The sequence below is a fragment of the Oerskovia sp. PE-21s genome (genome assembly GCF_056158145.1).
The window spans coordinates 168,573-219,429 of record NZ_JBUXJM010000008.1 but is presented as its reverse complement, the minus strand read 5'-3'; the positions used below and the strand labels follow the sequence as shown (position 1 = coordinate 219,429).

Sequence of the window (50,857 nt, the reverse complement as noted above, 5' to 3'; positions counted from 1 at the left end):
CGGCTTCTTCGTTTCAAACCCGGCGAACCGGGTCAAACTCGGAGGTCGATCCCCGACGTCAGGCTCTGGAGGCGCGAGGCGTCCAGATCAAGATGTCGGATTTCAGTCCGGGGCAACAGCCACTTCGCGGCGGCTCCGAGGAGCTTCGCAGTGGTGTCTGTCTCTCCCTGCCGGGCTGACTTCGAGAACATTACGGGGAGGTGAACGCTCCGGTCAACCCGGCCCCGCGTGACCCCGGTCACCGAGAGGATCGGCGCCGCGCATCGGCGCCCACGGCCGCCGCGCGGCGCCGAACAGAGCACCTCCCAGAGCACCGACCGGGTCACCGACCTGCGTCGCCGACGGCCCCCCGGTACCGCTCCCCCATCTCGCGGACCGCGGTGCGCAGCTCGGCCGGCCCGACGACCTCGAACGGGACGTCGAACATCCCGACCCACGCGGCCAGGCCGCGCCACGACCACGACCCCGCGACGAGCCGCGACCGATCCGGTCCGAGGGCCTCGATCAGCCCCTGGTCCCCCACCCACGGCGCGAGGTCGTCCGCTCGGGCGTGCAGGACGACCTCGCCCTCGGCGGGCCACCGCGGACGGGAGAACTGGTGCGCGACGTACGCGGCGACGTCGGGCACGGTGCCCTGCCCGCGGGTGGTGCGCCGCCCTGCGCCCCCTCCCCGCACTCCGCCAGGGCGTCCACGGTCCGTCGGCACCGCCGGCAGGTCGCGCGGCGCGAACCTCGGCCCCGTGGGCGTCCGCGGGGTCATCCGGTCGACGCGGAACGTGCGCCAGTCCTGGCGCTCGAGGTCCCACGCGACGAGGTACCAGCGCCCGCCCCACGTCACGAGGTGGTGCGGCTCGGCGCGGCGCGGGGGCCGGAAGGCCGCGTCGCCCGAGCCGAGCAGCGGCGCGGACCCGCCCTCGTAGTCGAAGCGCAGCACCTCGCGCGCCCGCACGGCGCTGCCCACCGCGACCAGCACGGCCGGGTCGACGTCGGGCCGCGCGGCCTGCCCGGACGACCGCACCACGGTCACCTCGAGCGCGTCGATCCGCCCGCGCAGCCGCGCGGGCATGACCTGGCGGATCGTCGCGAGCGCTCGCTGCGCCGGCTCCTCGAGCCCACCCACCTGGGACGTCTGGAGGGCGACCGCGACCGCGACGGCCTGCTCGTCGTCGAACAGCAGGGGCGGGAGGTCGGCGCCCGCGTCGAGGCGGTACCCGCCGTCGGGACCCTTGGTCGCACGCACGGGGTAGCCGAGCTCGCGCAGGCGGTCGACGTCGCGCCGCACCGTGCGCGGGCTGACGCGCAGGCGCTCCGCGAGCGCCTCCCCGGGCCAGTCCCGACGAGCTTGTAGCAGGGAGAGCAGGGCGAGGAGGCGGGCCGAGGTCTCGAGCATGTCCCCAGCGTCGCACGAGGTAGCGGACAGAACCTGACCGCTACCCGCGACAAGGTGGAGGCATCACCCACTCCTGGAGGACACCGTGATCCACACCCGCTCCCTCACGAAGGACTTCGTCGTGAGCCGCCACGAGACCGTGCACGCCGTGCGCGGGATCTCGCTCGACATCGAGCCGGGCGAGCTCGTCGCCGTCCTGGGCCCCAACGGGGCCGGCAAGACCACGACCCTGCGCATGCTCACGACGCTCATCGCGCCCACCTCGGGCAGCGCGACCGTCGCGGGGTACGACGTCGTCGCGCACCCCGCGCAGGTCCGTCACCACATCGGGTACGTCGGGCAGGGCAACGCCGCCGGCCACAACCAGCGGGCCGTCGACGAGCTCGTGACGCAAGGCGTCGTGTACGGCCTCGACCGCCGGGCCGCGCGCCGACGCGCCGACGAGCTGTTCGAGGCGCTCGACCTGACCGCGCTGCGCACGCGCAAGGTCGCGGACCTCTCGGGCGGGCAGCGTCGCCGCCTCGACGTCGCGATGGGCCTCGTCCACTCGCCGTCGCTGCTGTTCCTCGACGAGCCCTCGACCGGGCTCGACCCGCACAACCGCGCGAACCTGTGGGAGCACGTCCTGCGCATGCGGGCCGACGCGCTCGCCGCCACGGGCGACCCCATGACGATCGTCCTGACCACGCACTACCTCGACGAGGCCGACACCATGGCCGAGCGCGTCGTCGTCGTCGACCACGGCGAGGTCATCGCCGACGACACCGCGGAGGCGCTCAAGACGAACCTCGCCGGGGACCGCGTGGTCCTCGAGACCACGCCCGACGACGGCGCTCGCCTCGCGCAGCTCGTCTCGCGCGCGGACGGGGTCCGAGAGGTCGGGACGACCGGCGGCACGGGCGTCACCCAGGTCTCGGCCCGCGCCGCGGACGGGCCCGCGCTCCTCCCGGCCCTGCTGCGCGCGGCCGACCACGCGGGCGTCGTCGTCGCCACGGCCCAGGTCCACCGCCCCACGCTCGACGACGTGTTCCTCGCGCTGACCGGCCGCAGCCTGCGCGAGTCGGGCGGAGCAGACAAGGCCAGCACCTCGGGCGGAGCAGACGAGGCCAGCACCTCGGGCGGAGCAGACGAGGCCAGCACCTCACCCACGGCACAGACCACCGAGAGCGTCGCGCTCTCCGGGAAGGACGCAGCATGAGCACCGTCGACACCACGACCACGACCGGCGGCGATCCCGCTCCCACGCGCCCGCAGCCCGGCTCCGGCTCTGCGTCGGGACGCCCTGGAGCCCGCCCCCGCGGCCGGCTCGCGAACCTGGGCCGCGACACCTGGATCGTCCTGGTCCGCGAGCTGCGCCCCCTGCTCCACGACCCGTTCTCGGTCGTGTTCGGCCTGGTGCAGCCGCTCGTCTTCCTCGCACTGTTCGGCCCGCTGCTCGTCGGGACGCTCAGCGGGCAGGACGGCGGCGCGACCGGGACGCTGGGCGGCAGCGTCTGGCAGTGGTTCGTGCCGTCGATCCTCGTGATGACGACGCTGTTCGGCACGTCGACCACGGGCGCCAACCTCCAGCAGGAGCTCAACACCGGCGCGCACGAGCGCATGCTCGTCTCGCCGCTGTCCCGACCGTCGCTGCTCGTGGGACGCGCACTCAAGGAGATGGTCCCGATCGCGGCGCAGTCGGTCGTGGTCGTGCTCGTGATGCTGCCGTTCGGGTTCGAGCTCTTTCCCGTCGGCGCGGTCCTCGGGCTGGCGATGCTCGCGATCTTCGGCGTCGGGGTCGGGTCGCTCAGCTACGCGCTGGCCCTCGCGGTCCGCAAGCAGGAGTGGATGTTCTGGCTCGTGCAGCAGACGCTGCTCTTCCCGCTCATGATCCTGTCGGGGATGCTGCTGCCCCTCGAGACCGGCCCGTCGTGGATGCGGGCCGCAGCCCACCTCAACCCCCTGACCTACCTGGTCGACGCCGAGCGCGCACTCTTCGCGGGCGACCTGACCTCGTCGGCCGCCGCCTGGGGATGGGTCGCCGCGCTGGTGACCGCCGCCGTCGGGCTGGGCGTGGGGATCAGGACCATGGTGCGCAGCACGGACTGACCGCCGGACGCACGAAGGGGTGACGCGCTGCTGCGCGTCACCCCTTCGTCGAGCTCTCTGTCGACGCATCAGGCGTACCGCTCGCGGAACGCGCCCGTGAGGAGTCGGCCTGTCGGTGCCGGCATCACGTGTCGTCGAGCTGCACGGCGGCCTGATCGTCGTCCACGAAGGTCCTCTGCGCATCGCGCTCGTCGTCCATGGCCGCCGTCGTGGCCGTCGTGAGGAGTTCGATCTGCTCGTCGATGACCGCTCTGCGCTCGGGCAGCGCAACCCGCCTCAGATCGAGCAGGGCTTTTCGCAGATGCAGCGCCACCTGGGGAGAGCCGGCTCCGGCCATGCGGATCTCGTCAAAGGCGAGGTGGACGTATCCGTCCCAGTCGAGCACCCGCACCACCAGCCGGAGCTCGCCGTTCTCGTCGCGGAACCGACCGTCGGGGAACGGGCGACGGGCGAGCTGTCGCAGGATGTCGTGGAGCCGGTCGATGGCCTGTACCGCGGTCGACGGGTCCTGGAACGGCGAGTCAGCCAGGGAGCGTTCGGCGATGTCCACGAGCATCCGCACGCCGTACGCGACGTTCTGATCGAGCGTCGGCTCGAACTTGAGCACGATTCCCTCTGTCAGGCGCTTGTCGTCGAGGGTCGACGTGTCACCGTGCACGATGAACAGTGGAGACGATGCGGGGACGAACTCGCCGAGCTCTGGCACCAGTTCCACGACGCATCCTGCCAGCCTCGCCACGTCGATGATGTGTGCGTGACCGATCGTCGTGACGACGCCCGACTTGGGGGACACGATCACACGGTTCGTAGTGTCGACGGATACCGCCTCGTCCCCTTTGTCAGGGTAGACATGGTCCAGCAGCTTGCGTGTGTCCTCGCCGACGAGCTCGATGAGCGCCGAGACGCGAAGGGTCTGGCCGAGATGCTGCACGTAGATGACCAAGACGGCGATGCTCACGACGACCAGCACGAATGCGGTCAGCACGGAGAGGCCCGGGACGGTGCCCTCCTGGCCATCGCCACCGGGGTCGACCTCGCGGAGCGCCAGCATCGCATGGACGAAAGTTGCGACGAACAGCCCGATCGCGAACTGGCTGGGTTTGTCCTGCAGGATGCGCTGCACGATCCGCGGCGAGAACTGGCCCATCGCAAGCTGCACGACCACCATGGTGATCGTCAGCACGAGGGCGGCGAGGCTGATCATCGACCCCGCGACCACCGAGAGGATCTCCATCGCGGCATCCGGTCCGCCGACGACCGATTCAGGAATGAGCTGGTAGTCGAAATAACGGTCGACAGCGATCGTGCTCAGCGACAGGACGATGCCGAACGCCACGCAAACCACTGGCACGAGCCAGAGGCTCTGACGAACGTTCGTCAGGAAGCGGGACATCTTCACGTCCTCACGCTACGCCTGCGCGAGGAAGCGCCCAGGGTGGAGCCATCGGCCGAGCGGCAGAAGCACCCCACGCCGACGTGCACCGACTGACCGGGCAGAAGCACGAAGGGGTGACGCGCCAGTGCGCGTCACCCCTTCGTCGAGCTCTCTACCGACGCATCAGGCGTACTGCTCGCGGAACGCGTCCGTGAGCGTCGGCCCGCCGTCGCCCAGGCGCCACACGCTCCACCCGTCGGCCGTCGCGGTGCCCGAGGCCGCGATCGCCGCGGCGTCCGGGTGACGGAAACGGGCGCCGTCGGTCAGCTCGATGAAACCGTCCGGGTACAGGACCGCCTCGAAGCGCTGCCCACGACGCGGGCGCGACCACACGAGCGACACGGGCGTGCCGAACGCCCGGGCGAGGGCGTGCAGGTCCGGGTCGTCGTCCGGGTCGTCGTCCAGCACGGAAGCGGGCGGGGCAGGCGGGGCCGGCACGAGGTCCTGACCCAACGGGTCGATCGAGCTGAGGGCGTCGACAACCGGGACGTTCACGGGCGGCTGGTACGACAACGGGTCGTACGCGGGCGCCTCTGCCTCGTACGACTCACGCGTCAGCACCGACTCGCGCGTACGGATGGACTCCCGGGTCCGGATGGACTCGCGCGTCAGGATCGAGGCACGGCTCGGCGTGCGCGACGACAGCGCGTCCTCCGCGGCCTGCGTCGACGAGTAGCGGCCGAACTCGGACGCCTCGTCCGCGGGCGGCGACGCGAGCAACGGCACGGGCGGGACCGGCGGCGCCTGCGGGACGGGCGGCACGGAGAGCTCGTCGGGCCGACCGCGGTCCGCGCCGAGCAGGGGCTCGTGGACCGGTTCCAGCGTGCCGGTCACGTCCGCCGAGCCCGCGGCGCTGCCGTAGACGGTCGCGGTGGGCTCGAGCTCGGAGCCCCGGCGACGGTCGGAGCGCGAGCGCTGCGTGACGATCGGCAGCTTGCCCGTGAGCGCACGGCCCACCGCGACGCCCTCGGCGAAGTCCGCGGTGCGCTGCGCCGAGCGCGTCGGCTCGACGGCCGCGCGGCGAGGGGCGGCCGGGGCCGACGGACGTGCGGTGCGCTCGGGCACGAGCGGCGAGACGTCGACGAACCTGCGCCCGTCCGCCCCGTGCATCACGCCGAGCTTGAGGACCGACACCGACGACCCGGGCTGGCGCAGGAAGTCCAGCGCGTCGACGATGCCGTCCTCCGCGCTCGAGCAGATGACGATCAGGCGGGCCCCGGTGGCCCGCGACGTCGCCTGCGAGCGCGTGAGCGGCACGTTGTCGTAGAACGTCGTGACGTCCTGCTGGAACCGCGCCGCGCCCCCGGCGTAGCGGCCCGCGAGCTCGGCCCGCGTGAGCTGCCCGGCGCGGCCGGCATGGTTCATGGCCCGCGTCAGGGTCTCCTCGGTCAGCTCCGAGACGACCTCGATCACGACGGGAAGGCCCGCGGCGTCGAGTGCGAGCAGGTGCGGCTCGTCGATCGACGCCCCCTGCCTGACGGGGAAGATCTGCTCACCGAGCAGGCCGTCCAGGTGGCCGTCGACCACGCGCTGCGCGACCGTGCCGAAGCCCCCACCCGCCGGCTGCGACGGGCGGACGAGAACTGGACGCTCGGCGTCCACCTCGAAGAGGGGCATCTTGGTCTCCTGCGGCTCGGGAAGCGACCTCGAACGCTGCCCGGGACGGCGGCGTTGCCGCATAGCCTACGACGCCCGTGCGAGCGACTCGAACGAGTGCGTTTCACCCACTGGGACGAGGGCGTCCCGGTGGGTGTCAGTCCTTGGCCAGACGCTCCTCGACACGCTCGACCTTGCCGGTCAGCTCCCCCGTCCGACCTGGGCGGATGTCCGCCTTGAGCACCAACGAGACGCGGTGCCCGCCGGCTCCCACGGCCTCGGTCGCGCGCTTGACGACGTCCATGACCTCGTCCCACTCGCCCTCGATCTCGGTGAACATCGACGTGGTCCGGTTCGGCAGGCCCGAGGCGCGGACGATACGGACGGCCTCGGCGACGGCGTCCGTGACGGACTCGCCGGCACCGAGCGGGGCGACGGAGAAAGCGAAGATGGCCATGAGCCCATCATGCCGCGTCTCGGGTTCCGCCGTGCCGGGCGTCCCCCGCTGCACGTAGCGTGGGCCTCATGCGAATCGGAGCACACGTCGACCAGGCCGACGCCGTCAACCAGGCACGAGCGATCGGCGCCGACCAGGTCCAGGTCTTCCTGGGCGACCCGCAGGGCTGGAAGGGCGCCGAGTTCACCTACCCCGGCGGCGCCGAGGCACTGCGCGCGGACGCCGCGGCCGCGGACCTCGACCTCTACGTGCACGCGCCGTACGTCATCAACGTCGCGAGCACCAACAACCGCATCCGCATCCCGAGCCGCAAGTCGCTCCAGAAGATCGTCGACGGCGCGGCCGAGATCGGCGCCAAGGGCGTGATCGTCCACGGCGGCCACGTGACCGCGACCGACGACGTCGCGGTCGGCTACGACAACTGGCGCAAGGCGATCGACGCGCTCGACGCCAAGGTGCCCGTCCTGATCGAGAACACCGCGGGCGGGGCCAAGTCGATGGCCCGCACGATCGAGAGCATCGGGCGGCTGTGGGACGCGATCGGCGCAGCGGAGGGCGGCGACCAGGTCGGCTTCACGCTCGACACGTGCCACGCCTGGGCGGGCGGGATCGACCTGAGCACTGCTGCCGCCCAGGTCCGCGCCGTGACGGGCCGCATCGACCTGGTGCACGCGAACGACAGCCGGGACACGTTCGACTCGGGCGCCGACCGCCACGCGCACTTCGGCGACGGGCTCATCCCGCCCGACGAGCTGGTCGCGGTCGTCGCCTCGGCCGGGGCGCCCGTGATCTGCGAGACGCACGGCGACATGGGCCCGGACATCGCCTGGTTGCGCTCGCGCCTGGGCTGAGCGGCCCGACGGCGCAGCTCGCCCCGGGTGGCCGGGTGCGGCCGGGCGTCGGGATCGTCGGGTTGGCCGACGTCCGCCCGGCCGGACCGGACGGCCACTCGCCGAGCATGCGGTTGCCGTCGGTCGAGCATGCGGTTGGCGTCGGTCTCGCAGTGGAGACGGACGCCAACCGCATGTTCGGCGCCGAGAAGGTCAGCCCGTGTTCTGCAGGCCCGCCGCGACGCCGTTGACCGTGAGCAGCAGCAGGTGCTGCAGGCCGTCCTTGTACTGACCCTCCGCCCCCGAGCGCAGGCCGCGCAGCGCGCGGAGCTGGAGCAACGAGAGCGCGTCGACGTACGGGCTGCGGAGCTGGACCGCGCGCCCCAGGACCCGGCGACCGGCCAGCGGCCACTCGTTCCCGGAGATCTTGAGAACCCACTCGCGCGTCAGGCGCAGCTCGTCGAGGATCTTGGCCGCGAGGTCGTCGCGGTCGCCGAGCGCGAGGTAGCGCTCCGCGATCCGCTCGTCGGCCTTGGCGAGCGACATCTCGACGTTGTCGATGAGCGTCGCGAACAGCGGCCAGTCGCGGTGCGCCTCGCGCAGCCGCTCCAGGTCGCCGAACTCCTTGAGCGAGGTGCCCAGGCCGTACCAGCCGGCCAGGTTGATGCGGGCCTGCGACCACGAGAAGACCCACGGGATCGCGCGCAGGTCCTCGAGCGACTCGACCGACAGGCCGCGGCGGGCCGGGCGCGAGCCGATCGGCAGCAGGCCGACCTCCTCGAGCGGCGTGACCTCGGAGAACCACTGCGGGAAGCCCTCGCTGCGGACCAGCGCGTGGAAGTGCTCGCGCGAGGACGAGTCCAGGGCTGCTGCCACGTCCGCGAAGCGCGCGGTGGCCTCGGCGTTGCGGCGCTCGACCGACGGCGCGGAGGCGAGCAGCGTCGCGGCTGCCACCTGCTCGATGTGCCGGGCGGCGATGGTCGCGTCGCCGTAGCGGGCGGTGATGACCTCGCCCTGCTCGGTGAGCTTGAACCGCCCGTCGACCGAGCCCGGGGGCTGGGCCAGCACGGCGCGGTTCGCGGGACCGCCACCGCGCCCCAGGGCGCCGCCCCGGCCGTGGAAGAGCGTCAGGTTGATCTCGTGGCGCTGGGCCCACTGAGCGATGCGGCTCTGCGCCGAGTGCAGGGCGAGGGTCGCCGAGACCGGGCCCACGTCCTTGGACGAGTCCGAGTAGCCGAGCATGACCTCGACCTTGCGACCGTTCTCCGCGAGGCGGCGCTGGACCTGGGGCAGCTCGAGCGCCGCCTCGAGGATCTCGACGCTCGCCTCGAGGTCCGCGAAGGTCTCGAACAGCGGGATCGCGTCGATGACGGGTGCGTCCTCGGCGCCCTCGAACGCGAGCTCGGCGAGCTGGTAGACCGCGGCCAGGTGCTCGGGCTTCTGCGTGAACGAGACGATGTAGCGGCGCGCAGCACGGATGCCGTAGCGCTGCTGGATCGAGCCGATCGCGCGGTAGGTGTCGAGGACCTCGCGCGTGCGGTCGGACAGCTGGCCGTGCACGCCGTGCTCCGCGATCTCGGCGAGCGCGGCCTCGTGGACCTGCGAGTGCTGACGGACCTCGAGCTCCGCCAGGTGGAACCCGAAGGTCTGCACCTGCCACACGAGCTGCTGCAGGTCTCCGTACGCGGCGCGGGGCGCCCCTGCGGCGATGAGCGAGTCCTGGACGACCTTGAGGTCGGCCTCGAGCTGCTCGGGCACCGCGTACGCGAGGTCCGCGTCGCGCAGACGGGTCGCCGCGATGCGGCGTGCCACGACGAGCATGACCGCGCGGTGCGGCTCGGCCGGGGACTCGGCGGCGGCCTCGGCCGTGATGGCCTCGGAGAGCTGTCGCTGCTTCTGCCACAGCGAGCGCAGGCCGTCGGACGCGGGCGTGCCCTCCTCGTCGAGCGTGAGGGTGCGACCGATGCGCTGGGCGGCGCGCTCGAGGGCCTGGAGGGCGTGGTCGGCCGCGATGGCCGCGGCCTGGCGCGTGGTCTCCGCGGTGACGTTCGGGTTGCCGTCGCGGTCACCGCCGATCCAGGTGCCGAGGCGGACGAACGGTGCGGCGAGGGGGCGGTCGTGGCCCGCCTTGTCGGCCAGCAGCCAGTCGTCGAGGCGGCGGTAGACGGTCGGGAAGACCGTGAAGAGAGTCGCGTCGAACACGCTCATCGCGGTGCGGACCTCGTCGAGCGGTGAGGGCTTCGCCGCGCGGATCGGGGACGTGCGCCACATGCCGTCGATCTCGGCGAGGAGCTTTCGCTCGTTCTCGGCGAGCGACGCGCCGCCGACCGGCAGGGCGTCGCGCTCGGTCAGCAGGCCCGACAGGCGCCGGATCGACGCGGAGATCGCCCGGCGGCGCGCCTCGGTCGGGTGGGCCGTGAGGACAGGGCGGAACTCGAGCCGCTGGAGGCGCGCGAGCGCCTCCTCGTGACCCACCTCGTCCGCGAGCTGCGTGAAGGCCTCGGGCAGCGTGTCGTCGATGACCGACGGCGCGAGCTCGGCCTCACGGTCGTGCAGGACACGCACGCGGTGGTGCTCCTCGGCCAGGTTCGCGAGGTGGAAGTACACGGTGAACGCGCGGGCCACCTGCTCGGCGCGCTCGTGGCTGAAGCCCTCGACGAGGCGCTCGGCCTCCTCGAGCGCTGCGTCCGCGTGCTCGCCGTACGCGCGGATCGAGAGCTCGCGCAGGCGCTCGACGTCGTCGAGCAGGGCGGGATCCCCCGACTCCGTCAGGACCGTGCCGAGCAGACGGCCGAGGAGCCGGACGTCGTCGCGCAGCGGCGCCGGGACCTCGTGCCGGGCGCCCGTGCGGCCGTTGCCGTCGGTGGATGCGGGGGAAAGGTTGTCGGTCACGGGTCCGTAGCCTAGGCGCTCCACGGCCCGGCGCGTCGGGGGCGTCTGCCTGGTGGTCGCTCGTGACGGGGTGCAAGACCCCGCCACGTGCGGGGTCAGTCCGTGTACGCGCCCTGCCAGACCGTGTCGAACGGCGCGTGCGAGCTCACGCGCGCCTCGATCGCCTCGGTGACCATCTGCTTCGCGACGCCCACGGCCCGCTCGACGTCGTTGCCCTTGGCCAGCTCCGCGGTGATCGCCGCGGCGAACGTGCAGCCCGCGCCGCTCACGCGCTCCTCGCCCACCTTGGGGACGGAGAAGACCGTGATCTCCTGACCGTCGAACAGGACGTCGACCGCGTCAGGTCCGGGCAGCTCCACGCCGCCCTTGACGACGACGAAGTCCGGGCCCAGCGCGTGGATGCGCTCGGCGGCCTCCACGAGATCGTCGATCGACTCGATCTTCTCCAGGCCGGACAGGACCTTGGCCTCGAACACGTTGGGCGTGATGACCGTGGCGAAAGGCAGGATCTTCTCGCGCAGCGCGGTGTCGGTGTCGAGGGCCGCGCCGGGCTCCTGGCCCTTGCAGATGAGGACCGGGTCGAGGACCACGTGGTGCCAGCGCTGGCTCGCGAGCGACTCGGCCACCACGTCGATCGTCGCGGGCGTGCCGAGCATGCCGATCTTCACCACGTCGAGGTCGTACGTGCTGGTCGCGGCCTCGAACTGGTCCGCGATGACCTGCGGCTCGACCGGGACGAACCGGTGGCCCCAGTCGTTCTTCGGGTCGAACGACACGATGCAGGTCAGGGTCCCGACGCCGTAGACGCCCAGCTCCTGGAACGTCTTGAGGTCGGCCTGGATGCCGGCTCCCCCGGTGGCTTCCGATCCGGCGATGACGTACGCGAGGTTGACCATTGCTGCCTGTGTCCTTCGAGAAAGGTGTGGTGGGCCCGGGCCGAGCCCTCGAGAAAGCCTACGCCGCGTCGGGGCGCAGGGACCCACGGGGCGGGGCCGCCGGCGGGGCGCCGTCACCGCCCCGGCTGCCGTACCAGCCCCGCCTCGTACGCCCCGAGGACCGTCAGCCGCCGCCCGTGCCGGCGCGAGGCACGGGCTCGTCCGTGACCTCGGGGGCCGCGAGCATCTCGGGAGCGCTACGCACCAGCAGCCACGCGGGCAGGATCGCGAGGCACAGCACGGGCAGCACCCCGACGTCCCCGACGACCGCGACCGCGACGAACAGCGCGATCCACCCGTCCCGCCCGACGGCCAGGACCACGCCCAGGACGCCGCTCGCGACCGAGAGCCCGAGCGGCGCTCCCGGGAACGCCGCGTTCACGGCCACCCCGGCCGCGACCCCGATGAACACCGCGGGGAAGATCCGCCCACCCCGGAACCCCGCTGCGGCCGCGATCACGAGCGCCACGAGCTTGACCGCGAAGATGAGCACCAGGTTCCACGTCGAGAAGTCCGCGCGCTGCTGGACGAGCTCGAACGACTGCTGGGAGCCCTTGAACAGCGTGAGCGGGCCACCGATCGCGCCCAGGACGCCCAGGACCACGCCGCCGAGCGCCACGTACAGGACCGGGTTGCGCATGCCGTGGAAGAACCGGTGCACGTACGGGAACGCGAGCACGCCCAGCAGCGCGGCGCCCGCCGCGACCGTCGCGACCGCGAGCGAGATGCCGACGTCGCCGATGTCCGGCACCCCGAGGTCGGGCAGGTCCATCGACGCGAACGGACGCCCGAACGCGTCCATGGTCATGGCCCCCGCGCCGGCCGAGACGAGCGGCAGGAACAGCCGGTCGAACAGCGGGCCACCCCGGGGGAAGCCCGCGACGACCCCCGTGAACACGAGCGCGGCCGCGACCGGGGTCCCGAACAGCGCGCCGATCGTCGCGGCCGCCGCGAGCATCACGACGAGGTCCGTCGGCACCTTGGGCCACAGTCGCACGACCAGGGCGACGAGCAGCGCGGTGTTGATCGCGATGATCGGGTTCTCGGGCCCCAGGCTCACTCCCCCGGCGAGCCCCAGCACCGTGACGACCGCGAGGCTCGGCAGCACGCGCAACGGCAGCGGGGGCGCGATGAGCTCGGTCGTCGCGGAGTCGCGGCCGCCGTGGCCCGGGACGAGCCACACGACGAGCCCCACGAGCAGGCCCGCACCGGTCAGCATCCCGAAGATCCACCAGCGCGAGTCCGGGTCCACCCCCAGCGATCCCGGCAGGTCCGTCCACAGGAGGTCCTCCGCCTCGGCGGACAACCAGTCCAGCGCGTACAGCACGAGCGCCGAGATCACGCCGACGAGCACCGCCGGGACGCTCAGCCGCAGCAGGTTGCGCAGCGCAGGTGCGTCCGGCGGGAGCGCGGCGGGCGGCGCCGGGTGGGAGGTCACGTCGTCGTCCCTCGCAGGCATGCGCCCAGCGTGGCACGCGGGTGCTCCGCGCGCGCCCCGGGGGACGGGGCGCACCGGGCCGCGGGCCCCGTCGTCGAGATGCGGCCAGGTGGGGTCACGGACGGACCGTGACCCCACCTGGCCGCATCTCGCGTCGAGCCGTCAGGCCGTGCGACGAAGCCGCGCCCCCAGCGCGTAGGCCCCGACGACGGTCGCCGCGGCGACCAGCACCACGTCCTTGAGGACGTACTGCCCGAGCAGCGTCATGCCCGAGCCGAACAGCTCCTCGAAGAACAGCACGGTCGGGGCGAGGATCCCGACGAACGCACCGGCCATGACCACGAGTCCAGCGCGCAGCCAGTAGCCCGTGACGAGCGCGATCCCGATGAAGCACTCGACGACCGCGGTCGCGACCACGGCGACCGTGCCGTGGACGAGCCCCAGGGTCAGGGTGTCGATCGTGCGCTCGGCGACGACCTCGGCCGGGCTCGCGCCGGGGAAGAACTTCAGGACCCCGAAGCCGAGGAAGACCAGGCCGAGGGCGACCCGCAGGGCAGGGACGGACCAGCGGGTCAGGAAGCGTGCGAGGGCGTCGACGGCGTCGCTCACGTGGGTCGAGACGGAGCCTCGGCGGGAGATCGCCGGACCGTTGACGGAGAGGGTGGACATGGACGTGCCTTTCGGGAGGTGGTGGGTTGTCGGCGCCGCGTCGTCGGGCGCACACCGAGAAGGAGACGTCCCGGGCGACGGGTGATGCGGGTCACCCCGCGTTTCACCCACCCTTCAGCCCCCGGGCAGCCGAAGGCCCCGACGGCGAACCGTCGGGGCCTTCGTCTCCCGCACCGCTGCGGGTCCCCGGCGCGCACCCCGGTCCCTCGTCCGGGTCCACCACCCGGCGCGCCGGTGGGTCTTCGCGCGGGACCCTCTACTCGCCGAACATCTGCGCGAACGACGGCACGCCGTCGAACATGCCCGTCGCGGTACGCGGGTCGCGGGCCGCGAGCGTGGTCGCGAGCTCCTTGGCCGCGCGGCGGATGCGGGCCGGGAGGGGGCCCGCGTCGTGCGTGCCGTCCCCCTCGGCCGCCCAGTCGTCCGTGGCCGCGAAGACCGAGGTCGTCGCGACGTCGGCGTGCAGGTAGGTGAACAGGGGGCGCATCGAGTACTCGACGGCCAGCGAGTGGCGCGACGTGCCACCCGTGGCGCCCAGCAGCACGGGCACGCCCTGCAGCGAGTCCTTGTCGAGGATGTCGACGAAGGACTTGAACAGGCCCGAGTAGGTGGTCGTGAACAGCGGGGTGACCAGCACGAGCGCGTCCGCGCCCGTGACCTTCTCGATCACCTCGGCGAGGTCACCGCTCGCGAAGCCAGTGAGCATCGCGTCGGTGATGGCGTGGGCGACGTCGCGCAGCTCGACGGTCGTGACCTCGGCGGCGACGCCCAGGTCGCCGAGCTCGGCCACCGTGGCGGCGGAGAGGCGGTCGGCGAGGAGGCGGGTCGAGGACGGCTGGCCGAGGCCGGCGGAGATCGCGACGATCTGGCGAGCGGTCATGAGGTGGTGCTCCTGGTTCGTGAGGGTTCTTCGAGTGTGCCGCACGCTGCGTGCGGCGGGTGGTGCGTGGTGCGTGGCCCGGTGGTGCGTGGCCCGGTGGTGCTGGGGGCCGGTCCCGGCCCGCCCGGGACCGCTCCCGGGCGGACGGTCGGGTCAGAGACCGAACGCGGAGCCCTGGCGGGCGCCGCCGCCGGTGCCCGTGGCCCCCTCGGCAGCCTCGGCAGCCTGGATGTCGTCCTCGGCGGTCCGGCCCGTCCAGTGGTCGGCGGCCGCGACGACCTGCTCCGCGATCTTGCCCTCGGCACGGGCCTTCGCGACGCGCTGGGCGTGGCTCGGCGGGTCGCTCGGGACGTGGGCGGGACGCTTGGCCTCCATCTCCTTGCGGAGCACGGGGACGACCTCGCCGGCCAGCAGGTCGATCTGCTCGAGGACCGTCTTGAGGGGCAGGCCCGCGTGGTCCATGAGGAACAGCTGGCGCTGGTAGTCGCCGACGTGCTCGCGCATGGCGCCGTAGCGGTCGATGACCTCCTGCGGGCTGCCCACGGTCAGGGGGGTCTGCGCGCTGAAGTCCTCGAGCGACGGGCCGTGCCCGTAGACGGGCGCGTTGTCGAAGTAGGGCCGGAACTCGCGCACGGCGTCCTGGGAGTTCTTGCGCATGAAGACCTGGCCACCGAGCCCGACGATCGCCTGGTCGGCCTTGCCGTGGCCGTAGTGCTCGAAGCGCTGGCGGTAGTACTGGACCATCTGCTTGGTGTGGCTCATGGGCCAGAAGATGTTGTTGTGGAAGAAGCCGTCACCGTAGTAGGCGGCCTGCTCGGCGATCTCCGGGGTGCGGATCGAGCCGTGCCAGACGAAGGGCGCGACGCCGTCGAGCGGGCGCGGCGTGGCCGTGAAGCCCTGGAGCGGCGTGCGGTACTTGCCCTGCCAGTCCACGACCTCCTCCTCCCAGAGGCGGCGCAGCAGCGCGTAGTTCTCGATCGCGAGGTTGACGCCCTCGCGGATGTCCTTGCCGAACCACGGGTAGACGGGGCCGGTGTTGCCGCGGCCCATCATGAGGTCCATGCGACCGTCCGAGATGACCTGGAGCATCGCGTAGTCCTCGGCGATCTTCACCGGGTCGTTCGTGGTGATGAGCGTCGTGGAGGTCGACAGGATGATGTTCTTCGTCTGCCCGGCGAGGTAGCCGAGCATCGTCGTCGGGGACGACGGGACGAACGGGGGGTTGTGGTGCTCACCCGTGGCGAAGACGTCGAGGCCTGCCTCGTCCGCGTGCTTCGCGATGGTGAGCATGGACCGCACGCGCTCGGTGTCGTTGGGCGTGCGACCGGTGACGGGGTCGGTGGTGACGTCGCCGACGGTGAAGATGCCGAACTGCATGGGGGTTGCTCCCTCGTCCTACAAGTTGATGCATTTGCATGTACTTGGAGGAGAACCGGGACGGTCCCGGGGTTATTCCCCGGACCCGGAGGTGGCGTGGGTCACGCGAGGATCCCGCCCGCCCGACGGCGGAGCGCACCCTCGCGGAGAAGGTGCGCTCCGCCGTCGGGCACCCTGGAGAAGGCCTCCTACGCCGGACGCGGCGCGTACATGATCACCGCGACGCCCACGAGGCACAGCAGCGCCCCGAGCACGTCCCACCGGTCCGGCCGGAAGCCGTCGACGGCCATGCCCCACACGAGCGAGCCCGCGACGAACACTCCCCCGTACGCCGCCAGGATCCGCCCGAAGCTCGCGTCGGGCTGGAGCGTCGCGAAGAAGCCGTACAGCCCGAGCGCCACGACCCCCGCCCCGATCCAGACCCACCCCTTGTGCTCGCGGACCCCCTGCCAGACCAGCCACGCACCACCGATCTCGAAGAGGGCCGCGGCCCCGAAGAGCAGGATCGAGCGCAGGACGGTCACGGGGTCTCCTCGGGCGACGACGGGCGTGCGGGCAGGGCGCACCCATCCTCTCGCGCACAGCCCCCTCCCAGGCGGACGGGCAAGACTGGCGGGAGGTCGCAGCCCCCGACGGATCGGAGTCCCGATGCCCACCCCAGACACCGAGCACCTCGGCGCCACGCCGCAGGTGGCCGTCCGCCGCGCGCGCTTCGTCGACGTGCCCGGTGTCGCCCGGCTGCTCACCGCGGACCACCCCGTGGTCGACCTCGACGGCGACGGCACCCCCGACGCCCCGGTCGACCCCGAGCAGCTCTCGTCCGCGACCCGCCTCGTGCTGAGCCACGGGATCATGGAGCAGGGCGAGATCTGGGTCGCCGAGGACGCCGACGGGCTGCGGGCCACGACCGTGTGGCTCCCGCCCGAGGTCCCCGCCTTCGAGGACGAGCTGCGCGGGGTCCTGGTGCGCGAGGTGGGCGTCGACCCGCTCGACGAGCCCGCCGACGACGAGCCGGTCCGCGTCGCGACCCGTCAGGCCCTCGACGTCGCCCAGTCCGTGATCGCCGACGCGCTCGACGCCGTCCGCCCGCGCCTCATCCTCGTCGCCGCGGCCGTCGCGCCCGACGTCCAGGGCCCGGCCCGCACCGCCACCCTGCGCCTGCTCGTGGACGCGCCCGCGCGTACCGACCGCACTCCCGACGGCGCCCCCGTGGACGGCCCGCTGCTCACCGCCGTCGTCGACCCGGCCCGGGTCGAGGGGATGGAGCGCATCGGGTTCGTGGAGCACCGGAGCGTGGACCTGGTGCCGCACGGGAGGCTGTGGATCGGTGTGCGGGGCTGAGGGGTTCCGTCCCGGCTACGCGACCGCCGCGACCGCGAGCGCCCCGGCGACCACGGCGAGCGGCGCGAGCACGAGCCCCTGCCGGACGAGCGGCCACCAGCCGACCTCGCGGAACCCCATCCAGTGCCGTGAGCACTGGACCCACCACAGCACGGTCGCGACCGACGCCCACGGCGTGACCAGCGGGCCCGCGTTCACGCCGACGAGCAGCGCCGCGAGCCGTGCGGGGTCGCCCGCGGCGGCGGGCTCGAGCGCGAGGTAGGCGGGCAGGTTGTTGACGACGTTGGCCGCGACGGCGCCCGCCCCCGCGACCTGGAGCAGGTCTCCCGTCCCGGTCCCGGTGCCCGCGAACCGGGCGAGCAGGTCGCCGAGGCCGTGCACCTGCCACGCCTCGACGGCGACGAAGAGCGAGGCGAGGACCAGGACGGTCCGCCAGGGCACGAGCTCGCCCACGGGCGCCACGAGGTCGCGGCGCCGCACGAGCGTCACGGCCAGCAGCACGGCGGCGCCGGCCACCGCGACGGCGGCCACGGGCAGCCCGACGGCGAAGCACGCCCCGAGCGCGACCGTCACGAGCGCGGCGAGCGGCAGGAGCACGCGGTCACGCTCGGCGGCCAGCGGGCGCGCGTCGAACGTCCCGAGCAGGTCGCGGCGGTGCGCCACGAACAGGTAGGCGACCGTCACCGCGACCACCGCGAGCGCCGGAAGCCACATGGTCGCGGCGTACGGGACGCCCGGCTGGAGCACTGCGAGCCGGTGGGCGGCGAGCAGGTTCGTCAGGTTGGAGACGGGCAGCAGCAGCGAGGCCGTGTTCGCGAGCGCGAGCACGGTGAGCGCGAACGGCAGCGGCCGGGACCCGGTGCGCCGCGCGATCGTCAGGACCACGGGCGTGACCAGGACGGCCGTGGTGTCGAGCGACAGGACGACCGTGCACGTGCTCGCGAGGAGCACCACGAGCCCCCACAGGCGCAGGCGGCTGCCCCGGGCGAGACGCAGCGCCCAGGAGGCCGCGGCGTCGAACAGGCCTGCGGCCGCACACATCTCCGCGACCACGGTGATCGCGACGAGGAACAGCAGGATCGGCCCGACGCGTGCCGCGAGCTCTCCCGCGGCGTCGAGCGGGAGCCATCCGACCACGACCACGGACGCCGCCACCACGACGGCCACCGCCCACAGCGGCACCCGCACCCGTCGACCTGCCACGGTGTCCTCCCTCCCCGGCTCACAGCCTCCTCGTCCCGCCCGCGCCCGCGAGCGCCCGCTGCGCGACGAGCGGCCGGGTCACTATCGCACGCGCCGAGGCGTCTGCCCTGGGCGTCGTGCGCTTTCGCACCGCGCCCGCAGCGGGCACAGTCGTGGGTATGACGGACGGGACGCGGTTGCTGGTGCTGGGCGGGACGGAGTTCGTGGGGCGGGCGGTCGTCGACGACGCCCTGGCCCGCGGCTGGGACGTCACCACGTTCCACCGGGGCACGCGCGAGGCCCCGCACGGGGTGCGGGTCCGCCACGGCGACCGCACCGCCGTCGGAGGCCTGGATGCCCTCGCCGACGGCGAGTGGGACGTCGCGGTCGACACGTGGTCCGGGGCCCCGAGTGCCGTGCGCGACGCCACCCGCCTGCTCGACGACCGGGTGGGCCGGTACGTGTACGTGTCGAGCCGGTCGGTGTACACCTACCCGACCGAGGCCGGCGCGGGCGAGGACGCTCCCCTCGTGGAGGCCTCGCCGGACGACGGCGCCGACGTCGACTACGCGCGCGCCAAGCGCGGCGGCGAGCTGGCGGTCGAGGAGTCGTTCGGGCACCGAGCGATCCTCGCGCGGGCGGGGCTGATCCTGGGGCCGCGGGAGAACGTCGGACGCCTGCCGTGGTGGTTGCAGCGGATCGCGCGCGGCGGCCCCGTGCTCGCCCCCGGGCCCAGCGCACTGCCCCTGCAGTACGTCGACGCGCGCGACCTCGCGGCGTTCGTGCTCGACGCGACCGAGCAGGGCCTGAGCGGGCCGTTCAACGTCGTGAGCCCCAGCGGCCACGCGACCATGGGCGAGCTGCTCGACGCGTGCGTGACCGCGGCCGGCTCGGACGCCGAGCTGCGCTGGACCGCGCCCGACGTGATCGCGGCCGCGGGCATCGAGCCCTGGACCGAGCTGCCCGTCTGGCTCCCCCCGGGCGACCTGCACGACACCCTGCACCGCGGCGACGTGTCGCGCGCGATCGAGGCGGGCCTGCGCAACCGGCCCGTCGAGGAGACGGTCGCGGACACCTGGGCCTGGCTGGGAACCCTGCCCGACGGCGCCGCTCCCCAGCGCGCCGACCGCCCCCGGGTGGGGCTCGACCCGGACAAGGAGGCGCGGGCGCTCGCGGGCTGACAGCGCTCACGCGAGCCTTCGGATCCCGGGGGACTCCGGCGAAGCAGGTTCCCGTCGCTGTGTTGGTATCCTTGCCGACACGGCGTCGGCAACTCGTGCCCGCCGGGAAGGAGCACCATGTTTCTCGCGTGGCGCGAGCTGTCGTTCGCGCGCTCACGATTCGCCCTGATGGGAGGGGTCGTCGCGCTCGTGTCCGTGCTCGTCGTCCTCCTGTCGGGCCTGTCCTCGGGACTCGTCAACGACGGTGTGTCGGGCCTCAAGAAGCTGCCCGTGACGGCCTTCGCGTTCGGCGCGGACACGTCCGTCGACTCGGCGTTCTCCCGCAGCACGGTCGACCGCGAGCAGGCCGAACGCTGGGCCGCCCGCGACGACGTCGCCGACGCAGCGCTGTTCGGCAACCAGCTCGTCAACGCCGAGGGCCCCGGCGGCGAGGCCGTCGACCTGGCACTCTTCGGCGTCGAGCCGGGGTCGTTCGTCGCTCCGTCCGCGACCGACCTGTCCGGCGGCGAGATCCTCGGGGACCCGCACGGGATCGTCGTCAGCGAGACGGTGACCGAGCTCGGTCTCGGCGTCGGGGACACGGTGACGGTCGAACGGCTGGGCACCGAGCTCACGATCGTCGGCGTGCTCGACGGTCAGCACACGTTCGGGCACGTCGACGTCGCCTACGTACCCCTGGCGACCTGGCAGGAGATCCACGCCGGCGCGAGCGACGCCGCCGAGGTTCGGCCCGAGGCGTACGACGAGGCGACCGCTGTCGCGCTCGCCGCCGTCGACGGAGCCGACCTCGACCTCGCGGCCGGTGACGCGGCCGCCGGCACCACGACGGTCTCGCTCACCGCGTCCTTCGACGGGTCGCCGGGCTACGCGGCCGAGACGCTCACTCTCAACCTCATCCAGGTGTTCCTCTACGCGATCTCGGCGCTCGTCGTCGGTGCCTTCTTCACGGTCTGGACCATCCAGCGCAAGCACGAGATCGCGGTCGCACGTGCCATGGGTGCCTCGACGTCGTACCTCGTGCGCGACGCCCTCGGCCAGGCGGCCGTCCTGCTCGTGGTGTCCACCGCGGTCGGTATGGGCGCCGGGATCGGCTTCGGGGCGCTGCTCACGTCGACCCCCATGCCGTTCGCCCTCGAAGCCGGACCGCTCGCGCTCGCTGCGGTCCTGCTCGTCGGGCTCGGCCTCGCGGGCGCCGCCGCGTCGGTGGGCCGCATCGCCCGCGTCGACCCCCTCACCGCTCTCGGAGGACAACGATGACCCGCCCAGCCCCCCAGCTCGCGACCACCCCGACGCCCACCCGCGCCGGGCTCGAGCTCGACGACGTCTTCCTGACCCTCGGCGACGGCGACTCGACAGTGACCGCGCTCGACCACGTGCACCTCACGGTCGCGCCGGGCGAGCTGCTCGCGGTCGTGGGTCCGTCCGGAGCAGGGAAGTCCAGCCTCCTGGCGGTCGCCGGGGCCCTGACCCGCCCCTCGTCGGGCACGGTCCGCATCGACGGCGCCGACGTCTCGTCGCTCACCGGGGCACACCAGGCCGCGCTGCGGCGCGAGCGGATCGGCTTCGTGTTCCAGTCCGGCAACCTCCTGCCCGCGCTGACGGCCCTCGACCAGCTGCGGTTCGCGCGGCACGTCGTCGGCGCGAAGGGCAGGGGGCGGGACCCCCTGACGCTGCTCGAGCAGGTCGGCATGGGCCACAAGGCCGACCGGCGACCGCACGAGCTCTCGGGCGGCGAGCGCCAGCGCGTCGGTATCGCCCGAGCCCTCGTCACCGCTCCCGCGCTGCTCCTCGTCGACGAGCCCACGGCGGCCCTCGACCGCGCGCGCAGCCACGAGGTCGTCCGGCTGCTCGCGGCGGAGACGCACGAGCACGGCGTCGCGACGGTCATGGTGACCCACGACCACGACGTGCTCGAGCACTGCGAGCGTGTCGTGCAGATGGAGGATGGGAGACTGAGCGCTTGATCCACGTCTCCCTGCCCCGGGCGGGGCAGGGAGACCGTCCTGAGGAGAACCGTGCCCCGCATCAGCGCCCCGACCGTCGCCGAGCACCGCGCGGCGCAGATGCGAGTGCTCCTCGATGCCGCACGGTCGATCCTGGCCGAGACGGGGCGCCCGCCCACGTTCGCAGCGCTCGCCGAGCGTGCGGGCCTCGCCCGACCGAGCGTCTACCAGTACTTCCGCTCTGCGGACGACCTGCTGCTCGCCATGGTCGAGGACGTCTTTCCACGGTGGTCCGCCACGGTCGCGCGGGCCATGGACGCGGCTCCTGACGATCGTGCCCGAGTGGTCGCCTACCTCCGCGCGAACCTCGAGCTCGTCGCCCAGGGCGAGCACGCCCTCGCGACGGCCTTGGCGACCGTCGGGCCACCGAGCGCCGTGATGGACGGCTCCCGGGCCATGCACGACGAGCTCGTGCGACCCCTCGGTGATGCGTTGCGAGCGCTCGGGAGCCGCGACGTCGAGCGTTCGGCGGAGCTGATCAACGCGATCGTGAACTCCGCGTCACGCATGATCGAGTCCGGCGCCCCCCTCGAGGACGTGTGGGGCAGCGTCGAGGAGCTCGTCTCCCCGTTCCTGGACCGCCTGGTCGAGGGACGGCACGGCGACGTTCACGGCCGCAGGTAGTCGAAGATCAGCGTCGTGCTCGTGCCCGCGACCTCCGGGCGGACGCTGAGCGTGCTCGCGACGAGGTCCCGCAGCACGGTCGAGTCGCGCACCGCGACGTGGACCATGAAGTCCCGGTCCCCCGTCACGAAGTAGATGCCCTCGACGTTGGGCAGCCCCGCGAGGTAGTCGCGGAACGCTGTGAGGCCCGACCGGGCGTGCGAGTGCAGGCGCACCGCGATGAGCGCCTGGAGGCTGCGGCCCATGGCCGCCGGGTCGATCTCGGTGCGGAAGCCCTGGATGACGCCGCGCTCCTGGAGCGAGCGGATGCGCGCGTGGCACGTCGAGGGCGCGATCCCGACGGCGTCCGCGACGGCCTTGTTGGTGGCGCGCGCGTCGGCGTCGAGGACCGCGAGGATGCGGCGGTCGGTCTCGTCGAGCACGGCCGCCTGGACCTGCGTCGACCCGGCCCGAAGATCGTTCGGCATGGTCCCCCACTCTCGTCACCCGGATGAAGATCGTTCGGCCAGACGCCCTTCTCACGAAGAACCTGTCGGCCTGCTTGAACCCTACCGAAGATCCCTCCACCATGGGGGTGAGGCGCAACCCGTCTCCCACGACCCGGCCTCAGCATCCTCGAGGCCGGGTCGACAACGTCTCAGGGCAAAGGAGCCCCCGATGACCACCCCGTCACGCACCACCCCTGGTTCCCCCGCCCCCCGCACGGCGGTCGTCGTCGGCGCAGGCATGGTGGGTCTCGCGACCGCCTGGCACCTGCAGCGGCTCGGCGTCGAGGTCACGGTCCTCGACCGCGAGGGCGTCGCCGCAGGTTCGTCGTGGGGCAACGCCGGCTGGCTCACGCCCGGCATGGCCATGCCGCTGGCCGACCCCACGCTCTGGACCTACGCCCCCAAGGCGCTGCTCGACCCGGCCGCGCCCCTGCACGTCCCGGCGCGGCTCGACCCGCGCCTGTGGTCCTTCCTGGCCCGGTTCGCGACGCACGCGACCCAGCGCGCGTGGGACCGCGCGATGGCTGCGCTCACCCCGATCGACCGGCTCGCGCTCGACGCGTTCGACGAGCTCGCCGCGCACGGCGTCGCCGCCCGCTCGACGCCCGGACCGTTCGTGATCGGCTTCGAGCACGAGAGGCAGGCCGCGCCGTTCCTCCACGAGATCACCCAGGTCGAGGCCGCGGGCCAGGTGGTCCCGCTGCGCCGCATCGACCGGCCCGACGGCGCCGCTGGCCCCTCCGGTACGCCGCACCCGGGCGAGGGCCGAGCGCCCGAGGGGACCGACGCCGTCGGGCGGCCTGCGCAGCTCACCGACCGCGTGCGCGCGGTCTACGCCCTGGAAGGCCAGCGGTTCGTCGAGCCCGGGCCGTTCGTCGGCGCGCTGGGCGACGCGGTCCGCGCGCGCGGCGGGCGCATCGTGACCGACGCGACCGTCACCGGGCTGCGTGCCCAGGAGGGGCGCGGTGTGCAGGTGCTCGTGGACGGGCAGGACCCCGTGGTCGCCGACGTCGCGGTCCTCGCGACCGGCGCGTGGCTCCCGGGGCTCGCGAAGCCGCTCGGCGTCCGCACGCTCGTGCAGGCCGGGCGAGGCTACTCGTTCACCGTGAAGACCGACGTGCCCGTCGAGCAGCCCATCTACCTGCCGGCGCGCCGCGTCGCCTGCACGCCCTACCAGGGGCGGTTCCGCATCGCGGGGACCATGGAGTTCCGCGGCCCCGACGAGCCGTTCCAGCCGCGCCGCATCGACGCGATCCTCGCGTCCGTGCGCGACCTGTTCCAGGGCGTCGACCTCGACGACCGGCACGACGAGTGGGTCGGCTCCCGGCCCGTGACCCCCGACGGGCTGCCGCTCGTCGGGGCCACGCGGGCGCCCGGCGTGTACGTCGCGGGAGGGCACGGGATGTGGGGCATCGTCCTCGGCCCCGCCACGGGCAGGCTGCTCGCCGAGCAGATCATGACCGGGACCGCGCCGCCGGAGATCAGGCCGTTCGACCCGCTGCGGTGATAGCCGCCGAGAAGTGAGCAGATGCCCCTGAATCGCTCGGATCAGGGGCATCTGCTCACTTCTCGGCGAGAGCGGCCGCCGGTGCCGCGTCCGCGCGGATGCGCTCGAGGTAGTCGGCGATCGCGTCCCGGTTCCTCGTGAGGGTGTCGATGCGCTCGGTCATCCGCCCCAGCTCGGTCTCGAGCAGCGCGATCTTGTCCGGGTAGGCGTTGTGCAGGTGGATCTCGCGGGGCTGGTTGAGGCACGGCAGCAGCTCGGCGATGATCCGGGTCGGGAAGCCGACCTCGAGCAGGCCCCGGATCTGGAGCACCCGGTCGACGAGGTGCTCGCCGTACTCGCGGTAGCCGTTCTCCTCGCGCTGCGGGGTCAGGAGGCCCTGCTCCTCGTAGTACCGGAGCAGCCGGGTGGCCGTGCCGGTGCGGCGGGACAGCTCGCCGATGCGCATGCGCTACGCCTCTCTCGCGGGTCGGACTTGACCTTCACATCCATGTCAGACATTCATGCTAACCCTATGACCACCTGCACCGCTCCGACCGAGTCGTCGACCGACGCTCCCCCGACGCTCGCGGCACCCGCCGCACCCGTACCGCCCCCGGCGCCCCACCAAGCGACCACGCACCCCGACCGGACGGGCGCACCCACGGACGCTCCGCCGTCGGGCCCGAGGTTTCCCCTGCTGCCCCTGCTCGCCCTGGCCGCGACCGGGTTCGTCACGCTCCTCACCGAGGTGCTGCCCGCGGGCGTGCTGCCCGCGCTCAGCGCCGACCTCGGGGTCTCCGCGAGCGCCGCCGGGCAGACCGTCACGGTCTTCGCGATCGGCGCGATCGTGGCCGCGATCCCCCTCAGCCGCGCCACGGCCCGCTGGCCCCGGCGCCGCCTCCTGCTCACGACGATCGCGGGGTTCGCCGTGGCCAACACCGTGACCGCCGTGTCGTCGAGCTACGCCCTCACGCTCGGCGCGCGCTTCGCGGCAGGGCTCGTCGCCGGGCTGACCTGGGCGCTCCTCGCGGGGTACGCACGGCGCCTCGCCGCGCCGGAGCAGGCCGGGCGAGCCCTCGCGATCGCGATGGGCGGCGCGCCGCTCGCGCTGGCCCTCGGCGTCCCGGCCGGGACCGCGCTGGGCGCGACCGTCGGGTGGCGCTGGGCGTTCGGCGCCATGACGATCCTCAGCCTCGGGCTGGCGGCGTGGGTGCGCTGGGGCGTGCGGGACTTCCCGGGCGAGCCGCGCGGGACGCAGGTGCCGATCGGGCGGGCGCTGCGGCTGCCCGGCGTCGCGCCGGTCGTGCTCGTGACGGGCCTGACCGTCCTCGCTTACAACGTGTTCTCGACGTACGTCGCGGTGTTCCTCGAGGACGTCGGGCTCGGTGCGCAGACCGGTGTGCTGCTCGCGGTGCTCGGCGCGACGTCGTTCGCGAGCCTCGTCGTGATCGGCGCGCTGATCGACACGCACCTGCGCATCATGACGGTCCTCGCCGCCTCGCTCCTGGGGCTCGCGGGCCTGACGCTCGCGGTCGCGGCAGGCTCCCCCGTCGCGGTCTACGCCGCGGTCGCCGCGCTGGGCTTCGCGTTCGGCGGCAGCGGGACCCTGTTCCAGACCGCGCTCGCGCGCGCCGCCGGTCCTGCGGCCGACGTCGCGCAGTCCGCGTTCGTCACCTCGTGGAACGGGGCGCTCGCGCTGGGCGGGATCGTGGGCGGCGTCGTGCTGGGGGCGGGCGGGTCCGGCGCGCTGCCGTGGGCGACGGTCGCGCTCGCGGTACCCGTCGTGGGGATCGTGCTCGGGGCGCGGCAGCATGCGTTCCCGGCGGCATCGGGCAGGAACCGGCGCGTCGAGAAGTGAGTAGATGCCCCTGATCCGCAGGGATCAGGGGCATCTACTCACTTCTCGACGGCGGGTGCCGCAGCGCAGGAGCGGCAGCTCAGCCCGCGAACTCCTCCGGGTCCGGTCCGATCCGACCGTCGGCCCGGTCGATTGCGCGCGCCGCGGCCCTGAGCAGCAGCGCCACGACGCGCCTCGTCAACCGCCTCGAGGACCGCGGCCTCCTCACACGCATCCTGTGCCAGGACGACCGCCGCGGCATCTACACCGAGCTCACCCCGCAGGGCGAACAGCTCCTGCGCCAGGCCCGCCCCACGCACGACGCGGCCCTCGAGCAGGCGCTGACCGAGGCCTGCCAGGTCGAGGAGCTCGCGCCCCTCGTCGCGGCGCTGCACGAGCTGCCCGCCGAGGCGTCGGCGAGCGCGGCCCCCGTGGGCGCGACGGCCCGAGAGCCGCTGCGCTCGGCCGCCCCCCCCGAGGGGGCCGGCTGACAACCCGCACCGAATCTGGGACCCTCGTCCCATGGGGGACCCCGCGACGACGCCTGCACCGCACGACGGTGACCATCACGAGCCTGTCCCGGCAGCGGTCGGGGCCTCGGCCGCCGCCCCCGCCTACGGCTTCGCCGAGCCCGCCGCGCACCCAGCGCCCGCCCTCCCTCCGGGCCGTGCCCCCTCCCTCCCGGACCTCACCGACCCCGACGACGCCCCGCTCTTCGGCCCGTACGCGAGCTGGTTGCGTCGCGTCGGGGCGTTCCTGCTCGACAACTCGATCCTGGCCGGGCTCATGTTCGTGGTCGTCGGCCCGGGGGTCGCGCCGAGCGCGCTCCCCGGTCTGGACAACGACGGCAGCGCGTTCGAGGGCGTGACCTGGTCCGAGAGCGCGTGGATGATCGGCGCGGTGCTCGCGATGACCCTGCTCCAGGCGTACACGGGAGCGACGCCCGGCAAGCGAGCCGTGGGGATCGTCGTCGTCGACCGGGACTCCGGGCGACCGGTCGGCTTCCTCACCACCGTCCTGCGCTGGCTCGCGCACGTCCTCGACGCGCTGTGCTTCGTCGGATGCCTGCGCCCGCTGTGGGACGCGCAGCACCGCACGTTCGCGGACAGCCTGCTGTCGACGGTCGTCGTGAGGTCGGTCGCGCCCGAGCCCCACACGTCGTTCGCGCCGTTCGTCCGACAGGACCGCAGGGGGTCGAGAGTCGTCACCGGGGCGGCGACCGTCCTGTGCGTGGCCGGGCTGCTGTACGCCTACGGCCCCACCACGACCAGCGGCGGAGGGTCGGTGTCGGTGGCCTGCACGACGTGGGAGCACGAGGACCGCCCCGACCCGGCCCGGCTCGGCGAGGCGTCGTTCAGCAGCACGACGGCGTCCGGCACGATCAGCCGCCTGGGGGTGACGCACCCCTACACGGCCGGCAGCCCAGGGTCGGAGGTCACGCTCACCTGGTACGGCGACCTCCCGGCGGGCGCGGCAGTCTCGCTCGAGGCCGTCCTCACGGGCCCGGACGGAGCCCAGCAGCTGTACGCGACCCCGCTCGACACGGGCTACACCGGCCTCGGCGCCGATCCCACGAGCCCCGGCGTGATCGAGCTCCCCGCGGACGCCCTCGGAGACGGCGGACCCGGGTGGACCTGGGCCGCCCAGATGCGCGTCGACGGCGTCGCGACCCCGAGCTGCGGCGCCGACCTCCCGTACTGAGCCGTCCCGCCGAGCCGAATCCCCCGGGCCGACCTAGCGTGTGATCCATGAGCCCCCGCAAGGTCGGTCTGGTCCTGCTGCTCGTCGCGCCCATGGTCGCGCTCATGCTCTCGCCATGGAAGCACGACGGCACGCTCGTCTACCTCGGCATGCTCCCGGCGGGCGTGGGCCTGCTCGTGGGGCGGGGCGCCGCGCTCGTCGCGGGGCCGCTCACGGCCCTGTGCATGGCGGCCGGCGTCTCGCTGAGCGACTGGCCGCTCGCAGGGGCCGTCTACATGACGGTCCTGGGCGCGTGCGTCGGCTTCTCCGCGGTCAAGGGCTGGCACGGGATCGGCGGTTTCGTGGGACCCCAGACGGCGTTCGCGCTCATCGGCGGCCCGCTCGTCGCGCTCCCCTCGGGCACCGTGAGCCCCTCGACGTCGCTCGGCGCCCTCGCGGCCATGGCCGGGTGGGTCGCGTTCGGCGGCCTGTGGACGGCGCTGATCGGTGGAGTTCTCACGCGTGGCATGCGTCTACCCGGCCCCCACCCCGTGCCCGAGCGGACCGCGACCTACTTCGGCCTGGCGCTCGCGGTCCTGGCGGGCGTCGCGACCTACGTCGCGATGGGCTGGGTCGACTCGCCCAACGCGTGGTGGCTGCTTCTCACGCTGTTCGTGGTCGTCCAACCGTACTTCGCGGCGACGCTCTCACGGACCGCGGCCAGGGTCGGCGGCACGGTCGCCGGCGCGGTGCTCGCGGGAGTCGTGGCGCACCTCCTGAGCGGGTCCCCGGCCGTGCTGTCGCTCGTGGCGCTCGTCCTGACGGGGGCCGCAGGGTGGGCGTACCTCAAGCAGCCGTACTGGGTCTTCACGCTCTTCCTGACCCCGGCGGTGATCCTGCAGACGTCGGGCGGCGAGGACGTGGTGCTCGAGGCCGACCTCGAACGCGCCCTGTTCACCGTCGCCGCGGCGGTGGTCGCGGTCGCGGTGCTCGCGGTGGGTCACCGCCTCCTCGTGTCGCGCACGCGCGCCCCGGCCTGACCGGCCGTCCGGAGGCCCGACGACGCCGCTCACCCCGGCAGCGCGACGTCGGGTCCCGCCAGCACCAGCAGCACCGCGCACACCGCCGCGACGGCCATGCTGAGCGCGAAGGGCAGCCGGCTCGTGGTCCGCCGCACGGCCACCACGCCCGCGGACACCGCGAGGGCCACCGCGACGGCCCCACCCACCCAGGCCGCGACGCTCGGCGGCCCGGGCGGGCCGAGCACCACGACCGCGACGGCCGCGACGAGCACGGTCGGGGCCAGCACGCTCGCCCGCGTCCGGCCGAGCCTGTGCGGCAGCCCGCGGATGCCGGTGGCGCGGTCGTCCTCGAGGTCGGGCAGGGTGTTGGCGACGTGGGCCCCGACGCCGAGCAGCGCGGTCGCGGTCATGGCCCAGGGGGCGGCGGCGCGGCCGGGGCCCGCGAGCACGACGAACAGCGGGAGCAGACCGAACGACACCGCGTAGGGCGCCCAGGACCACACGGTCGACTTGAGCCACGCGTTGTAGGACCACGCGCTCGCGACGGCCACGAGATGCACCAGCCCTGCGACGATCCCGGTCGCGAGCGACAGCACCACGCACAGCCCTGCGGCGACCAGCGCGGCGGCGTGCACCTGCCGGGTCGTGACGAGGCCCGCGACGACGGGCTTGTCGGTGCGCTGCACCGCGACGTCGCGCCGGGCGTCGAGCCAGTCGTTGGACCACCCGACCGAGAGCTGACCGGTGAGGACCGCGGCCGTGACGAGCGCCGTCGGGCCGGGGCCCGAGCCCACGCCTGCCGCGAAGAAGCCCGCGAGGACCGTGACCACGACCGTGGGGCCCGCATGGCTCGCGAGAGCGAGCCCCCGCGCCGTCGCCAGGGCCGTCTCCCTCGTCGTCCTCGTCACCGCACCGCCGTCCCCGCCCGTCTCTGCCGTCCCCGCCGTCGTGGAGGTCCTCGACCATCCGACGCTAGCAACGCGCGGCCTGCGCGTCGCCGTGACACGATGCGGGAATGTCGCGGTTGCTCGCGGTCGGACCGGCACTGCCGGGCGTCGCACATCCCCAGAGCGAGATCACGGACACGATCGGGCCCCTGCTGACCCCGTCGCCCGCCAAGCGCGCCGTCCTCCGGCGGCTGCACGAGGCGAGCGGGGTGCGGACCCGCCACACGGCCCTGGCCCTCGACGAGTACGCCGGGCTCACGTCGTTCGGGGTCGCGAACGACCACTTCATCCGCGTCGGCACGGACCTCGCCGACGAGGCGTGCCGCACCGCGCTCGATGCCGCGGGGGTCGCGCCGGAGGAGGTCGACTTCCTGCTCTTCACCTCGGTGACCGGGATCGCGGCGCCCTCGATCGACGCACAGCTCGTGACGCGCCTGGGTCTGCGGACCGACGTCAAGCGGCTGCCGTCGTTCGGGCTGGGCTGCGTCGCGGGAGCCGCGGGCATCGCGCGCGTGCACGACTACCTGGCCGGGCACCCGCAGGACGTGGCCCTGCTGGTCTCGGTCGAGCTGTGCTCGTTGACGCTCCAGCACGGCGACGACTCCATGGCGAACCTCGTCTCGACGGGCCTGTTCGGCGACGGCGCGGCCGCGGTCGTGATGGTCGGCGACGCGCACCCGGCGGGCCTCGCGCCGGGGCGGCCGGACGGCGCCCCCCGCGGCGTCGAGGTCGTCGACACGCGCAGCCGCCTGTACCCCGAGACCGCCGACCACCTCGGCTGGACGATCCGCGACAGCGGGTTCGGGATCGTGCTGTCCGCGGGCCTGCCCGAGGTCGTCGCGGCGCACCTCGCGGGCGACGTGAAGTCGCTGCTCGCCGAGCACGACCTCGTGACCGAGGACGTCGGGACGTGGGTCGTGCACGCGGGCGGGCCGCGCATCCTCGACGTCGTGCGCGACTCCCTGAGCCTCGACGAGGCCGACCTGCGTCTCAGCCGGGAGTCGCTCGCCGCCGTCGGGAACCTGTCCTCGTCGTCGGTGCTGCACGTGCTCGCCGCCACGCTCGCAGGACGCGGGCAGACCCCGCCCGCGCGGCGCCCCCCGACGCCGCGCGCCACGGGCCCGCAGCACGGGGTCCTCATGGCGTTCGGCCCGGGCGTGAGCGCCGAGCTCGTGCTGCTGCGCCTGCCCGCGTCGCCGCTGGAGGGTTGATGCTCGTCTTCTTCTACGTCGTGGTCGGGGCGACCGCGCTCGAACGGCTCGCCGAGCTCGTGGTCTCGGCGCGCAACGCGAGGTGGTCGTTCGAGCGCGGCGGCATCGAGACCGGGCGAGGCCACTTCCCCGCGATGGTCGCCCTGCACACAGGCCTGCTCGTCGCGTGCGTCGTGGAGGTCAACGTCGCGGACCGGCCGTTCATCCCGTGGGTCGGGTGGCCCGCGCTCGTGCTCGTGGTCGCGAGCCAGGCGCTGCGATGGTGGTGCATCAGCTCGCTCGGGCCCCGGTGGAACACGCGCGTGATCGTGGTCCCCGGGCTGCCGTGGGTCGACCGCGGACCATACCGCTGGATCGCGCAGCACCCCGGTCAGCGCTGGTTCCGGCACCCCAACTACGTCGCCGTGGTCGTCGAGGGGTTCGCCCTGCCGCTCGTCCACTCGTGCTGGACGACCGCGCTCGTCTTCACGGTCCTCAACGCCGTGCTGCTGCTGCGGTTCCGGCTCCCCGCCGAGGAGCGCGCGCTCGACGCGCTCCCCCGCACGTGACCGACACCGACGTCCTGGTCGTGGGCGGCGGGCCGGTCGGGCTGGCCGCCGCGATCGAGGCGCGGCTCGCGGGGTACGACGTCGTCGTGGTCGAACCGCGCACAGGTCCTGTGGACAAGGCGTGCGGCGAGGGCCTCATGCCGGGCGCGCTGCGGGCGCTCCAGGCCCTCGACGTCGATCCTGACGGCCACGTGCTGCGCGGCATCAGCTACCGCGACGCGCACCGGCACGCCGACCACCTCTTCACGGCGGGGCAGGGCCGGGGCGTTCGGCGGACCACGCTGCACGCCGCGCTCGCCGAGCGCGCGGCCGCGCTCGGGGCCGCGACCGTGACCGGCCGGGTCGAGCGGATCGACCAGACCGACGCCGAGGTGTCGGCCGCGGGGATCAGCGCCCGCTGGCTGCTCGGCTGCGACGGGCTGCACTCGACCGTGCGGCGCCTCGCCGGGCTCGAGATCGGGGCCGACGCGCCAGCGCACGAGTCGCTCCTGGCGCGCAGCCGCCACGGTGCCGAGGGCGCCGACGTCGCGGCGGACCCGGGCGTGGACGTGGCGCCGCACGCCGCACGCATCCCCACCGAGCTCGGCGGCACCGCACCGCCCGTACGCCCCGGCCCGGACCCGCGGCGCCGCTTCGGCCTGCGCCGCCACTTCCGCGTGCCCGCGTGGACGGACCTGGTCGAGGTCCACTGGGGCGACCACGTCGAGGCGTACGTGACGCCCGTGGCGCGCGACGTCGTCGGGATCGCGATGCTCGGCCCCACCGGGACGCACTTCGACGACGCCCTCGCGGGCTTCGACGAGCTGCGCGAGCAGCTGCGGGACGCCGAACCGCTGGGCCCGGTGCGCGGCGCGGGGCCCCTGCGCCAACGCTCCCGACGGCGCAGCACCGGCCGGGTGCGCCTCGTCGGGGACGCGTCGGGGTACGTGGACGCCCTGACGGGCGAAGGGCTGCGGGTCGGGCTCGCGCAGGCGAGCGCCGCCGTCGGGCACCTGGACGACGCGGACGCCTACGAGCGCGACTGGTCGCGCGTCACGCGCGACTACCGCGTGCTGACCTCCGGCCTCGTCGCGTGGGCGACCTCGCCCGCGCGCCGGGCGATCGTGCCGCTCGCGGCGCACGCCCCCTGGCTCTACGGGAGGGTCGTGGAACGGCTCGCTCGCTGACCCGCTGGACGGCGCCGTGAGAACTTCTCGGACCCGTATCCGCGGACCGTCGCCAGGGGCTACGATCAGCGACGGCGACGCGAGCCCCTGCCCGCGTCGCCACCCCAGCGAGACAACGCCCCTGACCGGCCGTCGGCCGGTCAGGGGCGTTTGCGACGGCCGTGCTCTAACCGCAAGAACCGAGGATCGCGATGCCGCACCGCCGATGGAAAGAACAGCGCCTGTGCCCGCAGTGCCAGGACGTGGTCCTGGTCGAGATGCGCTTCGTCGCACTGCCCTCCGCCCCGGGCGAGGACGTCGCGATGGAGGCTGTCGGCACCGACGACGCGGGTCACGAGTTCCACTGACACCGCCGCGGCGACGGGTCAAGAAGTGGCCCCGAGCCCACCCTCTTCTCGTCCGCCCGACCGTGGGCCTGCGGCCGTCTCCTTGAGCTCGACGAAGATCGCGTGCGTGGGCGTCGTCCCGGTGTTCTCCCCGACGTGCACCTGGTCCGGCAGCCAGCGCGTCTCCCCCGGCCCCAGCACGACCTCCATGACCCGGTCGCCCGACGAGATGCGCCGTTCGAAGCCGCTCAGCGTGTACATCACGCTGTCGGGGTGATGGTGCGGGTGCGTGCGCGTGCCCGGCTGGTCCTCGTACTCCAGCACCCGGACCCGTTCGTTCTCGAAGACCACGCGGTAGTGGTCGGGATCCGTGACCGTCGGGTCGTCCGGCTCCTGCTGTTCCTGTCCCATGCTCGCCTCGGAACCTCGTGGCCCGTCGTCGTCGACCGGCCCGTCCCTCGAGCATCCCACCACCTGTCCGGCGCGCACCTCGGGTGCGCGTCCGCACGCCCGAGGGCGCGCCGGCGTCAGGCCCGGTGTCCGGCCTAGGAGATGCCGCGGTCCCGCGCCCAGCGCAGGATGTCGGCCCGGTTCGAGACGCCGACCTTGCGGTAGATGCTGCGCAGCTGGGACTTGACCGTGTTCCGCGTGACGAACAGGATCGCCGCGAGCTGCTCCAGGGTCATGTCCTCGGTGAGGTGCGTGAGGACCACGAGCTCACGGCGGGAGAGCACGACCTCCTCCTGCACCTCGTCGGGTGGGGGTGACTCCGCAGACGTTCGCTCCGTGATGGACATGGTTCCTCCGTCAGTGGCCGCCGCACGTCGCCCACGTTTGTGATCCGGTCTGTTCTTGGCTCCTGTAGAAGAGACCGGATGGAAACGGATCCATGACGCGAGTTCCCGGGTGGCCTCTGGCCGAGTCGCCGAGCACCGCGGAGGGCCCTGCGGTCAGCCCACCCGGAACTCCGCCCCGAGCAGGTCGGACCGGCGCGAGCTCGGCCCCACGAGCAGCTCGAAGTCGCCGGGCTCGACGACCCGGTTCCCGGCCGCGTCGACGAGCGTGCAGTCGGCGACGGGCACCTCGACCCGCACCACCGCGGACTCCCCCGGCGCGAGCGGCACGCGACGGAACGTCTTGAGCTCGCGGTCGGCCCACGTGACCGACGTGACCCGGTCGTGGACGTAGACCTGCACGGTCTCGACCGTGGGCCGCTCCCCCGTGTTGGTGACGCGCACGCTCGCGCGCACGACGTCGTCGGCCCCGAACGTCCCGTCCTCGCCCGTGCCCGGCTCGACCTCCAGGTCCGCGTACCCGACCGTCGTGTAGGAGAGCCCCTCGCCGAAGACGTAGGGCGGGGTCTGGCTCATGTCGGCGTAGCGCGTGCCGTGCTGGCCGCGCACCTGGTGGTAGAACACGGGCTGCTGGCCCGCGTGCGCCGCGTACGACAGCGGGAGCCTCCCGGTCGGTTCGACGAGGCCCAGCAGGAGCTCGGCCACGGCCCGCCCGCCGCGCATGCCCGGGTTCGCGGCATGGACCAGCGCGGCGGCGCGGCGCACGACCGGTGGCAGGACGTGCGGCTTGGACGCCACGAGCACGACCACGACCGGCGTGCCCGTCTCGACGAGGCGTTCCAGGAGCTCGACCTGACCGCCCTGGAGCTCGAGCGTCGCGGTCGAGCAGCCCTCGCCCGTGAGGGCGATGGTGTCGCCGACCACGGCGACCACGACGTCGGCCGCGCGGGCGTCGCGCACGGCCGCGTCGAGCAGCTCGGGGCGCGTGGGCGCGGAGACCAGGACCGGCGGGCGCGGCTGCCCGTCGGGGAACGTCGCGCCGTCCGGGTCCGGGGCCAGCACCTCGACGTCCGCTCCGCGCGCGTGCGTCACGATCCAGTCCGCCGGCACGACCGCGCGCATCCCGTCGAGCACGGTCTCGACGAGCTCGCGCGGGTGCCCGTCGCGGATCCAGCTCACCTGGCCCGAGGCCCCGGCCCAGTCGCCGAGCTGCGAGTGCGGGTCGTCCGCGTTCGGACCGACGACCGCGACCGTCCACGGGCGGTCGGTCGGCAGGGCGCGGGCAGCGGCACCCGGCCCGACGGCGAGCCCACCTGCGAGCGGCAGCGTCCCGTCGTTCTCGAGCAGCACGAGCGAGCGGCGCGCGACCTCCAGGTTCACGGCGGCGTGCGCGGGCGACCCGACGTCGCTCACGAGCCGCGCGGCGTCGGGCCCGCGCGGGTCCTCGAAGAGCCCGAGCTCGACCTTGAGCGTGAGGATGCGACGCACCGCGTCGTCGATCTGCTCCTCGCGCAGCCGCCCGTCGCCCAGGGCCTCGAGCGCGCCCTCGAGGAACCCGGGGGTCGCCATGACGACGTCGTTGCCCGCGTCGACCGCGACGGCCGAGGCCGCCGCGTGGTCGGGGCTGACGTGCTGCTCCCAGACCATGCGGCCCACGTTGTCCCAGTCCGTCACGAGCGTCCCGGTGAAGCCCCACTCCTGCTTGAGCACCCCGTCGAGCAGCCAGCGGCTCGCGGTGATGGGCACGCCGTCGATCGCCTGGTAGCCGATCATCACGGTCGCGCAGCCCTCGCGGACGACACGCTCGAACGGCGGCAGGAACCAGGACCGCAGCTTGCGCGGGCTGAGGTCGGCCTCGCTCGCGTCGCGCCCGCCCTGGGTCTCGGAGTACCCCGCGAAGTGCTTCGCGGTGGCGAGCACCGCCGTCGGGTCCGACAGGCCCGAACCCTGGTATCCGCGCACGATCGCGGCCCCCAGCTCGCCGATGAGGAACGGGTCCTCTCCGAACGTCTCGCCCACGCGCCCCCAGCGCAGGTCGCGCGTCGCGCACAGCACCGGGGAGAACGTCCAGTGCAGCCCGGTCGCCGAGGCCTCGACCGCGGTCACGCGGCCGACCTGCTCGACCAGGTCGGCGTCCCAGGTCGCGGCCATGCCGAGCTGGGTCGGGAACACCGTCGCGCCCGGGAAGAACGCGTGGCCGTGGATCGCGTCGTCGGCCACGAGGAGCGGGATGCCCAGGCGCGTGCCACGTGCGAGCTCGATCGCCTCGGTCACGCGCGCCGGGGAGGCGTGCAGGATCGAGCCGGCCAGGCGCACCCGGACGATCTCGTCGAGGTCGTCCATGGCGTTGAGCTGGAGCATCTGGCCGACCTTCTCCGCGAGGGTCATCCGCCCCAGCAGGTCCTCGACGCGCTCGGCCGCGGGCAACGAGGGGTCGAGGTAGGCGGGCTGCGCTGCGGTGGGGGTCGTGCCGGTGCTCATGGTTCTCCTCGTGGGGGTGACGGGCGCGCCCCCGCCCGCCGGGGTGCGGGCGGGTCGGGGGCGCGGGGTCGGCCGGCTCACGCGCGGGTGGCGCGCGTCGGACGTCGGGTGGTCAGCGGACGGTCAGCCCGTTGGCCTTCGCGACCTCGCCCAGCCAGTACGCGGACGGCTTGGGCGTGCGCACGAACGTCTCGCGGTCGACCGCGATCAGCCCGAACGTCGGGCGGAACCCGGAGGCCCACTCGTAGTTGTCGAGCAGGCTCCAGTGCAGGTAGCCCTCGACCTGGACGCCGTCGGCGATCGCGGCGTGCAGGCCCGCGAGCGCGCCCTCGGTGTAGTCGATGCGGCGCGCGTCGTCTGCGGTGGCCATGCCGTTCTCGGTCACGAACACCGGCACCCCACCGGTGAGCTCCCACGCGGAACGCACGCCTTCCTCGAGGGCCTTGGGGTAGAACTCCCAGCCCGTGAGCGTGGTCTCGACACCCTCGGGGACCTGGCGCGGCCCGTCGGGGCCGATGATGGTGCGCGTGTAGGCCTGGACGCCCACCCAGTCGTCGCCCTTGGCTGCCTCGAGGTACCAGTCGTCGCGCTGGTAGCCGTACTCGCGGGTGACGTCCTCGCAGCCGGGCTCGGCCTGGAAGGCCTGGGTCGCGACGGTCCAGCCGGACTTCACGCCGTCGACCCCGGACAGGACCTCGCGCGAGCGGTGGTGGCACTCGAGCAGGGTGTCGGCGACCTGCAGGTCGGGGTCCGGCAGCCCGTACGCGACGAGGTTCGCGGGGTCCTCGCCGCCCGCGATCATCGCGGCGATGTTGGGCTCGTTGATCGTGCAGACCCACGTGACGTCGTCGCCCAGGATCGGGAGCGCGAGCTCGGTGAAGCGCGCGAAGCGGTCGGCGGCCTTCGGGTTGCGCCACATGCCGTCGTTCGCGAACCAGCGCGGCACCGTGAAGTGCATGAGCGTGACCATGGGCTCGATGCCCAGCTCGAGCGCGGTGTCGACCATGCGGCGGTAGTGGTCGATCTCGGCGCGGGAGACGAAGCCCTCCTCGGGCTCGATGCGGCTCCACTCGATCGAGAAGCGGTACGTGTCGAGGCCGAAGCTCTTGAGCAGCTCCATGTCCTCGCGGTAGCGGTGGTAGCTGTCCATGGCGTCGCCGCTGGGCTCGACGATCGTGGTCCCGGCGGCGTGCTCGCGCGGCCACCAGTCGTTGTTGACGTTGTTGCCCTCGATCTGGTGCGCGGCGGTCGCGGCGCCCCAGCGGAAGCCCTCGGGGAAGTGCAGCACGGTGGTGTTCCTTCGTTCGATGGTTCGGTCGGTCTGTCTGTGTGCCCGACGGCGCCGCGCGCCTCAGGAGCCGCCCTGCGGTCCGGGGGGCCCGGGCGGGCGGCCGGCCCAGAAGTCCGCGAGGAGGGCGGCCGTCGCGTCGGGGTTCTCGATGTTCGGCAGGTGCCCCGCACCGTCGATCACGGCGTAGCGCCCGCCGAGCCGGCCGGCCATGTCGTGCTGCCACTCCTGAGGCCACGCGGCGTCGTCGACGCCGTGCGCCACGAGCACGGGCAGGCCCGTCGCGGCCAGGCCGGGCGTGAGGTCCGTCGGGTCCTCGAGGACGTCGATCGCACCGAGCAGGTTGTCGACGCTCGTCGCGATCGACCGGTCCCGCAGGAAGCGGGTCTCGGCGTCGAGCGCGTCGAGCACCGCGGGGCGCACCTCGATGCGCCGGGACAGCTCGGCGTTGTCGAGCGTCCACAGGTCCACGACACCCCCCGCCCCCACGAGCCGGGCGCGCTCGACGTCCTTGCGGCCCGCCCACCCGCGCGGCCCCGAGCAGAGCATCGTGAGGTCGGCGAACGGGCGCGGGTCGCGGATCGCCGCAGCCCCGGCGACCACACCGCCGAAGCTGTGACCCACGAGGTGCAGGTCGCGGGCCCCCGTGACGTCACGGACGATCTCCGCGACCTCCAGGGCGTCGCCCGTGAAGTCGTCGAGGCCGTACGCGTCGACCCCCTCGGGGGCCACCGAGTCCCCCTGGCCCCGCTGGCTGTACGACCACGCGTCGTAGCCGTGCGCGGCGAGCAGCGGCAGCAGGAGCCGGTGGTCCTCCTTGGAACCCGTGAACCCCGGCACGACCAGCGCGACGCCACGAGCCGGGACACCGCCGGGCACGTCGGCACGGAAGGCCGAGACGGGACCGACCGCCAGGTCCAGGACGAGGGGCGTGACGCCGTCGGGCACGGGCAGGACCGAGAACGGCGCGCCCGCCCGCACGCGGCCCGTCCCCCGGACCGTGCCCGCGCTCATGCCGCTCCCCCGCCCGAGAACCGGCGGGCCGGCTGCGGGATCGCGTCGAGCAGCGTGGTCGTGTACTCGTCCTCCGGGAAGCGCAGGACCTGCGCGGTCTCCCCGCGCTCGACGACCTTGCCGTGGTGCAGCACCATGATCCGGTCGGTGACCACGCGCGCCGAGAGCAGGTCGTGCGTGATGTACAGGAGCGAGACGCCGGTGTCGGCGCGCAGCCCCTCCAGCAGGGCGAGCACCCCGGCCCGCAGGGACACGTCGAGCATCGAGACGGGCTCGTCGGCGATGAGGACCTGCGGGTTCGAGGCGAGCGCCCGCGCGATGACGACGCGCTGCCGCTGACCGCCCGAGAGCTGGTGCGGCAGCTTGGCCGCGTACTGCTCGACGGGCGTCAGGCCCACGGTGTCGAGCAGCTCGAGAACGCGAGCCCGGGCCGCCTCTCCCTTGAGCCCGGTGAAGTTCTCGACCGGCCGCGTGAGCGTGTACTCGACCGTGTGCAGCGGGTTCAGGGCGGAGTACGGGTCCTGGAACACCATCTGTACATCGCTGTGGAGGACCTTGAGCTGGCGTCGGCGCAGCCGGTCGACACGCAGGTCGCCGAACGTGACCGACCCCGACGTGGGCCGCTCGACCCCGGTGACCATCTTGGCGATGGTCGACTTGCCCGAGCCCGACTGCCCCACGAGAGCCATGGCCGCCCCCGGCTCGAGCCGGAACGACACGTCGTCCACGGCCACCACGGGCTGCTCGCCCCGGCGCGGGGCCGGGTACACCTTGGACACGCCCTCGACCACGATCGCGTCCTGGGCCGCGCGGCGCACGGAGCCGTGCTGCCCGCGGGCGGTCTCGGCGCCCCGGGCCGACGCGGCGGTCGCGCTCGTGCCGGCTGTGCCGGCCCCGGGGCGGCCGCCCGCTCGCGGGACGAAGCCCGGCAGCTCGACGACCTCCGCACGCGGGTCCGCGTAGTGCGACAGCAGCATCTGCGTGTACTCGTGACGCGGCGCCTCGAAGACCTGGCGCGAGGCACCGTCCTCGACGATCTCGCCCTCGTGCATCACGACGACGCGCTGCGCGGACTCCAGCACGACCCCCAGGTCGTGCGAGATGAGGACCGCCGTGAAGCCCTCGGCCGCCTGGAGCTCGCGGATCGTGTCCATGACCGCGTGCTGGACCAGCACGTCGAGCGCCGTCGTCGGCTCGTCGAACACCATGAGGCGGGGCTCGAGCGAGAGCGCGAGCGCGATCGAGACGCGCTGGCGCATGCCGCCCGAGAGCTCCCCCGGGTAGCGGTCCAGCACGGTCGAGGGAAGCTGCACCTTGTCGAGCAGCTCGACCGCGCGCTGACGACGGCCCGTCTTCGGTACGTGACCGTGCGCCGCGAAGACGTCGCCGAAGTGGTGGGCGATCGTGCGCACCGGGTTGAGCGCGTTCATGCCCGACTGCAGGACCATCGCGAACCCGCCGCGGCGCTGCACGCGCAGCTCCTCGGCGTCGAGGTGCGCGATGTCCTTGCCGTCGAACACGATGCGGCCCGACGAGATGCGCGCGGGCGGCTTGGCCAGGCGCGTGATCGCGAAGCCCAGGGTCGACTTGCCCGACCCCGACTCCCCGACCAGGCCCACGAACTCGCCCTGCTCGAGCGAGAGGGTCACGTCCTTGACCGCGTACGTCGGCTCGGCCCCACGGGGCTCGTAGACGACCGACAGGTCCTTGATCTCCAGGAGGCTCATCGTCCGGTTCCTTCCCGCAGCCGCGGGTTGGACAACCCGTCGACGCCGAAGTTCACGAGGGTCATCGAGGTGGCGAGCAGCGCGATGCACAGACCAGGAGCGAACAGGAGCACCCACTGGCCCGTGAGGATCGCCATCGAGTTCTGGGCCCAGTAGATCATCGAGCCCCAGCTCACGGTCGACATGTCGCCGAGCCCCAGGAACGACAGGCCCGACTCGGCGAGGACCGCCGAGGTCGCCGCACCGAAGAACGACCCCGCGATCATCGACGTCATGTTCGGCAGGATCTCGCGGAAGATCACGCGCACCGAGCTCTCGCCCGAGAAGATCGCCGCGGTCACGAAGTCGCGCGAGCGCAGCGACTGGGTCTGGGACCGCAGCACGCGCGCACCCCACGCCCAGCCCGTGATGACCACCACGAGGATGATCATCGGCAGGCCGCCGTTCTGGAGGTAGGCGGCGATGATCACCATGAGCGGCAGGCCGGGCATGACGAGGAACAGGTTGACGAGGAAGTTCACGACGTCGTTGCCCCAGCCGCGCAGGTACCCCCACGACAGGCCGATCACGACCGCGACGACCGTGGACAGGCCACCGGCCACGAAGCCCACGAGCAACGAGACGCGTGCGCCGTAGATGACCTGCGACAGGACGTCCTGCCCTGCACCCGTGGTGCCGAGCCAGTGCGCCGCGCTGCCCGGTTCGTTGCGGCCGAACGAGTCGTCGTGCGGGCTGTACGGAGCGAGCAGCGGCGCGAAGACCGCCATGAGCACGAACATGCCCAGGAGCACGAGGCCCACGCGGGCCTTCGGGTTGGACCAGACCGTCGCGAACGCGCGACCGATCACCTGGGCCGTGCGCCCCAGACGGGTCTTCGCCGGCCGGCTCGGGGGGCGCACGGCCTCGGGGGCCGGGCCCTCCGGGTCCGGGGTGAGAGTGGTCAGGGTGGAGATGGGATCAGTCATGTCGGTCACCGCCTCGTCCGGGGGTCGAGGACGCCGTACAGGATCTCCACCAGGAAGTTCGCGAGGAGCACGCTGACGGTGATCATGAGGAACAGCGCCTGCATGAGCGGGAAGTCCTGGTTGGTCACGGCGTTGTAGAGCAGGTAGCCCATGCCGGGGTACTGGAAGACCTGCTCGACGAGCAGGGAACCGCCGACCACGCCGCCGAGCGCCATGCCGAAACCGGTCAGGTTGGGCAGGATCGCGTTGCGGGCCGCGTAGCGCACCGCGACGGTGCGACCGCGCAGGCCGTTCGCCTCGGCGAACGTCACGTAGTCGTCACCGAGCGTGTTGATCATGGTGTTGCGCATCCCGAGGATCCAGCCGCCGAGAGACGTCAGCAGGATCGTGATCGCGGGCAGGGCCGCGTGGTAGAGCGCGTCACCCACGAACTCCCACGACCAGTTGGGGACGGCCGTGGCCGAGTAGGCGCCCGACGTCGGGAACCAGCCCGCGACGTACCCCAGGAAGAAGAGGATGAGCAGCGCGGTCCAGAAGTACGGGAACGCCGAGAGGAAGCTGCCGGCGACCGTGGGGACGGAGTCCATCCACGTCCCGCGCTTCCAGGCCGCCCCGATCCCGATGAGCGTGCCGAGCACGAACGCGACGATCGTCACGAGCCCGACCATGACGAGCGTCCAGGGCAGTGCGCCCGCCACGAGCGTCGAGACCTGCTGGGGGAAGAACGTGTAAGACACCCCGAAGTCGAGATGGACGATGTTGTTCAGGTACTGCACGTACTGGTCCCACCAGCTGCCGTCGGGGACGCCGAGCTGTGCCTCGATCGCCTTCTGCACGGCGGGGGTGACGGGGCCGTTCTGGGCGAGCTTGGCGATCGCCGCGTCGGCCGGTGATCCCGGCATCAGGCGGGGGATGACGAAGTTGAGCGTCACCGCCGCCCAGAGCGTCAGGACCAGCAGGCCGAGCTTGCGTAGCGCGTAGCGCACGGAGCCTCCCGGGGTCGGGTCGGTTGGGTTTCTCGGGGTGTTCGGTGGTGCGGGGGTTCGTGAGCCGGCGCCACGGCCGGGGCCGGTACGTGCCGGGGCGCGGGGGGGCGCCGGCTCACGGACGAGGGACGGTCGTCAGCTCGCGGGCTCGAGGCTCGTCAGGATGAGCAGCGGCGTCGAGTCCCAGGTCTTCGGGGACGCGTACGGGTCCTCGGCACTGGGCCAGCCCGTGAAGCTCTTCTCGGAGAACAGGCCCCACGAGCCGCCGTAGAACAGCGCGATCATGGGCATCTGCTCGTAGGTGACCCGCTCGAGCTCGTCGACGATCTCCTGCTGACGGGCCTCGTCGACCGTGACCTTGAACTCGGCGAGCAGCGCGTCGGCCTCGTCGGACTGGAAGCGGCCGAAGTTGCCCGACGCCGTCGTGCCGATGTCCGCGATGAACTCGGAGCCCATCATCCCGTTGTAGTCCTGGTAGGGCTGGCCGGTGCCGCCCACGGTGCCCATGACCATGTCGAACTCGCCCGAGCGCATCTCCTGCTGGTACGCGGCCGGCTGCGGCTGGACGATGCTGACCTCGATGCCGAAGGCGTCGAGCTGGTTCTTGACCTGCTGGACGCCCTGGAGCCAGTCGGACCAGCCGTTCGGGGTCGTGATGTTGATCGTGAGCTGCTGGCCCGACGCGTCGACGAGCTTGTCGCCCTGCTTGGTGTAGCCGGCCTTCTCGAAGTACTCGAGCGCCGTGGCGTCGTCCTTGTCGATGTAGCCCTCGTTGGGGATCTCCTCGTTGAGGATCGCCTCCTGGTTGGGCAGCATCAGGCCGGTCTGGCTCGCGCGATCGACGTAGCCCTGCTCGGCCTTGTCGGCGATCTGCTGCTTGTCGAGCGCGTAGGCGATGCCGTGACGGAAGTTCACGTCGTTGTACGGCGCCTTGGTCATGTTGGGGATGAGCGCGATGGTCGCGCCGGCGGGGTACCAGTACGTGTTGTGGTCGGGGTTCGCCGCGACCCACGTGTCCTCGACGTCGCTCATGAACGCGTACGCCCAGTCGTAGCCCTTGTTGACGATGTCGAGCTCGGAGTTGGCCGCGGGCTGCACGAGCTCGGTGACCGCGACCTTGTCCGCCTGCCAGTACTTCTCGTTCTTCACGAGCGTGTACTGGTTGGGGGTGAACGCGCCCAGCGTGTACGGGCCGGTGCCGACCGGGTCCTCGTTCGTGAACGTGACCGGGTCCGGCACGTCCTTCCACAGGTGCTCAGGGACGATGAGCGCCCCCGCGATGATCTTGGCGGCCGGGACGTCGTCGGCGGAGAGGTGGACGACCACGTTGTCGCCGTCGACCTCCGCGGACTCCATGTGGCTCCAGATGCCCTTGAGGTCGAGCTCGGGGTGCGCCTTGAGGAGGTCGAACGTGAAGACGACGTCGGCGGGCGTGAACGGCTCGCCGTCGGACCACGTGACGTCCTTGCGGATCTCGAAGACGACGGTGCGTGCGTCGGGCTGCTCGTAGCCCGTGGCGAGCCACGGGGTCTCGACGCCCGTCATCTCGTTGATGATCACGAGGGGCTCGTACATGTACGTCGCGGTGTTGCGCTTGCCCGACGAGAACGGGTTGAAGTTCCGGTCGAACGTCGGCGAGCCGTTGTCCGCTGCGATGAGCATCGAGGACTCGCTGCCCGTCCCGCCCGAGGCTCCCTGGTTCTGCACGGGGGCCGAGCATGCGGTGGCGAGCACCGCGGCGGTCGCCGCGATCGCGACGACCTGTCGCACTGAGCGCGTCGTGCGCGTCATGGACATCCACTCCTCTTCATTGAGGCCTCTCCTGCGAGGGGCTGTGCACGCCGGGTCAGCGCGCTGTGATTCGGCGAGTGTATGCGCATACATTCGGGGGAGGCAAACCGTGGCGGACGCCGACGGCGACCGTGCCCACCGCCGACGGTGACCGGCGAGGACGCCGTGGGTGACGGGCCGAGAGGCCGACGGCGACCTCGGCGCCGGTCAGTGGCAGCCGCAGCTCTCCCGGAGGAGCACGCGCACCGGCAGGTTGATCGTCGCCGGAGGTTCTGCCGGGTCGGCCATGCGCACCCGCAGCCGCTCGACCGCCGCCCGGCCCAGCTCGACCATGGGCTGGCGGACCGTCGTCAGCCGCGGGACGGAGACCTGGGTCGCGTCGATCCCGTCGAACCCCGTGAGCACCACGTCGCCCGGGACGTCGATGCCCTCCTCGGTGAAGACGTCGAGGATGCCGAGCGCGGTCTGGTCGTTGGAGCACACGAGCGCTCGCGGCAGCGGGGTCCCCGACGCGCGCCGCCCGGCGAGCAGGCGCCTCGCGATCTCGCGCGCGACGGTCCGGGTGAAGTCGCCCCGGACGAGCGGTGCGACGGGTACCGGCAGGCCCGCGTCCGCGACCGCCGACCGGAAGCCCGAGAAGCGCTCCTGGTCGTCGGGCGCCTCGACCGGCCCGCCGACGAACGCCAGGTCCCGGATCCCGTGGTCCTGCACCAGGTGCTCGACGAGCGCGCGCACCCCGGCCGAGTTGTCGACGCTGATGTGGTCGTGCGCGTCGCCGCGTCGCGGACCCGCCATGACCACCACGGGGATGCGGCGCGCGATGTGCGCGAGCAGGTCGTCGGGCACGGTCGCCGACAGCACCGCCAGGCCGTCGACTCGACCCGCGAGGTCCGAGACCGCCTCGGTCCGGCGCAGCCCTCGGGCGACCGTGATCATCACGGCGAGTCCTGTGCGCCAGGCCTCGAGCTCGGCGCCGCGCATGACCTCGCCGATGTACAGGTTGCTCCAGCGCGACGTCGGGGCGGTCCCCACGTCACGGACGACCTCGACGTGCTGGCCCACCCGGACGGGCTCGGGCAGGTCGTCCACGTCGTCGATGCCGTCCACGTCCGGGAAGCACAGACCGAGCACGCCCGTCTGCCGGGCGGCCAGCCCGCGTGCGGACCCCGAGGGCACGTAGCCCAGCTCGAGGATCGCTTCGTGGACGACGCGGCGCGTCTGCTCGCGCACGTCGTCGGGACGACGCAGCACGCGCGAGACCGTGGCGATCGACACCCCGGCTCGTTGCGCGACGTCGTACACCGTGGGCGTCTTCACCAGCACTCCTTCGCTCGCCGCGGATCGTCAGCGGCACTCGGTGACACCTTACGGCGCACGACGGACGTCTCGCTGAGGCCGGTACGCCCCCGGACCGCCGAGGCCCCAGGGGCGCCTCGCTCACCCGGTGCCCTCGTCGGGCAGTCCGGCGTCGTGGCCGAGGATCGCGGCCTGCGTCCGGTTCGTCACCCCGAGCTTGACCATGGCGTGGGTCAGGTGGGTCTTGACCGTCGGTTCGGCCATGTAGAGCGCCCGCGCGATCTCGGCGTTCGACAGGCCCGTGGCGAGGAGCCCGACGACGGCGCGCTCACGTTCGCTGAGCCGGCCCACCTTGGCCCGTGCCGCGGCCTGCCTGGTGCTCATGGCCGGGCCGAGCGAGTCGAGGAGATGCCGCGTGACCGCGGGAGAGAGCATCGCCTCCCCGGCGGTCGCGGCCCGGATCCCCTGGTGGACCTCGGTCGCGGTGCTGTCCTTGAGAAGGTAGCCCGCGGCCCCGGCGCGCAGCGCGGGCACGACGTACTCGTCGTACTGGAAGTTCGTCAGGATGACGACCTGGACCTCGGGCGACGCCCGACGGATCTCCTGCGTGGCCTCGATGCCGTTCATGACGGGCATCTGCATGTCCATGAGGACGACGTCAGGGTGGTGCGACAGCACCGCCGCCACTGCCTCCCGACCGTTCTCGGCCGTCCCGACGACGTCGAGGTCGTCGGCCGCATCGACCAGGCCTGCGATGCCCTCACGGAACAGTCGCTCGTCGTCGACGACGACGACACGGATGGCTCGGGTCATGCGTTCCTCCTCGGTAGCAGCACGTCGACGCGGTACCCGCCCTCGGGCGTCGGGCCGATCATGGCGGTCCCCCCGACCAGGGCGACCCGCTCGCGGATCCCCTGCAGCCCGTGACCTCCGGTAGGCATCTCGACCTCGGGGATCGCCGAGGGACCGTTGACGACCGCGACCCGCAGTGCGCCGTCCTCCTCGGCGACGCTCACGGTGGTCTGCGCCCCCGGCGCGTGGCGCACGGCGTTGGTCAGGGCTTCGCGCACGATCCGCACGGCGGTGCGCTCGGACAGCCCGGGCGGCTCCCCAGGAACGACGTCGGCGTCCATCTCGACGGGCTGCCCCACGGCACGTGCCTCCTCGACCAGGACCGCGACGTCCCGGAAGGAGGGCTGCTCGATCGTCACCGGGGTCCCGTCCCGCCCGAGCAGGTGCAGCATCCCGCGCATCTCCTCGAGCGCCTCGCGTGCCGTGTCGCGGATCCGGTCCACGTCCTCGCGGACCCGTGGGTCGCGCACCTTCGTCCCGAGGAGGTTGCTCTGCAGCACGACGTAGCTGATCCGGTGCGCGACGACGTCGTGCATCTCTCGTGCGAGACGTTCCCGCTCCGTGGCCCTCACCTGGGCCGCGAGGTGCTCCGCGGCCTGAGCGCTCCGGTCGCGGAGAGCGGCCGCCGCTACCCGCTCCGCGCGTCGGCTCCTGCCCGCGAGCCACGGTCCGAGCACGAGCAGGACCAGCACCGTACCCATCGCGACGTCCGACCGGCCGAACGCGAGCGGCGCAGCAGGGAGGACCAGAAGTGCGCCGGCCACCGCCCAGGTCGTCCCGCGCCGTGGGGTGAGCCGCTCGCCCGCGGCGAACGCCGCGAGGATCAGCGCGGGGATCGGCGAGACCCAGGACAGGAGCGCACAGCCCACCAGAGCAGGTCCGACCAGAACGGGTCGCAGGAGCAAGGCCGCACCCAGGAGCTGGGCGACGAGCTCGGCCCACAACGGCGCCCCCTGGGTGCCCACCACCGAGCGAGAGACCGCCACGGCGACCCCCGCGAGCGCAGCGAACGACGCGACCGCGACGTCGCGCCGCGTGATCGACCCCCGAGCGGGCATCCGCATGCTGCCAGGCTAGCCAGGAAGGCCACGAGAGGGCGGTCGAAGCGTGCACCGGACAGGCCGCCCGCTCCGTGGTCGGAGGGGGCGGCCTGCTTCTGGGTACGGCGGGCGGTCAGCTGTCGGTGGTGCGGGTCTTGCGGCGTCCGGCGAGGACGAGCCCGGTACCGGTCAGGACGATGAAGGCTCCTGCGCCCGCGAGCAGTCCCGCGTCGGCGCCGGTCGTGGCGAGGTTCGCGGCCTGGGCGTCCTGGGTGGCGGTGGCGACCGGGACGGTGTCGGTCAGGCCGAGGTTGGTCGGGTCGCTCGAGGCGACGGTCTGGACCGTCCCTTCGGTGTCGACGAAGACCGGGGCCACGGCGTCGGTGGCGACGGGCGTCGTCGGGTCCTCGGGCGCTTCCGGGGCCGTGGGGTCCTCCGGGGTGACCGGGTTCTCAGGATCCGTGGGGTCCTCCGGGGTGACGGGGGCCTCGGGCTCGTCGGCCAGGCTGATGCCGATCCAGTCCCAGGCGGTCGAGGGCTGGTCGAGCTCGCCCAGGCCGATGAGCCAGTGCGGGAACGTCGCCGGCATCCACTGGCCGGTCTCCTCGTCGTACGAGCCCTCGCCGTGGTTGTTGTGGTCGTTGCCGGTGTAGAAGTGCGGGCTGCCCTGCTCGGTGCCCTGCGCCGAGCCCCAGAGCTGGAACTGCGGCAGGCTCGCGACGTCCAGGCCCGCGGGGACCCGGACGAAGACCTGCTGGCCCGGAGTCACCGACGTGATCGTGTTGCCCTGGGCGTCGACGAGGGTGACGCCGGCCGGCACGGCCCGGCCGTCGGCGGTGCGCAGCTCGACGTGGATGTCGCCCGTACCGCCCACCAGCGAGGCCGTGAAGCCGTAGTCGGTCGAGCCGTCGGTGTTCTTGACGTACCCGTGCGAGACGAAGCCCGGCTGGGGCATGACCACGTTCGTGTTCAGCGCCTGCTCGATGAGCCAGGCCGCGGTCTGCATCGTCGCCATGCGGTCGCTCTGGTAGCCCTGGTCCCAGGTGCGCGTCCAGTCGTACTGGAAGGTCTCGTCGGGGTCTTCGGGGACCACCTGGGCGGAGAACTGGTCGAGCGCCTTCTGGCTCAGCGTCACGTGCCCCGAGGCATCGACGTCGAAGAACAGGCCCATGACGTCGTGGCCCGTCGAGAAGTACCAGACCGCGAACTGCGTGGCCTCGTACGCCGTGTAGTCCGCACGACGGGCATTCTGCTCCGCGACGGCCTGCTCGGCGTCGGCCAGGGTGATCCAGCCGTTGTCGATGCTGTACTGGTAGTCGGCGATCGTGACGGCATCGGGCACGGACACTCCGGCCCGGTCGAACAGCACCCGGGCGTCGGCGGCGCGCGCGGCAAGGTCGGCCCCGCCCTTGTAGCCGTTGACGAGCACGGTCTGCTGGGCCGAGGTGTTCTCCCAGTGGATGCCCTCGGCGTCGGGCGTCACGGTCTCGTCGCCAGACCACACGTGGTACCAGTAGTTCGCGATGTCGCGGTCGTAGACCATGTGGACCGTGCCGTCCTCGTCCTTGAGCGTGTGGTGCAGGATGTGCAGCTGCGGGTTCCCGCTCCACCCCTGCCAGTCACGGCCCGAGGTCACGTCACCGAACTCCATGAAGTACCAGTAGTCGCACCCGAACCCGTCCTCGCCACCGTCCTCCCAGTGCGGGTGGTAGTCCGCGTCGGGGTAGACCGGCGTCGACTGCAGCGCGCCGAACGCCGACGCTGCCGCCAGCGGGGCGCCCGTGGTCTCGGTCGCGGCGGAGTCCGTCTCCGGCCCGACGGCGTCCGCCCCGGTCGCGGCCTGGTCCCCGGGGTCCGCCGCAGGCTTCTCGGCGACGGGTTCGCCCTCCTCGACGGGCGCTTCCGGCGCGGGGTCGGCGGGCGCTGCCTCGTCGGTCGGCACCCCGGGGACCACGGGCACCTCGGGCACAGCAGGCACTTCGGGGGCCGGGGCGACGACCGGGTCGACCGGCGTCGTGCTCTGCGGGGCGGTCGCCTCGGCGGCGGGCGCTTCCGCAGCGGGCGCCTCGGCAGGCGCTGCCTGCTCGGCAGGAGCCGCGGACGGAGCCTCGGGATCGGTCGTCGTGGGGGCGCCGGCCTCGGGGACGTCGGTCCCCTCGGCGGCGAAAGCTGCGGCTCCACCACCCAGCACGAGTGCGGCGGAGACAGCAGTGGTGGTGACGGTGCGAAGAACCTTCATGATCGTCGAGCTCCTACGTGATGGGTGTGTGCGCTGGTCGCGCCCTGACCCCTCTACGTTCTCGCCCGGCAGGGGGGTGCCGACTCACCCCTTCGGACCGACCGACCTCATCCGAACGTCTCGACCTGTTGCTGTCGCGTGCGAGCGACAGCTTGCCGTCACGCCGTGGCGCGCAGCCCTCGGGCGACCGCGGCGAGGCAGCCCGCGCAGGCCACCGCGACCACGGCGAGCAGCACGGTGTACCCGGCGAGCGCGGTCGCCCCGGCCAGGACCACGGGCAGCAGGAAGCCCACGTAGGACAGGCTGTAGTAGACGCCCGTGAGTCCCGCGAGGTCGGTGGGCGTCGCGACGGCCTGCACCTCGACCAGTCCCGCGACCACGCAGATCCCGTAGGCAGCACCGAGCGTCACCGCGGCGAGCCCCCCGAGCGGTGGCGACAGCACGGCTGCGTTGACCGTGGCGAGGACGATGCCGACCAGCATCAGGCCCATCCCGACGACGAGCGCCCGGCCGCGCGTGACGCGGTCGATCGCCGGGACGAACGCCTGGACCGCCGCTCCCGTGCCCAGCGTGAGGACCGTGAGCAGGGTCGCGTAGGCCAGGGACAGGTCGCCGGTCTGCTCGACCACGAGCTGCGGCATGACGGCGTAGGCGATCCCGGCGGCCCCGAAGATCCACGGGGCCGCGGGCACCACGACGCGCACGAACCGGCGGTGCGAGGCGGCGGGGACCCGCAGGTCCGCGAGGAGCGAGGTCGTCGACCGGTGCCCTCCGATGGTCTCGGTCGCGCTCGCGAGCAGGGCGAGCGCGACCACGCTGAGGACGACGTGGACGGCGTAGGGCGTGATCGTGGGCCACGGCCCCCACTGGGCGAGCACCCCGGAGACCCCTGCGCCGATCCCGAAGCCGAGCGTCAGGGACAGCGACGGGCGGCGGGCGCCCGCGGTCGGGTCGGTCCCCAGGTCGAACGGCGGGCTCGAGAGCTCCTTGACCCAGCTGGTGCCGACCGACATCGCGACGCCCACGCTCAGTCCGGCGAGCAGGCGCCCCAGGCAGATGACGACCTCGCTGCCGAACCCCAGGGCCAGCAGCGCGCTGGCCCCGATCCCGCCCAGGACGCCGACGACGGCGAGCGGCTTGCGCCCGTACCTGTCGGACAGCGGGCCGGCCACGAGCAGGCCGGGCACGAGCCCCAGGACGTACATGCCGAGGAACAGGTCGACCATGACGACCGAGTAGTCGCCGAGGTCCTGGTACATGTGCAGCAGCGGCGTGAAGTGGTTCCCGCCCCAGGCCATGACGACGAGGGCCGGGGCGACGCGCAGCCAGCCGGGGAAGGGGCGTTGGCGGTTCAT

45 protein-coding genes and 1 pseudogene are annotated in these 50,857 nt (G+C 73.1%); 17 read left to right on the top strand and 29 right to left on the bottom strand.

Annotated features, from left to right (window positions below):
* Positions 1-322: 322 nt before the first annotated feature.
* Positions 323-1,390, bottom strand: coding sequence for a helix-turn-helix transcriptional regulator (locus ACZDYF_RS16175; protein WP_475059397.1), 1,068 nt, complete (start codon positions 1,388-1,390; stop codon positions 323-325).
* A gap of 85 nt (positions 1,391-1,475) precedes the next feature.
* Here ACZDYF_RS16175 and ACZDYF_RS16170 point away from each other — a divergent pair, with 85 nt between their 5' ends.
* Positions 1,476-2,588, top strand: a complete 1,113-nt coding sequence (locus tag ACZDYF_RS16170; RefSeq protein WP_475059392.1) for an ABC transporter ATP-binding protein — start codon at positions 1,476-1,478, stop codon at positions 2,586-2,588.
* Entirely contained in the window at positions 2,585-3,478 is an 894-nt protein-coding gene (locus tag ACZDYF_RS16165) for an ABC transporter permease (RefSeq protein ID WP_475059386.1), read from the top strand. Before ACZDYF_RS16170 ends, ACZDYF_RS16165 begins: the two co-directional genes overlap by 4 nt.
* A 124-nt stretch (positions 3,479-3,602) precedes the next feature.
* Here the strand turns inward: ACZDYF_RS16165 and ACZDYF_RS16160 are convergent, their stop codons facing one another.
* From ACZDYF_RS16160 to ACZDYF_RS16150, 3 genes are all read right to left on the bottom strand, one after another.
* Positions 3,603-4,871: a DUF2254 domain-containing protein gene (locus ACZDYF_RS16160; protein WP_475059420.1), complete on the bottom strand. Its 1,269-nt coding sequence runs from the start codon at positions 4,869-4,871 to the stop codon at positions 3,603-3,605.
* 165 nt (positions 4,872-5,036) lie between these two features.
* On the bottom strand, positions 5,037-6,530 hold the full coding sequence (locus tag ACZDYF_RS16155; RefSeq protein ID WP_191791104.1) for a restriction system modified-DNA reader domain-containing protein: 1,494 nt from the start codon (positions 6,528-6,530) through the stop codon (positions 5,037-5,039).
* Between the two features lie 136 nt (positions 6,531-6,666).
* The gene (locus ACZDYF_RS16150) at positions 6,667-6,966 is read right to left on the bottom strand and encodes an MTH1187 family thiamine-binding protein (RefSeq protein WP_138827129.1); all 300 of its coding nucleotides are present in this window, start codon (positions 6,964-6,966) and stop codon (positions 6,667-6,669) included.
* A 68-nt stretch (positions 6,967-7,034) separates the two neighbouring features.
* Here ACZDYF_RS16150 and ACZDYF_RS16145 point away from each other — a divergent pair, with 68 nt between their 5' ends.
* Positions 7,035-7,817, top strand: coding sequence for a deoxyribonuclease IV (locus tag ACZDYF_RS16145; RefSeq protein ID WP_475059377.1), 783 nt, complete (start codon positions 7,035-7,037; stop codon positions 7,815-7,817).
* Between the two features lie 192 nt (positions 7,818-8,009).
* Here ACZDYF_RS16145 and ACZDYF_RS16140 read toward each other — a convergent pair whose 3' ends face one another.
* The 7 genes from ACZDYF_RS16140 to ACZDYF_RS16110 form a co-directional block, all read right to left on the bottom strand.
* The gene (locus ACZDYF_RS16140; RefSeq protein ID WP_475059374.1) at positions 8,010-10,688 is read right to left on the bottom strand and encodes a phosphoenolpyruvate carboxylase; all 2,679 of its coding nucleotides are present in this window, start codon (positions 10,686-10,688) and stop codon (positions 8,010-8,012) included.
* Between the two features lie 95 nt (positions 10,689-10,783).
* On the bottom strand, positions 10,784-11,584 hold the full coding sequence (gene thiD, locus ACZDYF_RS16135; protein WP_475059371.1) for a bifunctional hydroxymethylpyrimidine kinase/phosphomethylpyrimidine kinase: 801 nt from the start codon (positions 11,582-11,584) through the stop codon (positions 10,784-10,786).
* A 163-nt stretch (positions 11,585-11,747) separates the two neighbouring features.
* The gene (locus ACZDYF_RS16130; RefSeq protein ID WP_475059368.1) at positions 11,748-13,082 is read right to left on the bottom strand and encodes an ion channel protein; all 1,335 of its coding nucleotides are present in this window, start codon (positions 13,080-13,082) and stop codon (positions 11,748-11,750) included.
* A 141-nt stretch (positions 13,083-13,223) separates the two neighbouring features.
* Entirely contained in the window at positions 13,224-13,730 is a 507-nt protein-coding gene (locus ACZDYF_RS16125; protein WP_475059364.1) for a DoxX family membrane protein, read from the bottom strand.
* Between the two features lie 256 nt (positions 13,731-13,986).
* Complete coding sequence (locus ACZDYF_RS16120) at positions 13,987-14,610, bottom strand: FMN reductase (RefSeq protein WP_475059357.1); 624 nt, start codon at positions 14,608-14,610, stop codon at positions 13,987-13,989.
* Positions 14,611-14,763: 153 nt separating this feature from the next.
* Entirely contained in the window at positions 14,764-15,987 is a 1,224-nt protein-coding gene (locus tag ACZDYF_RS16115) for an LLM class flavin-dependent oxidoreductase (RefSeq protein ID WP_475059350.1), read from the bottom strand.
* A 188-nt stretch (positions 15,988-16,175) separates the two neighbouring features.
* Positions 16,176-16,511 carry a YnfA family protein gene (locus ACZDYF_RS16110; protein WP_191791113.1) on the bottom strand — a complete coding sequence of 112 codons (336 nt, stop codon included), beginning with the start codon at positions 16,509-16,511 and terminating at the stop codon, positions 16,176-16,178.
* Positions 16,512-16,635: 124 nt separating this feature from the next.
* Here ACZDYF_RS16110 and ACZDYF_RS16105 point away from each other — a divergent pair, with 124 nt between their 5' ends.
* Positions 16,636-17,328 (top strand): hypothetical protein, encoded by a 693-nt coding sequence (locus ACZDYF_RS16105; RefSeq protein WP_204806580.1) that lies wholly within the window; start codon positions 16,636-16,638, stop codon positions 17,326-17,328.
* Between the two features lie 15 nt (positions 17,329-17,343).
* Here the strand turns inward: ACZDYF_RS16105 and ACZDYF_RS16100 are convergent, their stop codons facing one another.
* A complete protein-coding gene (locus tag ACZDYF_RS16100; RefSeq protein WP_475059342.1) occupies positions 17,344-18,531 on the bottom strand; it encodes an SLC13 family permease in 1,188 nt (395 codons plus the stop codon).
* 158 nt (positions 18,532-18,689) lie between these two features.
* On the opposite strand from ACZDYF_RS16100, the gene ACZDYF_RS16095 reads away from it, so the two are divergent.
* The 4 genes from ACZDYF_RS16095 (at position 18,690) to ACZDYF_RS16080 (ending at position 22,318) form a co-directional block, all read left to right on the top strand.
* Positions 18,690-19,691: an NAD-dependent epimerase/dehydratase family protein gene (locus ACZDYF_RS16095; protein ID WP_475059339.1), complete on the top strand. Its 1,002-nt coding sequence runs from the start codon at positions 18,690-18,692 to the stop codon at positions 19,689-19,691.
* 117 nt (positions 19,692-19,808) lie between these two features.
* Complete coding sequence (locus ACZDYF_RS16090; RefSeq protein ID WP_475059335.1) at positions 19,809-20,948, top strand: ABC transporter permease; 1,140 nt, start codon at positions 19,809-19,811, stop codon at positions 20,946-20,948.
* Entirely contained in the window at positions 20,945-21,655 is a 711-nt protein-coding gene (locus ACZDYF_RS16085) for an ABC transporter ATP-binding protein (RefSeq protein WP_475059332.1), read from the top strand. Before ACZDYF_RS16090 ends, ACZDYF_RS16085 begins: the two co-directional genes overlap by 4 nt.
* 51 nt (positions 21,656-21,706) lie before the next feature.
* Positions 21,707-22,318, top strand: a complete 612-nt coding sequence (locus ACZDYF_RS16080; protein ID WP_364078798.1) for a TetR/AcrR family transcriptional regulator — start codon at positions 21,707-21,709, stop codon at positions 22,316-22,318.
* On the opposite strand, the gene ACZDYF_RS16075 is transcribed toward ACZDYF_RS16080, so the two are convergent.
* Positions 22,303-22,785, bottom strand: coding sequence for an Lrp/AsnC family transcriptional regulator (locus ACZDYF_RS16075; protein WP_191791120.1), 483 nt, complete (start codon positions 22,783-22,785; stop codon positions 22,303-22,305). The two genes, ACZDYF_RS16080 and ACZDYF_RS16075, sit on opposite strands and share 16 nt — an antisense overlap.
* A 190-nt stretch (positions 22,786-22,975) precedes the next feature.
* Between ACZDYF_RS16075 and ACZDYF_RS16070 the strand changes: the two genes are divergently transcribed.
* Complete coding sequence (locus tag ACZDYF_RS16070) at positions 22,976-24,313, top strand: NAD(P)/FAD-dependent oxidoreductase (protein WP_475059323.1); 1,338 nt, start codon at positions 22,976-22,978, stop codon at positions 24,311-24,313.
* 55 nt (positions 24,314-24,368) lie between these two features.
* Here ACZDYF_RS16070 and ACZDYF_RS16065 read toward each other — a convergent pair whose 3' ends face one another.
* Positions 24,369-24,758, bottom strand: coding sequence for a MerR family transcriptional regulator (locus ACZDYF_RS16065; RefSeq protein ID WP_191791122.1), 390 nt, complete (start codon positions 24,756-24,758; stop codon positions 24,369-24,371).
* Positions 24,759-24,824: 66 nt separating this feature from the next.
* Between ACZDYF_RS16065 and ACZDYF_RS16060 the strand changes: the two genes are divergently transcribed.
* The 4 genes and pseudogenes from ACZDYF_RS16060 to ACZDYF_RS16045 all read left to right on the top strand — a co-directional run bounded on the left by ACZDYF_RS16060 (position 24,825) and on the right by ACZDYF_RS16045 (position 28,849).
* On the top strand, positions 24,825-26,150 hold the full coding sequence (locus ACZDYF_RS16060) for an MFS transporter (protein WP_475059312.1): 1,326 nt from the start codon (positions 24,825-24,827) through the stop codon (positions 26,148-26,150).
* Positions 26,151-26,260: 110 nt separating this feature from the next.
* A pseudogene (locus ACZDYF_RS16055) lies at positions 26,261-26,536 on the top strand (MarR family winged helix-turn-helix transcriptional regulator); the annotation flags it as partial.
* Positions 26,537-26,651: 115 nt separating this feature from the next.
* Entirely contained in the window at positions 26,652-27,830 is a 1,179-nt protein-coding gene (locus ACZDYF_RS16050) for an RDD family protein (RefSeq protein WP_475059306.1), read from the top strand.
* Positions 27,831-27,877: 47 nt separating this feature from the next.
* Positions 27,878-28,849 carry an FUSC family protein gene (locus tag ACZDYF_RS16045; protein WP_475059303.1) on the top strand — a complete coding sequence of 324 codons (972 nt, stop codon included), beginning with the start codon at positions 27,878-27,880 and terminating at the stop codon, positions 28,847-28,849.
* Positions 28,850-28,878: 29 nt separating this feature from the next.
* Here the strand turns inward: ACZDYF_RS16045 and ACZDYF_RS16040 are convergent, their stop codons facing one another.
* Complete coding sequence (locus ACZDYF_RS16040) at positions 28,879-29,739, bottom strand: UbiA family prenyltransferase (RefSeq protein WP_475059300.1); 861 nt, start codon at positions 29,737-29,739, stop codon at positions 28,879-28,881.
* Positions 29,740-29,846: 107 nt separating this feature from the next.
* Between ACZDYF_RS16040 and ACZDYF_RS16035 the strand changes: the two genes are divergently transcribed.
* From ACZDYF_RS16035 to ACZDYF_RS16020, 4 genes are all read left to right on the top strand, one after another.
* Complete coding sequence (locus ACZDYF_RS16035; RefSeq protein WP_475059297.1) at positions 29,847-30,989, top strand: type III polyketide synthase; 1,143 nt, start codon at positions 29,847-29,849, stop codon at positions 30,987-30,989.
* The gene (locus ACZDYF_RS16030; RefSeq protein ID WP_475059294.1) at positions 30,989-31,537 is read left to right on the top strand and encodes an isoprenylcysteine carboxyl methyltransferase family protein; all 549 of its coding nucleotides are present in this window, start codon (positions 30,989-30,991) and stop codon (positions 31,535-31,537) included. Before ACZDYF_RS16035 ends, ACZDYF_RS16030 begins: the two co-directional genes overlap by 1 nt.
* Complete coding sequence (locus ACZDYF_RS16025; protein WP_475059291.1) at positions 31,534-32,703, top strand: NAD(P)/FAD-dependent oxidoreductase; 1,170 nt, start codon at positions 31,534-31,536, stop codon at positions 32,701-32,703. Before ACZDYF_RS16030 ends, ACZDYF_RS16025 begins: the two co-directional genes overlap by 4 nt.
* Positions 32,704-32,894: 191 nt before the next feature.
* The gene (locus ACZDYF_RS16020; protein ID WP_475059288.1) at positions 32,895-33,050 is read left to right on the top strand and encodes a hypothetical protein; all 156 of its coding nucleotides are present in this window, start codon (positions 32,895-32,897) and stop codon (positions 33,048-33,050) included.
* A gap of 18 nt (positions 33,051-33,068) precedes the next feature.
* On the opposite strand, the gene ACZDYF_RS16015 is transcribed toward ACZDYF_RS16020, so the two are convergent.
* The 14 genes from ACZDYF_RS16015 to ACZDYF_RS15950 form a co-directional block, all read right to left on the bottom strand.
* A complete protein-coding gene (locus ACZDYF_RS16015) occupies positions 33,069-33,440 on the bottom strand; it encodes a cupin domain-containing protein (RefSeq protein WP_475059283.1) in 372 nt (123 codons plus the stop codon).
* Between the two features lie 134 nt (positions 33,441-33,574).
* Positions 33,575-33,826, bottom strand: coding sequence for a helix-turn-helix domain-containing protein (locus ACZDYF_RS16010; RefSeq protein ID WP_191791135.1), 252 nt, complete (start codon positions 33,824-33,826; stop codon positions 33,575-33,577).
* Positions 33,827-33,979: 153 nt separating this feature from the next.
* Complete coding sequence (locus ACZDYF_RS16005) at positions 33,980-36,304, bottom strand: glycoside hydrolase family 3 N-terminal domain-containing protein (RefSeq protein ID WP_475059280.1); 2,325 nt, start codon at positions 36,302-36,304, stop codon at positions 33,980-33,982.
* A gap of 112 nt (positions 36,305-36,416) precedes the next feature.
* On the bottom strand, positions 36,417-37,592 hold the full coding sequence (locus ACZDYF_RS16000; protein WP_475059276.1) for a glycoside hydrolase family 1 protein: 1,176 nt from the start codon (positions 37,590-37,592) through the stop codon (positions 36,417-36,419).
* A gap of 63 nt (positions 37,593-37,655) precedes the next feature.
* Positions 37,656-38,606 (bottom strand): alpha/beta fold hydrolase, encoded by a 951-nt coding sequence (locus ACZDYF_RS15995; RefSeq protein ID WP_475059271.1) that lies wholly within the window; start codon positions 38,604-38,606, stop codon positions 37,656-37,658.
* Positions 38,603-40,333 (bottom strand): ABC transporter ATP-binding protein, encoded by a 1,731-nt coding sequence (locus ACZDYF_RS15990; RefSeq protein ID WP_475059267.1) that lies wholly within the window; start codon positions 40,331-40,333, stop codon positions 38,603-38,605. The genes ACZDYF_RS15995 and ACZDYF_RS15990 overlap by 4 nt, the downstream gene beginning before the upstream one ends.
* A complete protein-coding gene (locus ACZDYF_RS15985) occupies positions 40,330-41,298 on the bottom strand; it encodes an ABC transporter permease (protein WP_475059262.1) in 969 nt (322 codons plus the stop codon). Before ACZDYF_RS15985 ends, ACZDYF_RS15990 begins: the two co-directional genes overlap by 4 nt.
* 5 nt (positions 41,299-41,303) lie before the next feature.
* A complete protein-coding gene (locus ACZDYF_RS15980) occupies positions 41,304-42,284 on the bottom strand; it encodes an ABC transporter permease (protein WP_204806621.1) in 981 nt (326 codons plus the stop codon).
* Positions 42,285-42,419: 135 nt separating this feature from the next.
* Complete coding sequence (locus ACZDYF_RS15975) at positions 42,420-44,075, bottom strand: ABC transporter substrate-binding protein (RefSeq protein WP_475059257.1); 1,656 nt, start codon at positions 44,073-44,075, stop codon at positions 42,420-42,422.
* Positions 44,076-44,282: 207 nt separating this feature from the next.
* Positions 44,283-45,392 (bottom strand): LacI family DNA-binding transcriptional regulator, encoded by a 1,110-nt coding sequence (locus tag ACZDYF_RS15970; protein WP_475059253.1) that lies wholly within the window; start codon positions 45,390-45,392, stop codon positions 44,283-44,285.
* A gap of 120 nt (positions 45,393-45,512) precedes the next feature.
* Positions 45,513-46,184: a response regulator gene (locus tag ACZDYF_RS15965; protein WP_475059250.1), complete on the bottom strand. Its 672-nt coding sequence runs from the start codon at positions 46,182-46,184 to the stop codon at positions 45,513-45,515.
* Positions 46,181-47,287: a sensor histidine kinase gene (locus ACZDYF_RS15960; RefSeq protein WP_475059247.1), complete on the bottom strand. Its 1,107-nt coding sequence runs from the start codon at positions 47,285-47,287 to the stop codon at positions 46,181-46,183. The genes ACZDYF_RS15965 and ACZDYF_RS15960 overlap by 4 nt, the downstream gene beginning before the upstream one ends.
* Before the next feature lie 109 nt (positions 47,288-47,396).
* Complete coding sequence (locus ACZDYF_RS15955; RefSeq protein ID WP_475059243.1) at positions 47,397-49,502, bottom strand: hypothetical protein; 2,106 nt, start codon at positions 49,500-49,502, stop codon at positions 47,397-47,399.
* Between the two features lie 158 nt (positions 49,503-49,660).
* Positions 49,661-50,857, bottom strand: coding sequence for an MFS transporter (locus ACZDYF_RS15950; protein ID WP_475059239.1), 1,197 nt, complete (start codon positions 50,855-50,857; stop codon positions 49,661-49,663).

Coding starts and splice junctions, on each gene's coding strand:
- ACZDYF_RS15975 (WP_475059257.1), bottom strand. CDS start 44,075: ATGACGCGCACGACGCGCTCAGTGCGACAGGTCGTCGCGATCGCGGCG.
- ACZDYF_RS16160 (WP_475059420.1), bottom strand. CDS start 4,871: ATGTCCCGCTTCCTGACGAACGTTCGTCAGAGCCTCTGGCTCGTGCCA.
- ACZDYF_RS16105 (WP_204806580.1), top strand. CDS start 16,636: ATGCCCACCCCAGACACCGAGCACCTCGGCGCCACGCCGCAGGTGGCC.
- thiD (WP_475059371.1), bottom strand. CDS start 11,584: ATGGTCAACCTCGCGTACGTCATCGCCGGATCGGAAGCCACCGGGGGA.
- ACZDYF_RS15965 (WP_475059250.1), bottom strand. CDS start 46,184: ATGACCCGAGCCATCCGTGTCGTCGTCGTCGACGACGAGCGACTGTTC.
- ACZDYF_RS16030 (WP_475059294.1), top strand. CDS start 30,989: ATGCTCGTCTTCTTCTACGTCGTGGTCGGGGCGACCGCGCTCGAACGG.
- ACZDYF_RS16010 (WP_191791135.1), bottom strand. CDS start 33,826: ATGTCCATCACGGAGCGAACGTCTGCGGAGTCACCCCCACCCGACGAG.
- ACZDYF_RS15985 (WP_475059262.1), bottom strand. CDS start 41,298: ATGACTGATCCCATCTCCACCCTGACCACTCTCACCCCGGACCCGGAG.
- ACZDYF_RS16020 (WP_475059288.1), top strand. CDS start 32,895: ATGCCGCACCGCCGATGGAAAGAACAGCGCCTGTGCCCGCAGTGCCAG.
- ACZDYF_RS15950 (WP_475059239.1), bottom strand. CDS start 50,857: ATGAACCGCCAACGCCCCTTCCCCGGCTGGCTGCGCGTCGCCCCGGCC.
- ACZDYF_RS16035 (WP_475059297.1), top strand. CDS start 29,847: ATGTCGCGGTTGCTCGCGGTCGGACCGGCACTGCCGGGCGTCGCACAT.
- ACZDYF_RS16045 (WP_475059303.1), top strand. CDS start 27,878: ATGAGCCCCCGCAAGGTCGGTCTGGTCCTGCTGCTCGTCGCGCCCATG.
- ACZDYF_RS16095 (WP_475059339.1), top strand. CDS start 18,690: ATGACGGACGGGACGCGGTTGCTGGTGCTGGGCGGGACGGAGTTCGTG.
- ACZDYF_RS16155 (WP_191791104.1), bottom strand. CDS start 6,530: ATGCCCCTCTTCGAGGTGGACGCCGAGCGTCCAGTTCTCGTCCGCCCG.
- ACZDYF_RS16130 (WP_475059368.1), bottom strand. CDS start 13,082: ATGCCTGCGAGGGACGACGACGTGACCTCCCACCCGGCGCCGCCCGCC.
- ACZDYF_RS16085 (WP_475059332.1), top strand. CDS start 20,945: ATGACCCGCCCAGCCCCCCAGCTCGCGACCACCCCGACGCCCACCCGC.
- ACZDYF_RS16060 (WP_475059312.1), top strand. CDS start 24,825: ATGACCACCTGCACCGCTCCGACCGAGTCGTCGACCGACGCTCCCCCG.
- ACZDYF_RS16050 (WP_475059306.1), top strand. CDS start 26,652: ATGGGGGACCCCGCGACGACGCCTGCACCGCACGACGGTGACCATCAC.
- ACZDYF_RS16125 (WP_475059364.1), bottom strand. CDS start 13,730: ATGTCCACCCTCTCCGTCAACGGTCCGGCGATCTCCCGCCGAGGCTCC.
- ACZDYF_RS16090 (WP_475059335.1), top strand. CDS start 19,809: ATGTTTCTCGCGTGGCGCGAGCTGTCGTTCGCGCGCTCACGATTCGCC.
- ACZDYF_RS16175 (WP_475059397.1), bottom strand. CDS start 1,390: ATGCTCGAGACCTCGGCCCGCCTCCTCGCCCTGCTCTCCCTGCTACAA.
- ACZDYF_RS15955 (WP_475059243.1), bottom strand. CDS start 49,502: ATGAAGGTTCTTCGCACCGTCACCACCACTGCTGTCTCCGCCGCACTC.
- ACZDYF_RS16115 (WP_475059350.1), bottom strand. CDS start 15,987: ATGCAGTTCGGCATCTTCACCGTCGGCGACGTCACCACCGACCCCGTC.
- ACZDYF_RS16145 (WP_475059377.1), top strand. CDS start 7,035: ATGCGAATCGGAGCACACGTCGACCAGGCCGACGCCGTCAACCAGGCA.
- ACZDYF_RS15960 (WP_475059247.1), bottom strand. CDS start 47,287: ATGCGGATGCCCGCTCGGGGGTCGATCACGCGGCGCGACGTCGCGGTC.
- ACZDYF_RS16165 (WP_475059386.1), top strand. CDS start 2,585: ATGAGCACCGTCGACACCACGACCACGACCGGCGGCGATCCCGCTCCC.
- ACZDYF_RS16065 (WP_191791122.1), bottom strand. CDS start 24,758: ATGCGCATCGGCGAGCTGTCCCGCCGCACCGGCACGGCCACCCGGCTG.
- ACZDYF_RS16070 (WP_475059323.1), top strand. CDS start 22,976: ATGACCACCCCGTCACGCACCACCCCTGGTTCCCCCGCCCCCCGCACG.
- ACZDYF_RS16005 (WP_475059280.1), bottom strand. CDS start 36,304: ATGAGCACCGGCACGACCCCCACCGCAGCGCAGCCCGCCTACCTCGAC.
- ACZDYF_RS16075 (WP_191791120.1), bottom strand. CDS start 22,785: ATGCCGAACGATCTTCGGGCCGGGTCGACGCAGGTCCAGGCGGCCGTG.
- ACZDYF_RS15990 (WP_475059267.1), bottom strand. CDS start 40,333: ATGAGCCTCCTGGAGATCAAGGACCTGTCGGTCGTCTACGAGCCCCGT.
- ACZDYF_RS15995 (WP_475059271.1), bottom strand. CDS start 38,606: ATGAGCGCGGGCACGGTCCGGGGGACGGGCCGCGTGCGGGCGGGCGCG.
- ACZDYF_RS16150 (WP_138827129.1), bottom strand. CDS start 6,966: ATGGCCATCTTCGCTTTCTCCGTCGCCCCGCTCGGTGCCGGCGAGTCC.
- ACZDYF_RS16015 (WP_475059283.1), bottom strand. CDS start 33,440: ATGGGACAGGAACAGCAGGAGCCGGACGACCCGACGGTCACGGATCCC.
- ACZDYF_RS16120 (WP_475059357.1), bottom strand. CDS start 14,610: ATGACCGCTCGCCAGATCGTCGCGATCTCCGCCGGCCTCGGCCAGCCG.